52 protein-coding genes, 2 tRNA genes and 1 pseudogene (1 of these 55 cut by a window edge) are annotated in these 56016 nt (G+C 71.5%); 17 read left to right on the top strand and 38 right to left on the bottom strand.

Annotated elements, in window-relative coordinates; translation table 11 throughout:
• The 3 genes from mreC to ndk all read right to left on the bottom strand — a co-directional run.
• A protein-coding gene (mreC, locus tag EFL26_RS12455; RefSeq protein WP_123223185.1) for a rod shape-determining protein MreC crosses the window boundary here: on the bottom strand, positions 1-546 show its 5' portion. 369 nt of this gene lie to the left of the window's left edge; only the first 546 of its 915 coding nucleotides appear in the window; the start codon lies at positions 544-546; the stop codon falls past the left edge of the window.
• Complete coding sequence (locus EFL26_RS12450) at positions 546-1580, bottom strand: rod shape-determining protein (protein WP_183408167.1); 1035 nt, start codon at positions 1578-1580, stop codon at positions 546-548. The genes mreC and EFL26_RS12450 overlap by 1 nt, the downstream gene beginning before the upstream one ends.
• A gap of 173 nt (positions 1581-1753) precedes the next feature.
• Positions 1754-2161 (bottom strand): nucleoside-diphosphate kinase, encoded by a 408-nt coding sequence (gene ndk, locus EFL26_RS12445; RefSeq protein WP_123223184.1) that lies wholly within the window; start codon positions 2159-2161, stop codon positions 1754-1756.
• A gap of 89 nt (positions 2162-2250) precedes the next feature.
• Between ndk and EFL26_RS12440 the strand changes: the two genes are divergently transcribed.
• The gene (locus EFL26_RS12440) at positions 2251-3387 is read left to right on the top strand and encodes a hypothetical protein (protein WP_123223183.1); all 1137 of its coding nucleotides are present in this window, start codon (positions 2251-2253) and stop codon (positions 3385-3387) included.
• Here EFL26_RS12440 and EFL26_RS12435 read toward each other — a convergent pair.
• On the bottom strand, positions 3370-3699 hold the full coding sequence (locus tag EFL26_RS12435; RefSeq protein WP_123223182.1) for a DUF4233 domain-containing protein: 330 nt from the start codon (positions 3697-3699) through the stop codon (positions 3370-3372). The genes EFL26_RS12440 and EFL26_RS12435 overlap by 18 nt on opposite strands.
• On the bottom strand, positions 3699-5072 hold the full coding sequence (locus tag EFL26_RS12430; protein WP_123223181.1) for a bifunctional folylpolyglutamate synthase/dihydrofolate synthase: 1374 nt from the start codon (positions 5070-5072) through the stop codon (positions 3699-3701). Before EFL26_RS12430 ends, EFL26_RS12435 begins: the two co-directional genes overlap by 1 nt.
• An 88-nt stretch (positions 5073-5160) precedes the next feature.
• Here EFL26_RS12430 and EFL26_RS12425 point away from each other — a divergent pair, with 88 nt between their 5' ends.
• The 4 genes from EFL26_RS12425 (at position 5161) to EFL26_RS12410 (ending at position 9056) form a co-directional block, all read left to right on the top strand.
• A complete protein-coding gene (locus tag EFL26_RS12425; RefSeq protein ID WP_123223180.1) occupies positions 5161-5628 on the top strand; it encodes a DUF4334 domain-containing protein in 468 nt (155 codons plus the stop codon).
• A complete protein-coding gene (locus EFL26_RS12420) occupies positions 5625-6716 on the top strand; it encodes an NAD(P)-dependent alcohol dehydrogenase (protein ID WP_123223179.1) in 1092 nt (363 codons plus the stop codon). Before EFL26_RS12425 ends, EFL26_RS12420 begins: the two co-directional genes overlap by 4 nt.
• 122 nt (positions 6717-6838) lie before the next feature.
• Positions 6839-7990 carry an acyl-CoA dehydrogenase family protein gene (locus EFL26_RS12415; RefSeq protein ID WP_123223178.1) on the top strand — a complete coding sequence of 384 codons (1152 nt, stop codon included), beginning with the start codon at positions 6839-6841 and terminating at the stop codon, positions 7988-7990.
• Positions 7991-8000: 10 nt separating this feature from the next.
• On the top strand, positions 8001-9056 hold the full coding sequence (locus EFL26_RS12410) for an acyl-CoA dehydrogenase family protein (protein ID WP_123223177.1): 1056 nt from the start codon (positions 8001-8003) through the stop codon (positions 9054-9056).
• A 198-nt stretch (positions 9057-9254) separates the two neighbouring features.
• On the opposite strand, the gene EFL26_RS12405 is transcribed toward EFL26_RS12410, so the two are convergent.
• Positions 9255-9476, bottom strand: coding sequence for a hypothetical protein (locus tag EFL26_RS12405; protein WP_123223176.1), 222 nt, complete (start codon positions 9474-9476; stop codon positions 9255-9257).
• A 78-nt stretch (positions 9477-9554) separates the two neighbouring features.
• On the opposite strand from EFL26_RS12405, the gene valS reads away from it, so the two are divergent.
• Positions 9555-12167 (top strand): valine--tRNA ligase, encoded by a 2613-nt coding sequence (gene valS / locus EFL26_RS12400; protein ID WP_123223175.1) that lies wholly within the window; start codon positions 9555-9557, stop codon positions 12165-12167.
• A gap of 59 nt (positions 12168-12226) precedes the next feature.
• On the opposite strand, the gene EFL26_RS23880 is transcribed toward valS, so the two are convergent.
• From EFL26_RS23880 to EFL26_RS12355, 9 genes are all read right to left on the bottom strand, one after another.
• Positions 12227-12793: a hypothetical protein gene (locus tag EFL26_RS23880; RefSeq protein WP_148046699.1), complete on the bottom strand. Its 567-nt coding sequence runs from the start codon at positions 12791-12793 to the stop codon at positions 12227-12229.
• A gap of 269 nt (positions 12794-13062) precedes the next feature.
• Positions 13063-14346, bottom strand: a complete 1284-nt coding sequence (gene clpX / locus EFL26_RS12390) for an ATP-dependent Clp protease ATP-binding subunit ClpX (protein WP_123223173.1) — start codon at positions 14344-14346, stop codon at positions 13063-13065.
• Between the two features lie 157 nt (positions 14347-14503).
• Positions 14504-15109 carry an ATP-dependent Clp protease proteolytic subunit gene (locus EFL26_RS12385; protein ID WP_123223172.1) on the bottom strand — a complete coding sequence of 202 codons (606 nt, stop codon included), beginning with the start codon at positions 15107-15109 and terminating at the stop codon, positions 14504-14506.
• Positions 15110-15112: 3 nt separating this feature from the next.
• A complete protein-coding gene (locus tag EFL26_RS12380) occupies positions 15113-15718 on the bottom strand; it encodes an ATP-dependent Clp protease proteolytic subunit (protein WP_183408208.1) in 606 nt (201 codons plus the stop codon).
• Between the two features lie 141 nt (positions 15719-15859).
• Entirely contained in the window at positions 15860-16327 is a 468-nt protein-coding gene (locus EFL26_RS12375) for an SRPBCC family protein (RefSeq protein ID WP_148046698.1), read from the bottom strand.
• Positions 16324-17574 (bottom strand): alpha/beta hydrolase, encoded by a 1251-nt coding sequence (locus tag EFL26_RS12370; RefSeq protein WP_148046697.1) that lies wholly within the window; start codon positions 17572-17574, stop codon positions 16324-16326. Before EFL26_RS12370 ends, EFL26_RS12375 begins: the two co-directional genes overlap by 4 nt.
• Before the next feature lie 91 nt (positions 17575-17665).
• Positions 17666-19069 carry a trigger factor gene (tig, locus tag EFL26_RS12365; RefSeq protein WP_123223169.1) on the bottom strand — a complete coding sequence of 468 codons (1404 nt, stop codon included), beginning with the start codon at positions 19067-19069 and terminating at the stop codon, positions 17666-17668.
• A gap of 130 nt (positions 19070-19199) precedes the next feature.
• Positions 19200-19559 carry a GntR family transcriptional regulator gene (locus EFL26_RS12360; RefSeq protein ID WP_183408166.1) on the bottom strand — a complete coding sequence of 120 codons (360 nt, stop codon included), beginning with the start codon at positions 19557-19559 and terminating at the stop codon, positions 19200-19202.
• A gap of 70 nt (positions 19560-19629) precedes the next feature.
• Positions 19630-19702 (bottom strand) — tRNA-Pro (locus tag EFL26_RS12355).
• Between the two features lie 145 nt (positions 19703-19847).
• On the opposite strand from EFL26_RS12355, the gene EFL26_RS12350 reads away from it, so the two are divergent.
• A tRNA-Gly gene (locus tag EFL26_RS12350) sits at positions 19848-19918 on the top strand.
• 97 nt (positions 19919-20015) lie between these two features.
• Here EFL26_RS12350 and EFL26_RS12345 read toward each other — a convergent pair.
• From EFL26_RS12345 to EFL26_RS12320, 6 genes are all read right to left on the bottom strand, one after another.
• The gene (locus EFL26_RS12345) at positions 20016-20198 is read right to left on the bottom strand and encodes a hypothetical protein (RefSeq protein ID WP_123223167.1); all 183 of its coding nucleotides are present in this window, start codon (positions 20196-20198) and stop codon (positions 20016-20018) included.
• Positions 20199-20251: 53 nt separating this feature from the next.
• Entirely contained in the window at positions 20252-21370 is a 1119-nt protein-coding gene (locus tag EFL26_RS12340; RefSeq protein ID WP_123223166.1) for a PP2C family protein-serine/threonine phosphatase, read from the bottom strand.
• Positions 21371-21466: 96 nt separating this feature from the next.
• Positions 21467-22297 (bottom strand): Fpg/Nei family DNA glycosylase, encoded by an 831-nt coding sequence (locus EFL26_RS12335; protein ID WP_123223165.1) that lies wholly within the window; start codon positions 22295-22297, stop codon positions 21467-21469.
• Positions 22290-22787 carry a ribose-5-phosphate isomerase gene (locus tag EFL26_RS12330; protein ID WP_123223164.1) on the bottom strand — a complete coding sequence of 166 codons (498 nt, stop codon included), beginning with the start codon at positions 22785-22787 and terminating at the stop codon, positions 22290-22292. Before EFL26_RS12330 ends, EFL26_RS12335 begins: the two co-directional genes overlap by 8 nt.
• Before the next feature lie 75 nt (positions 22788-22862).
• On the bottom strand, positions 22863-23747 hold the full coding sequence (locus tag EFL26_RS12325; protein WP_123223163.1) for an alpha/beta hydrolase: 885 nt from the start codon (positions 23745-23747) through the stop codon (positions 22863-22865).
• Positions 23748-23757: 10 nt separating this feature from the next.
• Positions 23758-24324: an LURP-one-related family protein gene (locus EFL26_RS12320; protein WP_246000168.1), complete on the bottom strand. Its 567-nt coding sequence runs from the start codon at positions 24322-24324 to the stop codon at positions 23758-23760.
• A 36-nt stretch (positions 24325-24360) separates the two neighbouring features.
• Between EFL26_RS12320 and EFL26_RS12315 the strand changes: the two genes are divergently transcribed.
• Positions 24361-24699 carry a DUF2568 domain-containing protein gene (locus EFL26_RS12315; RefSeq protein WP_123223162.1) on the top strand — a complete coding sequence of 113 codons (339 nt, stop codon included), beginning with the start codon at positions 24361-24363 and terminating at the stop codon, positions 24697-24699.
• Here the strand turns inward: EFL26_RS12315 and EFL26_RS12310 are convergent.
• Positions 24686-25525, bottom strand: a complete 840-nt coding sequence (locus EFL26_RS12310) for a class I SAM-dependent methyltransferase (RefSeq protein ID WP_123223161.1) — start codon at positions 25523-25525, stop codon at positions 24686-24688. The two genes, EFL26_RS12315 and EFL26_RS12310, sit on opposite strands and share 14 nt — an antisense overlap.
• Position 25526: 1 nt before the next feature.
• Positions 25527-27335, bottom strand: coding sequence for a methionine--tRNA ligase (gene metG, locus EFL26_RS12305; RefSeq protein ID WP_123223160.1), 1809 nt, complete (start codon positions 27333-27335; stop codon positions 25527-25529).
• A 97-nt stretch (positions 27336-27432) separates the two neighbouring features.
• On the opposite strand from metG, the gene EFL26_RS12300 reads away from it, so the two are divergent.
• Together EFL26_RS12300 and EFL26_RS12295 are read left to right on the top strand one after the other, a co-directional pair.
• Positions 27433-28830, top strand: coding sequence for an endonuclease/exonuclease/phosphatase family protein (locus EFL26_RS12300; protein ID WP_183408165.1), 1398 nt, complete (start codon positions 27433-27435; stop codon positions 28828-28830).
• Between the two features lie 113 nt (positions 28831-28943).
• Positions 28944-30530 (top strand): aspartate:alanine exchanger family transporter, encoded by a 1587-nt coding sequence (locus EFL26_RS12295; RefSeq protein ID WP_123223158.1) that lies wholly within the window; start codon positions 28944-28946, stop codon positions 30528-30530.
• A 6-nt stretch (positions 30531-30536) separates the two neighbouring features.
• Here the strand turns inward: EFL26_RS12295 and EFL26_RS12290 are convergent, their stop codons facing one another.
• Both EFL26_RS12290 and EFL26_RS12285 read right to left on the bottom strand, forming a co-directional pair.
• A complete protein-coding gene (locus tag EFL26_RS12290; RefSeq protein ID WP_123223157.1) occupies positions 30537-31184 on the bottom strand; it encodes a DsbA family oxidoreductase in 648 nt (215 codons plus the stop codon).
• Between the two features lie 43 nt (positions 31185-31227).
• Positions 31228-32805 (bottom strand): CHAP domain-containing protein, encoded by a 1578-nt coding sequence (locus tag EFL26_RS12285; RefSeq protein ID WP_123223156.1) that lies wholly within the window; start codon positions 32803-32805, stop codon positions 31228-31230.
• A gap of 201 nt (positions 32806-33006) precedes the next feature.
• Here EFL26_RS12285 and pepN point away from each other — a divergent pair, with 201 nt between their 5' ends.
• The gene (gene pepN, locus EFL26_RS12280) at positions 33007-35577 is read left to right on the top strand and encodes an aminopeptidase N (protein WP_123223788.1); all 2571 of its coding nucleotides are present in this window, start codon (positions 33007-33009) and stop codon (positions 35575-35577) included.
• Positions 35578-35610: 33 nt separating this feature from the next.
• On the opposite strand, the gene EFL26_RS12275 is transcribed toward pepN, so the two are convergent.
• Positions 35611-35997 (bottom strand): DUF5130 family protein, encoded by a 387-nt coding sequence (locus EFL26_RS12275; RefSeq protein ID WP_123223155.1) that lies wholly within the window; start codon positions 35995-35997, stop codon positions 35611-35613.
• A complete protein-coding gene (locus EFL26_RS12270; protein ID WP_123223154.1) occupies positions 35984-36367 on the bottom strand; it encodes a hypothetical protein in 384 nt (127 codons plus the stop codon). The genes EFL26_RS12275 and EFL26_RS12270 overlap by 14 nt, the downstream gene beginning before the upstream one ends.
• Before the next feature lie 124 nt (positions 36368-36491).
• Between EFL26_RS12270 and EFL26_RS12265 the strand changes: the two genes are divergently transcribed.
• The 3 genes from EFL26_RS12265 (at position 36492) to EFL26_RS12255 (ending at position 40492) form a co-directional block, all read left to right on the top strand.
• A complete protein-coding gene (locus tag EFL26_RS12265; RefSeq protein WP_246000167.1) occupies positions 36492-37472 on the top strand; it encodes a mechanosensitive ion channel family protein in 981 nt (326 codons plus the stop codon).
• 84 nt (positions 37473-37556) lie between these two features.
• Positions 37557-40091 (top strand): SCO7613 C-terminal domain-containing membrane protein, encoded by a 2535-nt coding sequence (locus EFL26_RS12260; RefSeq protein ID WP_183408164.1) that lies wholly within the window; start codon positions 37557-37559, stop codon positions 40089-40091.
• Positions 40092-40114: 23 nt separating this feature from the next.
• Positions 40115-40492: a globin gene (locus tag EFL26_RS12255; RefSeq protein WP_123223152.1), complete on the top strand. Its 378-nt coding sequence runs from the start codon at positions 40115-40117 to the stop codon at positions 40490-40492.
• Between the two features lie 26 nt (positions 40493-40518).
• Here EFL26_RS12255 and EFL26_RS12250 read toward each other — a convergent pair whose 3' ends face one another.
• Positions 40519-41385: an acyl-CoA thioesterase gene (locus EFL26_RS12250; RefSeq protein WP_123223151.1), complete on the bottom strand. Its 867-nt coding sequence runs from the start codon at positions 41383-41385 to the stop codon at positions 40519-40521.
• Between the two features lie 104 nt (positions 41386-41489).
• Between EFL26_RS12250 and EFL26_RS12245 the strand changes: the two genes are divergently transcribed.
• A complete protein-coding gene (locus EFL26_RS12245; protein WP_123223150.1) occupies positions 41490-42704 on the top strand; it encodes an acetyl-CoA C-acetyltransferase in 1215 nt (404 codons plus the stop codon).
• A gap of 70 nt (positions 42705-42774) precedes the next feature.
• On the opposite strand, the gene EFL26_RS12240 is transcribed toward EFL26_RS12245, so the two are convergent.
• The gene (locus EFL26_RS12240; RefSeq protein WP_123223149.1) at positions 42775-43320 is read right to left on the bottom strand and encodes a YceI family protein; all 546 of its coding nucleotides are present in this window, start codon (positions 43318-43320) and stop codon (positions 42775-42777) included.
• Positions 43321-43492: 172 nt separating this feature from the next.
• Here EFL26_RS12240 and EFL26_RS12235 point away from each other — a divergent pair, with 172 nt between their 5' ends.
• Positions 43493-43993: a MarR family winged helix-turn-helix transcriptional regulator gene (locus EFL26_RS12235; RefSeq protein WP_123223148.1), complete on the top strand. Its 501-nt coding sequence runs from the start codon at positions 43493-43495 to the stop codon at positions 43991-43993.
• Positions 43994-44030: 37 nt separating this feature from the next.
• Here the strand turns inward: EFL26_RS12235 and ettA are convergent, their stop codons facing one another.
• The 5 genes from ettA to EFL26_RS12210 form a co-directional block, all read right to left on the bottom strand.
• The gene (gene ettA, locus EFL26_RS12230) at positions 44031-45713 is read right to left on the bottom strand and encodes an energy-dependent translational throttle protein EttA (RefSeq protein WP_123223147.1); all 1683 of its coding nucleotides are present in this window, start codon (positions 45711-45713) and stop codon (positions 44031-44033) included.
• Between the two features lie 44 nt (positions 45714-45757).
• Positions 45758-46225 carry a single-stranded DNA-binding protein gene (locus EFL26_RS12225; protein WP_123223146.1) on the bottom strand — a complete coding sequence of 156 codons (468 nt, stop codon included), beginning with the start codon at positions 46223-46225 and terminating at the stop codon, positions 45758-45760.
• A gap of 141 nt (positions 46226-46366) precedes the next feature.
• Entirely contained in the window at positions 46367-48022 is a 1656-nt protein-coding gene (locus tag EFL26_RS12220) for a GTPase (RefSeq protein ID WP_123223145.1), read from the bottom strand.
• Positions 48023-48229: 207 nt separating this feature from the next.
• Positions 48230-49960 (bottom strand): dynamin family protein, encoded by a 1731-nt coding sequence (locus EFL26_RS12215; RefSeq protein ID WP_246000166.1) that lies wholly within the window; start codon positions 49958-49960, stop codon positions 48230-48232.
• Positions 49957-51081, bottom strand: a complete 1125-nt coding sequence (locus tag EFL26_RS12210) for a PrsW family intramembrane metalloprotease (RefSeq protein ID WP_123223144.1) — start codon at positions 51079-51081, stop codon at positions 49957-49959. The genes EFL26_RS12215 and EFL26_RS12210 overlap by 4 nt, the downstream gene beginning before the upstream one ends.
• A gap of 145 nt (positions 51082-51226) precedes the next feature.
• On the opposite strand from EFL26_RS12210, the gene EFL26_RS12205 reads away from it, so the two are divergent.
• Positions 51227-52657 carry an aminopeptidase P family protein gene (locus EFL26_RS12205; protein WP_246000165.1) on the top strand — a complete coding sequence of 477 codons (1431 nt, stop codon included), beginning with the start codon at positions 51227-51229 and terminating at the stop codon, positions 52655-52657.
• Between the two features lie 26 nt (positions 52658-52683).
• On the opposite strand, the gene EFL26_RS12200 is transcribed toward EFL26_RS12205, so the two are convergent.
• From EFL26_RS12200 to EFL26_RS12185, 4 genes and pseudogenes are all read right to left on the bottom strand, one after another.
• The gene (locus EFL26_RS12200) at positions 52684-53775 is read right to left on the bottom strand and encodes a hypothetical protein (protein WP_148046696.1); all 1092 of its coding nucleotides are present in this window, start codon (positions 53773-53775) and stop codon (positions 52684-52686) included.
• 140 nt (positions 53776-53915) lie between these two features.
• Positions 53916-54719: a hypothetical protein gene (locus EFL26_RS12195; protein WP_123223141.1), complete on the bottom strand. Its 804-nt coding sequence runs from the start codon at positions 54717-54719 to the stop codon at positions 53916-53918.
• 143 nt (positions 54720-54862) lie between these two features.
• Positions 54863-55267 (bottom strand): hypothetical protein, encoded by a 405-nt coding sequence (locus EFL26_RS12190; RefSeq protein WP_123223140.1) that lies wholly within the window; start codon positions 55265-55267, stop codon positions 54863-54865.
• 193 nt (positions 55268-55460) lie between these two features.
• A pseudogene (locus EFL26_RS12185) lies at positions 55461-56016 on the bottom strand (MCE family protein); the annotation flags it as partial.

Here is a 56016-nt window from a genome sequence, read left to right as displayed (position 1 = left end):
GGTGGCCGTGGTGCGGGTCGCGCTCACGACGCGGCCGACCAGCCCGTCGTTGTTGAGCACCGTCATGTCCTTGCGCACCCCCGACGACGTGCCGGCGTCGATCGTGACCGTGCGCGAGAACGACTGCATGGGCCCGATCGCCACGACGCGCGCGGCGACCAGCGAGTAGCCGGTGTCGGCGACCGTCCTGGTGAGCCCGTCGAGCTCGGCGAGCCGGGTGCGGTCCAGGGGCAGGGTCGCGACCTGCTGGCGCAGCCGGGCGTTGTCGGCCTCGAGCCGGGTGATGTCCTTGCGGAGGCCGTGGTTGGTGCGCAGCGCGTCGCCGACGTCGGTGAACGGCCGGAACGCGGTGGCGGTCGCCGACTCCGCCGGGCCGATCACGTTGCCGACCGCGGCGCGCACCGGGTCGAGCGGCGACCCGGATCCGGCCCGGGCGTCCAGCGTGATGATCGTGAGGCAGGCCAGCACCAGCAGCGCAAGCACCCGGCGGGCACGCTGCTCGGGCGTGGGCGCCTCGGGACCGCGACCTGAGAGCTTCGGGCGCATCACGCGCCCCGGCGGTGCGTCTCCGACACCAGGACCTGCTGGAGCGCCTCGAACTCCTCCACGCACTTGCCCGACCCGATCACCACCGAGCTCAGCGGGTCGTGGGCGACGTGGACCGGCATGCCGGTCTCGTGCCGCAGGCGCTCGTCGAGACCGCGCAGCAGCGCTCCCCCGCCGGTGAGCACGATGCCGCGGTCCATGATGTCGCCGGCGAGCTCGGGCGGGGTCTGGTCGAGCGTGGCGCGCACCGCGTCGATGATCGCGTGCAGCTGCTCCTCGATGGCCTTGCGGATCTCCGCGCTGGAGACCGTGACGGTGCGCGGCAGGCCGGAGACCATGTCGCGGCCGCGGATCTCCGCGCTCGGCTCCTGGGCCAGCGGGTACGCCGAGCCGAGGGTCATCTTGACCTCCTCGGCGGTGCCGTCGCCGAGCATGAGCGAGTGCTCCTTCTTCATCCAGGCGATGATCGCCTGGTCGAGCTCGTCGCCGGCGGTGCGCACCGACAGCGTGGTCACCAGCCCACCGAGGGAGATCACCGCGACCTCCGTGGTGCCGCCGCCAATGTCCACGACCATGTTGCCGGTCGCCTCGTGCACGGGCAGGCCGGCGCCGATGGCGGCGGCCATCGGCTCCTCGATGATGTAGACCCGACGAGCGCCGGCCTGGTAGCCGGCCTCCTTGACCGCGCGCTGCTCGACCGGCGTCACGCCGCTCGGCACGCAGATCACCAGGCGCGGCTTGGCGAAGTACCGCCGCCGGTGCACCTGGGCGATGAAGTGGCGCAGCATCTGCTCGGTGGCGTCGAAGTCGGCGATCACCCCGTCGCGCAGCGGCCGGATGGCGGTGATGCCCTCCGGCGTACGGCCGATCATCCGCTTCGCCTCCGACCCGACGGCGAGGATCTCCCGGGTCTGGGTGTTCATGGCGACGACGGACGGCTCGTCCAGCAGCACGCCGCGACCCCGCACGTAGACCAGGGTGTTGGCCGTGCCGAGGTCGACCGCCATGTCGCGGCCGATGAAACTGTTGGCCATCTGCTCGCCTCGCAGGAACGTCGTCGGGGAAGAGGTACGACGCCCCGGAAAGACGACCCCGGAGAAGACGACGGCCGACGCGCCCTACCCGAGGACGAGCCTAGGAGCGGAACCGCTCGATCCCGTGGACGACACGCCCCACTGGCCCCATCTGCCTCAGCAGCGTCGGCGGGCTACAGCCCCGGGAACCAGATCCCGATCTCGCGCGCCGCCGACTCCGCCGAGTCCGAGCCGTGCACGAGGTTCTCCCGGTTGGAGAGCGAGAAGTCGCCGCGGATCGTGCCCGGCGCCGCCTTCCGTCCGTCGGTGGCGCCGTTCAGGGCGCGGACCACCTCGACGGCCTCGTCGCCCTCGAGCACGACCGCGACCAGCGGACCGCTGGTGACGAAGTCGCGCAACGGCGGGTAGAAGTCCTTGGCCACGTGCTCGGCATAGTGCTGGTCCGCGAGGCCGGCGTCGATCGTGCGCAGCTCCATCGCCGCGATCGAGAGCCCCTTGGCCTCGAACCGGCTGAGGATGCTGCCGACCAGGCCGCGACGGACAGCGTCGGGCTTGAGCAGGACGAGGGTGCGCTGGGTCATGGCTAGACCCTAGGGGCCGACGGGGTGTCTCGGGCCTCCGGGGTTATCGTGGCTGGAGGGTGGGATCTCGGGACCATTGAGAGGGCGTGATGAGGCACCTCGGCGACGATCGGGCCGACGTGCGCCTGGACGTGCCCCCCGGGTGGCTGGAGGTCGACCCCGGAGCCGCGGTGGGGTATGCCGGCGGACGGCTGCTCCAGCTGATCACGGCCAGCCCCTGGGACGACGCCGACGGGGTGAGGCCGACCATGTCGGTCGCCCTGGCCGAGCGGGCCTCCGACCACGTGGCGGCCCGGGTGCTCGACGAGGCCACGGCGTCCCTCGAGGAGCTGCACCTCGTGTCCGTCGACCCCTGGACCCGGCCGGGGCGTGCATCCGGGGCCACCTCGCCGGCCACCTCCATGGGCAGCCGCCTGGTCTTCGCCCACGTCGACGGCGAGGCGGTGGTCACCACGATCGTCTGGATCGCGCCCCTCGACGGCGCCGACCTCGTCGTCGCCGCGCACGTCGAGAGCATCCAGCTCCACCGCCACGAGCAGGCGCTCCTGGAGGCCCTCACGGGCCTCGAGCTCCCCGAGCGGCCGGTGGACGCGGCCGACGCCCCGCCGACCGCGCCCGACCTGCTCCGGGCGGCGCCCACGGCCCCGTGGCAGCCGGCGGACGCGGCCCGGGGTGCCGTCCTCGGCAGCCCTGACGCGCGCATCCTCGTCGAAGCCTCGGTGGCGGCCACCAGCCTGAAGCTCGACGCCACCCTCGTCCGCGACCGGGCCACCGTCACCGCCACGTCCTCACCGCGTACGCCGCGCGCCGGCCCGGAGACCGCCGAGCGACCCGACACCCTCGAGCACGCCGAGACCACCTTCCGCGTGCCGGCGAGGAGGCTGGCGCTGACCATCGCGCAGTGGCTCGGCCTGGGCCCGGCGCGCACGCCCTCGTCGGACCCGGTCACCGTGCCGATCAGCCTCGTCATGAACCGGCTGGTCGACCCTTCGGTACCGCCCCCGGAAGGTGCCGACGTCACGACCTGGGAGCAGCCCTGGTTCCTCTGGACGCTCCGCTCGTCGGCGACCGACTCCGGGCTCGTCATGGTCGACACCGGGGACACCGGCCAGTGCGCGGTCATGGAGACCGCGGACGAGCACACGACCCGGTTCGCGCCGCTGTCGAGCTACAACGTCTGGTTGACCCTGAACTGGCTGATCAGCGAGTCACTGACCCACCGCTGAGCGGTCCCGGTCGATCGTCCGGCCGAGCCGGACGGCGGTCACCCACAGCGCCAGGAAGATCACCCCGAGGGCGAACATCGCGGTGACCTCGAAGCCGAGCAGGATCGCGGCAGCCTGGATCGCCCAGCCGAGGTGGTACCCCCAGGGGCGCCGGAGCAGCCCGGCCGTGAGCAGGCAGGCCACCGTGAGCCCCAGGCCGATCCACAACGCCCGGGCCGTGTCGACCGACTCCACAGAGATCAGGACCGGGGTCGACAGGCCGACGACCACGGCCTCCAGCAGCAGGATCGCCGAGCAGAGCCTGCGCTGCATCAGACGCCGTCTCCGCGGTGGCGCAGCACGTGGCGCGCCTCGCCGACGGTGATCACCGAGCCGGTGACCAGCACGCCGCCGGAGCCGAGGCTCTCGCCGAACACGCCGCCCGCCTCCGCGAGGGTGGTGGCCTGGTCGATCGCCTCGACCAGAGACCGGGTCTCGCTGACCCGGTCCTGGCCGAAGATGCCGCGGGCGACCTCCGCCAGCGCAGCCGCCGGGAGCGCCCGCTCGGTGGAGTTCTGGGTGCAGACGATGTGCGCGAACACCGGCTCGAGGGTGGCGAGCAGGCCCTCGTAGTCCTTGTCCGCCATCACGCCGACGACACCGATCAGCGGGCTGAACACGAACGAGTCCTCGAGCGCGTCCACCAGGGCGGCGGCGCCGTGCGGGTTGTGGGCCGCGTCCAGCACGATCGTGGGCGACCGGCGGATCACCTCGAGCCGGCCCGGCGAGGTCACCTCGGCGAACGCGTCCTTGACGACGTCCTCGGCCAGCGGCTCGTCGCCGCCCAGGAATGCCTCGACGGCCGCCAGGGCGAGGGCCGCGTTCTGGCCCTGGTGGGCCCCGTAGAGCGGAAGGAACACCTCGTCGTACGTGCCCCGGAGGCCCTGCAGGGACAGCATCTGGCCGCCGACTGCGGGCACCCGGCTGCGCACGCCGAACTCGAGACCCTCGCGCGCCACGGTCGCGCCGACCTCCGCGGCGCGCGCCACGATCTGCGCCGCCACCTCGGGCAGCTGCACGGCGGTGATCACGGTCGACCCCGGCTTGATGATCCCGACCTTCTCCGCGGCGATCTTGCCGACCGTGTCGCCGAGGTACTTCTCGTGGTCCATCGCGATCGGCGTGAGCACCGCGACCTGTGCGTCGGCGACGTTGGTCGCGTCCCACGCCCCACCCATGCCGACCTCGACGACCGCGACGTCGACCGGGGCGTCCGCGAAGGCGGCGTACGCCATCCCGACCACGGTCTCGAAGAACGACAGCGGGTGGTCGTGCTCGGCGTCGACGAGGTGGGTGTACGGCGCGACGTCGTTGAACGCCCGCACGAACTCCTCGTCGCTCATCGGCTCGCCGTCGATCACGATCCGCTCGGTCATCGACTCCAGGTGCGGGCTGGTGAACCGCCCGGTGCGGAGCCCGACGGCGCGGATCAGGGTCTCGATCATCCGCGCCGTCGACGTCTTGCCGTTGGTGCCGGTCAGGTGGATGACCGGGTACGCGCGCTGCGGCTCGCCGAGCAGCTCGGTGAACGCCTCGATCCGCTCCAGGGTCGGGTCGAGCCGCGACTCGGGCCAGCGGGAGAGCAGGGCGTCCTCGACCTCGGCGTAGGTCTCGGCCGGGCGGGCGTCGGGCGGCATCTCGGACATTGGACGGAGTCTACGGATCGGCGGGCCCGGCCTCGGCGCTGCCCGTCGACACCTCGAAACCTAGAACGTGTTCCACTAGGGTGGGCGGGTGAGCCTCCGCGCCCGCTTCGACGCCCTCGCCGCCGCCCCCGGGCCCGCGCCCGCCGACCTCGACGCGCTCTGGTCGGACCTCGCACCGGTCCGGGTCGAGGAGATGCTCGGCAGCTGGCACGGCGGCGACTTCGACACCGGCCATCCCGCGAGCGCGCTGCTCGGGAAGATCGGCTGGCACGGCAAGCGGTTCGACTCGCCGCTCGAGGCGCACCCGCTGATCTGCCGGGGACAGGACGGCGTTCTCTACGCGAACACCGCGGCCGCCGGGGGTGGCAGCGCCTCGCTGTGGGACGTCCGGTTCCGCGGCGAGGTCACCGCGACGTTGGTCTACGACGCGATGGCGGTGCTCGACCACTTCAAGGCCGTCGACGGGCAGACGGTGATGGGCATCATGAACGGCAAGCTCGAGCCGGTGTTCGGGACGGCTGACCCCTACTACTTCTGGCTGGAGCGTGAGGCATGAGGACAACCGTCGCCGTCGTCAACGAGCAGGGTGGCTCCTTCTCCGTCGAGGAGGTCGACCTGGAGGGGCCCCGGGCCGACGAGGTGCTGGTGCGGATCGTGGCCACCGGCCTGTGCCACACCGACATCACGATGAAGGGGTTCCTGCCCCCGGAGATGTTCCCCAACGTGTTCGGCCACGAGGGCGCCGGCGTCGTGGAGGAGGTGGGCGCGGACGTCACCGGCATCGAGGTCGGCGACCACGTGGTGCTGAGCTTCCGCTCCTGCCGCACCTGCGCGTCCTGCACGAGGGGCCACGTCGGCTACTGCGAGTCCTCGCTGCTGATCAACTACATGGGCATGCGCATGGACGGGTCGACCACCTACACCCGCGACGGCGCACCGGTGTTCGGGTCGTTCTTCGGCCAGTCCAGCCTCTCCCGGCACGCGATCGCGTACGCCGACAACTGCGTCGTGGTCGACCGGTCACTCGACCTGACCCGGCTCGCGCCCTACGGCTGCGGGTTCCAGACCGGCGCGGGCACGGTGCTCAACGTGCTCCAGCCGACGAGCGCGGACAGCCTGGTCGTCTACGGCGTCGGCGCGGTGGGCCTGGCGGCGCTGGCCGCGGCGCAGCACGCCGGGGTCGGCACGCTCGTCGCCGTCGACCCGCTGGCGAGCCGGCGCGAGATCGCCGGCCGGTACGGCGCGACCGGGCTCGACCCGACCGAGGCGACCCCGGTCCTCGACCGGGTCCGCGAGCTGACCGGCGGTGGCGCGTCGTACGCGATCGACACGACGGCGATCCCGGCGGTCGTGAAGCAGGCCCAGCAGTCGCTCGCGCCGCGGGGCACGCTGGTCGCCCTCGGCCTCGGCGCCGAGGAGTACCCCATCGACGCGATCGACCTGCTCCAGAACGGCAAGGTCGTGCGGTCCTCGGTCGAGGGCGACGCCGACCCGCAGGAGATGGTGCCGCGGCTGATCGCGATGAACGCGGCCGGGCAGTTCGACGTCGACGACCTGGTCACCACCTACCCGTTCACCGAGATCAACACCGCGGTCGAGGAGGTCCTGGCCGGCAAGGTGGTCAAGCCCGTCCTGGTCTGGTGAGGTTTCGGAACCGGTGGTCGAGCCGGTCGAAACCCCGGTGGTCGAGCCTGCCGAAACCCCGGTGGTCGAGCCTGCCGAAACCCGCCGGTGCGCCGTGGGCAACTGGTGAGTAACCTCGCGGCATGAGGCTGCGACTCACCGAGGAGGAGGCCGCGTTCCGCGAGGAGATGCGGGCCTTCTTCACCACCGAGATCCCCCAGCACGTCCGGGACACCGTGGCCACCGGCCACCACGTCGGCAAGGACGACTACGTCGAGACCATGCGGGTCATGAACGCCGCCGGGCTCGCCGTACCGAACTGGCCCGTGGAGTGGGGCGGCCGGGACTGGACTCCCCTGCAGCGGCACATCTGGCACGAGGAGATGCAGCTGGCCTGCGTGCCACCGCCGCTGGCGTTCAACGCGAACATGGTCGGTCCGGTGATCGCGAACTTCGGCTCCCAGGAGCAGAAGGAGCGGTTCCTGCCGCCGACGGCCAACCTGGACATCTGGTGGGCGCAGGGGTTCTCGGAGCCGAACGCCGGCTCCGACCTCGCCTCGTTGACCACGCGGGCCGTCCGCGACGGCGACGACTGGATCGTCAACGGCCAGAAGACCTGGACGACGCTCGGCCAGCACGCCGACTGGATCTTCTGCCTGGCCCGCACCGACCCGGAGGCCGAGCGCAAGCAGCAGGGCATCTCGTTCCTCCTCTTCCCGATGGACTCCCCCGGCGTCACGCTGCGCCCGATCGAGCTGATCGACGGCAGCTTCGAGGTCAACGAGGTGTTCTTCGACGACGTGCGCGTCCCTGGCGATCTGCTCGTCGGCGAGGTCAACCAGGGCTGGAGCTACGCCAAGTTCCTGCTCGGCAACGAGCGCGTCGGCGTCGCCCCGGTCGGGGCCACGAAGCGGGCGCTGGCCCGGCTGAAGGAGATCGCGCAGGAGTCCGGCGCGCTCGACGACGAGCTGACCGCGGCGCGGTTCGTCGAGCTGGAGAACGAGCTGCTCGCCCTGGAGCTCACCGCGCTCCGGGTCGTCGCGCACTCCTCCGACGGCAAGCCCCACCCCGCCTCGTCGGTCCTGAAGCTCAAGGGCACCGAGCTGCAGCAGGCGGTCTCCGAGCTGGCCGTCGACCTCGCCGGGCCGCTCTCGCTGGCCAGTGGCTCGGACACGGTGCCGGAGTGGGCGGCGCTGAGCGCACCGACGTACCTGAACCTGCGCAAGGCCTCGATCTACGGCGGCTCGAACGAGATCCAGCGCCAGATCATCGCCGGCACCATCCTCGGACTGTAGGGAGAAGGACATGGACTTCACGCTGGACGAGGAGCAGGAGGCCCTGCGCGACGCGGTCCGCGGGCTGCTCAAGGGCTACGACCCTGCGGTCGACGCCGAGCGCCGCCGGCACGTGACCGGGGAGGATCCCGGGTTCGACGAGGGGCTCTGGGGCCGGCTCGCGGAGATGGGCGTGCTCGGCCTGCCGTTCGCCGAGGCCGACGGCGGGATGGACGCCGGGCCGGTCGAGGTCGCGGTGGTCTGCGAGGAGATCGGACGCGTCCTGGCGCCCGAGCCGTACGTCGCGTCGGTGGTCCTGGCCGGCGGCCTGGTCGCCGCGCTGGGCAGCGACGAGCAACGTGCCGAGCTGCTCGGAGGTCTGGCGTCGGGCGAGCGCCTCCTCGCGTACGCCGAGGGCGAGGTCGCCGAGCCGGTCGTGCAGGGCGCCCGCGCGGACACGATCGTCTGGAACGTCGGCGGCGAGGTGCTCGTCGGCCCGCGCCCCGACGGCGTCACGGCGTACCGCACGCACGACGGCGGCCGTGCGGCCCGTCTCGAGCTCGACCGCGGCGCGGTGACGCCGCTCGGAGCCGGCGGCGACGCGACCGACGTCGTCGCGCTGGTGAAGGCGCAGGCCCAGATCGCGGCCTGCCACGAGGCGCTCGGGGCGATGGACACCGCGCTGCGGATGACCACGGCGTACCTGACCACGCGCAAGCAGTTCGGCGTGACCCTGAACCGCTTCCAGGCGCTCACCTTCCGGGCCGCGGACCTCTACACCGCCCTCGAGCTCACGCGGAGCATCGTCACGTGGGCAACCCTGGTCGCCGCCGAGAGCGACGACCCCGTCGCGGTGCGCCACGCCGCGGCGCGGGCCAAGCTGCAGACCGCGCGCGCCGGGCGCCTGATCGGGCAGGAGGCGATCCAGCTGCACGGCGGCATCGGGATGACCGCGGAGTACGCCGTGGGCCACTACGCCTCGCGCCTGACCGCCCTGAACCACTGGCTCGGCGACGCCCGCGAGCAGGTCGCCCTGCTCTCGGCCGGCCTGACCGACCACACCGTGCTCGACCCGCTCGACGCCTGAGCGAAGGACGTCGAGCGGGCACTGAAGCTGCTCCCGGGTACGCCGAGCGGGCACTGAAGCTGCTCCCGGGTACGCCGAGCGGGCACTCCTACTGCGCGGAAGTACGCCGAACGGGCCATCGAGCTGCTCCCCTGCAAGCAGCCGCGTCGCCCGCTCACCACACTCTCGCGCAGCCGCACCACCCGCTCGCCGAGACGACTACGCCAGCACCAGGTTCGCCCGCTCGACCACGGGCCGGTCGCCGTCACGGACCACCAGCCACCAGCGCGGGACGTCCCCGCCGACCGCCTCCGGATCGGCGACGAGCCGGGCCGTCACGCTGGCCACGACGGTCGACTCCACCGGGCTCGCGGCGAGCAGCGCACCGGCCGCGTCGAGGAACGCCTCGGGGTCGTCGAGGAACTCCAGGTCGACGGTCATGTGCCGGAGGTTAGCCACCGGGGTCCATGCGGAGAACGCGTTTTCGCCGCCGCAGCGGCCGCCCGTAACATTTCGGCCATGACCGAGACCCAGCGCCCTTCGGGCCAGTCCTTGTCCACGGCGACCGCAGCACGCGCGGTCGTCGTACCGGACAAGCCGGCGCTGGAGGGCCTGGAGGCCACCTGGGCCGAGCGCTGGAAGGCGGAGGAGACCTACGCGTTCGACCGCAGCCAGCCGCGGGAGAACGTGTACTCCATCGACACTCCCCCGCCGACGGTGTCGGGGAGCCTGCACGTCGGGCACGTCTTCTCCTACACGCACACCGACCTGATCGCCCGCTACCAGCGGATGACCGGCAAGTCGGTGTTCTACCCGATGGGCTGGGACGACAACGGCCTGCCCACCGAGCGCCGGGTGCAGAACTACTTCGGCGTCCGCTGCGACCCCTCGCTGCCCTACGACGCCGACTTCACCCCGCCGGAGAAGCCGGACCCGAAGCGGCAGGTGCCGATCAGCCGGCGCAACTTCGTCGAGCTCTGCGAGCGCCTCGTCGAGCAGGACGAGCAGGTCTTCGAGTCGCTGTGGCGCACCCTCGGCCTGTCCGTCGACTGGTCGCAGACCTACACCACGATCGGCCGGGACGCGCAGACCGTGTCCCAGCGGGCCTTCCTGCGCAACTTCGCCCGCGGCGAGGCCTATCTGCAGGAGTCGCCCACGCTGTGGGACGTCACCTACCAGACCGCGGTGGCGCAGGCCGAGCTCGAGGCCCGCGAGTACGCCGGGGCCTACCACCGCGTCGCCTTCCACGGGGCCGACGGTCCGATCTACATAGAGACGACCCGTCCCGAGCTGATCCCGGCGGTCGTGGCGCTGATCGCCCATCCGGACGACGAGCGCTACCAGGCGCTGTTCGGCACCACGGTGACCTCGCCGGTCTTCGGCGTGGAGATCCCGGTCCTGGCCCACGAGGCCGCCGAGCCCGACAAGGGTGCCGGCATCGCGATGTGCTGCACCTTCGGCGACCTGACCGACGTGCAGTGGTGGCGCGAGCTGCAGCTGCCGGTGCGCACCGTGATCGGTCGCGACGGCCGGCTGCACCGCGAGACGCCGGAGTGGCTGGCGCACGAGCCGGCCGCCTCGGCGTACGCCGACCTGGCCGGCAAGACCACGTTCAGCGCCCGCGAGGCGATGGTCGAGAAGCTCCGCGCGAGCGGCGACCTCGACGGCGAGCCGAAGCCGACCCAGCGGATGACCAACTTCTACGAGCGGGGCGAGAAGCCGCTCGAGATCGTCTCCACGCGGCAGTGGTACATCCGCAACGGCGGCCGCGACACCGACCTGCGCAAGGAGCTGATCGAGCGCGGGTCGGAGATCGACTGGACCCCGGAGTACATGCAGCACCGCTACACCAACTGGGTCGACGGGCTCAACGGTGACTGGCTGATCTCGCGCCAGCGGTTCTTCGGCATCCCCTTCCCGGTCTGGTACCCGCTCGACGACGAGGGCGAGCCCGACTACGAGCACCCCCTCCTCCCGACCGAGGCAGAGCTGCCGATCGACCCCTCGTCCCAGGCGCCGTCCGGGTACGACGAGTCGCAGCGCGGCAAGCCCGGTGGTTTCATCGGCGACCCCGACGTGATGGACACCTGGGCGACGTCCTCACTCACCCCGCAGATCGCCACCGGCTGGGAGCGCGACCAGGACCTGTTCGAGCGGACGTTCCCGATGGACCTGCGACCGCAGGCGCACGACATCATCCGCACCTGGCTGTTCGCGACGGTGGTCCGCGCCCACCACGAGAACGGCGTCGTGCCCTGGTCGCACGCCGCGATCTCCGGGTTCGTCGTCGACCCCGACCGCAAGAAGATGTCGAAGTCCAAGGGCAACGTCGTCGTGCCGAACGAGATCCTCGAGAAGTTCGGCGCCGACGCGGTCCGCTGGCGTGCGGCGATGTCCCGGCCCGGCCTGGACTCACCGTTCGACGAGACCCAGATGAAGGTCGGTCGCCGGCTGGCGATGAAGGTGCTCAACGCCTCCCGCTTCGTCCTCGACGGCGTCGGCGCCACCCGCCCGGACCCGCAGGCGATCACGGAGCCGGTCGACCGCGCCCTGGTCACCCGCCTCCTCGGCGTCGTCGACGAGGCGACCCAGGCCTTCGACGCCTACGACTACACCACCGCCCTGGAGCGGATCGAGAAGTCGTTCTGGGAGTTCTGCGACGACTACCTCGAGCTGGTCAAGGAGCGCGCGTACGACGAGCAGGGCGGACCGGCCACCGAGTCGGCCAAGGCGACGCTCGCGGTCGCGCTGCACGTCCAGCTCCGGCTCCTCGCACCGTTCCTGCCGTACGTGACCGAGGAGGTCTGGTCGTGGTGGCAGGAGGGATCGGTGCACCACGCCGCCTGGCCGACGGCCGGTGAGCTCGCGGCGGCCGAGGCCGGTGACGGCGCGATCCTGGAGGCCGTGGCAGCCGCCCTGGCCGGCATCCGCGGCGCCAAGTCGCAGGCGAAGGTGTCGATGCGTGCCGAGGTCGCGCGGGCCGAGGTCGTCGGGCCGGCCGCCCTGGTCGCCGCCGCCGAGGCGGCCGCGGACGACCTCCGCAAGGTCGGCAAGATCACGGGCGAGCTGGTCTTCACGGCGCAGCCCGACGCCACCGAGCTGACCGTCGTCGCCGAGCTCGCCGAGGAGTAGCCGGCCGGGCCCCGCCGGCGCGCGGCCCCGAGCAGGCTGCCCGAGCAGCTGCCCGTGGCTCAGTGCCCGGCGGAGTTCCCCGGCCCGCCGGACCCCTGTCCCGGCGTGCCCTGGTGTCCCTTGCCCGGCGAGGTGCTGGTCGGGCTGGTCGTCGCCGTGGCCGTGACGGTGGTCGACCCGGTGCCGGACCCGTGGTGGTGCCTCCGGTCCGGCCGTGGCGCCGGCGAGGTGGTTGCGGACGCCGACGCTGTCGTCAGCGGCGTGCCGGCGCTGCTCGAGGCGGACTTCTTCTTCCGTGCCGTCGGGGCGGAGACGGAGGCATGGTCCGCCGACGCCGACGCCGACGCCGATGCCGAGGCCGAGGCGGCCTCCCGGGCGGCGTACTCGACCGCGGCGGCGGAGAGCGCGCCCACGCGCGACGCGCCGGTGGACTGGGCGCCGGGGACCGAACGCAGCTGACCACCGAGGACGAGCTCGGGCGACCCGCTGCGGCTCACCGGGGAGGGTGACCCCGCGCGCACCGTCACCGCGGAGCCGCCGTCGCGCAGGCCGAGGCCGGTGATCAACGCGGCCACGGCCGCGAGCACCCAGAACGCCAGCATCGGCCGCGCGTGGTTCGCGTTCACAGTTGACTCTCTCCCGAGTTGCAGAGCCTGGACGCGCCGGCTCGTGGGCGTTCTCCCTCGTCCACCTCACAGGCTAGGGGCCTCGTGAACGCGTGCACATGACCCGATCGGGCCATGCAGCGGAGAGATCAACCAGCGATCGAGGCCGCTGGCGCGTACGTCGCCTCTGCGCGCCCGTCACCAGGTTTCGGCACGCTCGGTCGCGACCTCGTGCCTCGGTCGCGCTCGCTGCTCACCACCATCGATCCGATCCGCTGACGCGGCTCGGATCAGGCGGACTTCTTCTTCTTCGCCTCGGGCTCGCGCGGGATCAGCGTCGGGTTGACGTTGTCGGAGACGACCTCACCGGTGACGACGACCTTCGCGACGTCCTCGCGGGACGGCACGTCGTACATCACGTTGAGGAGGACCTCCTCGATGATCGCCCGCAGGCCGCGGGCGCCCGTGCCCCGCTCCATCGCCTTCTCGGCGATCGCGGCGATCGCGTCGTCGGTGAACTCCAGCTCGACGCCGTCGAGCTCGAACAGCTTCTGGTACTGCTTGATCAGCGCGTTGCGGGGCTCGGTGAGGATCTGGGTCAGCGCCTCGCGGTCGAGCTTGTTCACGTGGGCGATCAGCGGCAGCCGGCCGATGAACTCGGGGATCAACCCGAACTTGACGAGGTCCTCGGGACGCACCTGGGCGAACATCTCGTCCGCCTCGGCCTCCTTGGTCAGCCGCATCTCCGCGGTGAAGCCGAGCGTCTTCTTCCCGACCCGCTGCTCGACGATGTGCTCGAGCCCGGCGAACGCGCCGCCCACGACGAACAGGATGTTGGTCGTGTCGATCTGGATGAACTCCTGGTGCGGGTGCTTCCGCCCGCCCTGCGGGGGCACCGACGCGGTCGTGCCCTCGAGGATCTTCAGCAGCGCCTGCTGCACGCCCTCGCCGGAGACGTCGCGGGTGATCGAGGGGTTCTCGGCCTTGCGGGCCACCTTGTCGATCTCGTCGATGTAGATGATCCCGGTCTCGGCCTTCTTCACGTCGTAGTCGGCCGCCTGGATCAGCTTGAGCAGGATGTTCTCGACGTCCTCGCCGACGTAGCCGGCCTCGGTGAGCGCGGTCGCGTCGGCGATCGCGAACGGGACGTTGAGCATCCGGGCGAGGGTCTGGGCCAGGTAGGTCTTCCCGCAGCCGGTCGGGCCGATCACCAGGATGTTGGACTTGGCCACCTCGACGGCGTCGTCCTTGTTGCTCTTGGCGGCCGCGCTGGAGACGCCGGCCTGGACACGCTTGTAGTGGTTGTAGACCGCAACCGCGAGGGACTTCTTCGCGGTCTCCTGGCCGATCACGTAGGAGTTCAGAAACTCGAAGATCTCCCGCGGCTTCGGCAGCTCCTCGAGGCCGACCTCAGCGGTCTCGCTGAGCTCCTCCTCGATGATCTCGTTGCACAGGTCGATGCACTCGTCGCAGATGTACACGCCGGGGCCGGCGATCAGCTTCTTGACCTGCTTCTGGCTCTTTCCGCAGAACGAGCACTTGAGCAGGTCTCCACCGTCACCTATGCGTGCCACGGGCGACGTCTCCCCTCATCCGTGCCGACCGGACGTCGGCGTCAGTTCACTGCACCATCAGGACCCGCAGGCCACTGCGCTGGCGTCGTGCGCTCCTCCGACCGTACCCCGTTCGGGCGCGGTTTGGGGCCGGACACGACACAAACGCGGCACGCCCTCAGACGAGGGCCGCGGCCTTCCGGGACTCCAGGATCGAGTCGATCAGGCCGTAGTCGACCGCTCCCTGAGCGGTCAGGATCTTGTCGCGCTCGATGTCGAGGCTGACCTCCTCCTGCGTCTTCCCGGAGTGCTCGGCGATCATCACCTCGAGCAGCTCACGCATCCGCAGGATCTCGTTGGCCTGGATCTCGATGTCCGAGGACTGGCCGTAGGTGCCCTCGGTGTACGGCTGGTGGATCAGGATCCGGCTGTTCGGCAGCGCCATCCGCTTCCCCGGCGTGCCGGCCGCCAGCAGGATCGCCGCCGCCGAGGCCGCCTGGCCCAGGCACACGGTCTGCACGTCCGGCTGGATGAACCGCATGGTGTCGTAGATCGCGGTCATCGCCGTGAACGAGCCACCCGGGCTGTTGATGTAGATGCTGATGTCCCGGTCGGGGTCCATCGACTCGAGGCACAGCAGCTGGGCCATGACCGCGTTGGCGATGTCGTCGCTGATCGGGGTGCCGAGGAAGATGATCCGGTCCTCGAAGAGCTTGGCGTACGGGTCGATGCGCCGGAAGCCGTACGACGTCCGCTCTTCCCACTGGGGGATGTAGTAGTTCATGTCTCAGTCCTTGTTCCGGGCCGGACGGCCCTCGTCGGCGGCCTGGAGGGCGCTGGTGATCACGTGGTCGATGAAGCCGTACTCCTTGGCCTCCGGTGCGGTGAACCAGCGGTCGCGATCGGCGTCGCGCTCGACCTGGTCGAGCTCCTGCCCGGTGTGCTGCGCGATCAGCTCGAACAGCACCTGCTTGATGTGCAGCGACTGCTGCGCCTGGATCTTGATGTCGGAGGCCGAGCCGCCCATGCCGCCCGAGGGCTGGTGCATCATGATCCGGGCGTGCGGGAGGGCGTAGCGCTTGCCCTTCGCGCCGGCGCAGAGCAGGAACTGGCCCATCGAGGCCGCCAGGCCCATGCCGACGGTGGCGACGTCGTTGGGGATGTAGTTCATCGTGTCGTAGATCGCCATGCCCGAGTCGACCGAGCCGCCGGGGCTGTTGATGTGGAGGAAGATGTCCGCCTCAGGGTCCTCCGCGGAGAGCAGCAGGAGCTGCGCGCAGATCGCGTTGGCGTTCTGGTCGCGGACCTCGGAGCCGAGGAAGATGATCCGCTCACGGAGCAGCCGCTGGTAGATGTGGTCGTCGAGGCCGTTCATGCCGGCCCCGCCGTTCATCTGGGGGCCCGTCGCGGAGGGCGCTGTCGTCAGGGAGATCTGGTTCACGCACCTGACCCTAGACGTACCCGCCCGCAAATCCACGGGCAAAGGGTCGATGTTCGCCCACAGCGGATTCGGTACTGGACCACCCGATCCGGCTCAGCGCTCGAGCGCCGCCTTGAGCCGGGCGAGCGTCTGCGCCATGCCCTGCTCGAGCTCGTCGGCGTGGCCGTCCGAGCCGCCGAGGAAGAGCGGGGCGAAGACGCGGCTCACGAGCGTGATCCGCTTCGGAACCGGCCGACGGTGCACCACCCGGGTGCCGACGCCCTCCGGGCTCAGCTCGTAGATCCAGCGGGCGCCGCTGGACCGGGTGTCCCAGGCGAGCGTGCGCTCCGGCTCCAGGGCGGCCACCACGCTGCGGGTCGGCCACACGACCGCCTTGCGACGGTTGACGCCGACGTACTGCTGGCCGAGCCGGAGCCCACCGGACCGCAGCGGGACCATCCGGAGCAGCTCGGGGCTCCACTCGGGCATCCGGCGCAGGTCCGCGAGCGCGGCCCACACGGTCGCCGGCGGCGCGGCGATCGTGGTCTCGGCCCGCAGCTCGCGCGCTGCCGCCGCGCTCATGCCGGCCTCCCCGAGGACGTGCGGGCACTCGCGTGGGCCAGCCACCCGCGGAGGGCCTCGTAGACCGCGTCGTGGTTGAGCAGGTCGAAGTGGTCGGCGGACGGCACGTGGAGGACGTCCGCGCCGGGGAAGATCTCCTCGCCGGTGGGCAGCAGGCCGGCCGCGGACCGGAACGGCACGAGGAGGTCGCCGACGGTCGAGGCCAGCGGGTGCCGGGACGAGCGGGTGAGCGTCGCCGCGACCAGGTGGTAGCGCGCGTGCGGCACGTGCGCGACCTCGTCGGCCGGCCCGTCGTGCAGGTCCAGGACCCCCGCGGAGCGTTGCTCGAACACGCGCGCGAACGGGGTCAGCTCGGGCACCTTGTTGGCCAGCCGCACGCCGCGCGCGATGCTCCTCTCCACCGGAGAGCCCAGGTGGGGCGCGCCGAGCAGCACCACGTCGGTGACGTGCTCGGTCCAGTCGCGGTCGGCCGCCGTGCTGACCGCGCAGGCGCTGCGGACGATCAGCCCGCCCATCGAGTGGCCGACCAGCGCGATCCGGCGCACCTCGGTCGGCCAGGCCTCGACGAGTCGGGTGAGCAGGGAGCTCAGGGCCACCCCGGACTCAGCGATCGGCAGGCCGGTGTTCGCCCGCACGTAGACCGGGGACCAACCCTCGTCGGCCGCGAGCCGGGCGCCGTACGACGGGTGCGTGCGGCCGTCCGCCGGGCGGGGCCGGCTGCGCCGGTCCCAGTAGTGCTCGGTCTCGCACAGCCCGTGCACGAAGACCACGAGCGCGTCCGAGGCCTCGGGGAAGGCCGCGGCCAGCGAGCCCGGGTCGAGGGGCACGTCGCGCCCCCGGTGCCGCACACCCGCCTCGATGGCGAGCAGCGACCCCTCGGCGACGAGCCGGTCGCCGATCAGGCCGTTGACCGCCGAGACCACGAAGCGGCCGCGCGGGGAGTCCTCGATCGGGCCGCCGAGACCGAGGCGGTCCGCGGCCCGCAGGCCCCGGGTCGCCGCCTTCAGGCCGAGCCCGACCCCGCCGTACACGACGCGCGAGATGCCGTCGTGGGCCCGGTGGCTGATCGTGGGGCCGCCGGCGACGCGGTCCAGCACGCCGTGCACGCGGCCGGCCACCGAGCCGTGGATGTCGCGAGCGGCCGAGAGCACCAGGCTCTCCGCGTGCTCCGTGGCGAGCGCGGCGGCCTCGAGCACCCCCGCGCGGTCACGGCGGCTCCGGGGGCTCGGACGCGTGGTCTGCGACATGGCCGGAAGTCAACGCAGCCGCGGATCGAGTGTCAACGACCCACGGCTGCGTGCTGCATCACAATCAGTGAACAATCGTCCACTGAGGCGGTCACTCCCCGGCGGAGTCCTTCTCGGAGCCCTCGTCGGCGGCCTCGGCCGCGTCGTCCGCCTGCGCCTCGGGCTCGCCGATGGTGCCGTCGGGACGGAGGTTCTTCAGCTCCACGTGGTTGCCGGAGGCGTCGGTGACGGTGGCACCCTCCACGATCATCGCCAGGGCCTTGCCGCGCACGACCTCCGAGACCATCTCCGGGATGTGGTTGTGCTCGACCATGTGCTTCACGAAGTCGTCGGGGTTCTGCCCGGACTGCTGGGCCCGCCGCATCAGGTGCTGGGAGAGCTCGGCCTGGTCGACGCCGATCTGCTCCTTCTTGGCGACCTCGTCGAGCAGGAACTGGGCGGCCATCGCATCGCGGACGCGCTTCTCGAGGTCCGCCTCGAACTCGTCGACGGTCTGCTTCTCGTTGTCGAGGTACTGCTCCATGGTCAGCCCGGCGTACATGAGCTGCTGCTCGATCTCCTGGCGGCGACCCGCGATCTCGGCGCCCACGGTCGCCTCGGGGAGCGGGATCTCGGCGCTGTCGAGCAGCTTCTCGAGGACCGCGTCACGGGCGGCGGCAGCCTGCTCGAGGCGCTTGCCGCGCTCGAGGCGGGTGCGGACGTCCTCGCGCAGCTCCTCGGCCGTGTCGAACTCCGAGGCGGTCTGGGCGAAGTCGTCGTCGAACTCGGGCAGCTCCTGCTCCTTGACCGAGGAGACCTTGACCAGCACGTCGACGTCCTCGCCGGCGGCCTCGCCGCCGAGCAGCTGGCTCTGGAAGGTCTTCTCCTCGCCGACGCTCAGCCCGGTCAGGGCCTCGTCGACGCCGTCGATCAGCTGGCCCGACCCGACCTTGTAGGAGTAGCCGTTGACCTCGCCGCCCTCGACGGTCTCGCCGCCCTTGCTCGCGACCAGGTCGATGGTGACCACGTCGCCGTCCTGGACGGGGCGCTCGACGTCCTTGAGCGTCGCGAACCGCTCGCGGAGGTTCTGCACCTGCTCCTCGACCTCGTCGTCGGTCACGACGATGTCGTCGACCTGGATGGTCAGGTCGTCGTACGCCGGCACGTCGATGGTGGGCCGCACGTCGACCTCGGCGGTGAACTCCAGGGTGGAGTTGTCCTCGAACCGGGTGATGTCGATCTCGGGCTGGGCCAGCGGCTGGAGGTCGTTCTCCTCGAGCGCCTGCACGTACAGCTTCGGGAGCGCCTCGTTGATCGCCTCGTCGAGCACCACCCCGCGGCCGACCTGGCGGTCGATGACCGGGGGCGGCACCTTGCCCTTGCGGAAGCCGGGGATGTTCACCTGCTTGGCGATGCGCTGGTACGCCGCGTCCAGGCTCGGCTTGAGCTCGGCGAACTCCACCTCGACGGTGAGCTTGGCGCGGGTGGGGTTCAGCGTCTCGACGGCGCTCTTCACAGGGGTTCTCCTTGGTGCGATGGTCTCGGTGCGGTCGGGGCGACAGACCGTCTTCTCCACGGGCGCGCCACACCGACAGGTCAGCCTACTTCAGCCCTCGTGACCGGCCGAAATCACGGTCGGCGGCCGGTCAGGGCCGGACCGGGTGATCGACCAGGCGGCGGACCAGTGCCAGCGCCTCGGGGCCGGAGAGCCCGAGCGCCCGCGTCCTGGTCAGGTAGTCCGCGGCGGCCTCCTTGGCACGCCGCTCGACGAGGTCGCCGGTGACGAAGCTCCCGGCCCTCCCCCGCGTCTCGATGACCCCCGAGTGCTCCAGCTCGCGGTAGGCGCGGGCGACGGTGTTCGCCGCCAGGCCGAGCTCGTCGGCGAGCGCGCGCACGGTGGGCAGCCGGTCTCCCGGCTGCAGCTCGCCACGCTCGACCTGGTCGGCGACCTGCCGGCGGATCTGCTCGTACGGCGGCTCGCTCGCCGTGGCGTCCAGGGAGATCACGCGAGCACCGTACCCAGCGCCGGGGACCGGGAGGGTGCCGGAACTCTCGGCGTCACGGCGGTGCACGGGGTCGGGGCGACAGGACTCGAACCTGCGATCTCCTGCTCCCAAAGCAGGCGCGCTAGCCACTACGCTACGCCCCGGTCGCGGCCCGGCGAGACGCCGCCGGGACCAGCCCGGTGAGTCTAGAGGACGCGCGGGCGGCCGCCCGAATCGTGTGGCCGCTGCTCGCTGTGGCACCATGGTGCGCGGCCTCGGCGGGGTGCTCCGGCACCGGCTCGGGGCCACGCGGATGTAGCTCAATGGTAGAGCCCCAGTCTTCCAAACTGGCTACGCGGGTTCGATTCCCGTCATCCGCTCCGCAACGCCGGATAGTCCGGCACGATCCGACGCAGATCTGCCCGATTCCAGCGTCCGAACGTGCCGGACTATCCGCTTTCCGGGCAGGCTCCGGGCTCAGTGCGGGAGCGCGTCGAAGGCGCGGTAGACCATCCACGCGGGCCAGAACACGGCCTGGACCAGCGAGAATGCGTGCTCCCAGAAGCCGTCGGCCTGCTGCCAGAACCAGACCAGCGCACCGAAGATGCCCAGCCCGTAGAGTGCGCCGCCGCCCGCGGCCGCGCCGGTGTTGTTCGCCATGCCTCCAGCCTCCTCCGCGGGCGGGTCGCGGCGCACGGGCCGAACGGCCCGGGTCAGCGGGGCAGCAGGACCCGCTGCCGGTGGACGAGCACCAGGGCGGCGTCGTCGTTGCTGGTCGACAGGTCCGAGATCAGCTTCTGGGCCGCCCGCCCGAAACCGGTCGGGAAGAGCAGCTGGGCGCGCCCGGCGAGCTTGTCGATGCCGCTCCCGATGTCGCGGCTCACCGTCTCGACGATGCCGTCGGTGTACATCAACAGGCCGTCGTCGGGCAGCAGCCGGCCGCGGACCACCTCGAAGGTGGCGTCCTCCATGAGACCGAGGATCGGTCCGTCGGAGTCGAGCACCGACCACCGGCCCGACCCTGCGTGGAGCCAGATCGCCGGCGGGTGACCCGCCTTGCGCAGCTCGAAGTCGCCGGAGCGGAGGTCGAGGTGCAGGTGGATCGCCGTCGCGAAGCCCTCGTCCCAGTCCTGGCGCAGCAGGTATTCGTTGGCGTCGACGAGGAACCGGTCCGGGGTCACCGCGGACGCGAGGCCGGCGAACGCGCCGGAGAGCAGCAGGGACCGGGTGCCGGCCTCGATGCCCTTGCCCGACACGTCGACCACGATCAGCTCGAGCGTGGAGCCGTCCGTGGCCCGGCTGGCGACGATGAAGTCCCCGCCGAACGACGTGCCGCCCGCCGACCGGGTGGCCGAGTCGACGTACCACTCGAGGGGAAGGTCGGGGATCACGCCCTGCTTGGAGATCCGGTCGCGCAGGTCGACGAACATCGACTCCCCACGCGGCCCGGACACCCCCAGGCGGCTGCGCCGGAACGACGTGACGATGACCAGCAGCGCGATCACGAACGTGACCACCACACGCATCACCGTGCGCGAGCTGATCGACGGCTGCACCGCGAGCAGGACCACGACCCCGACCAGTGCGTAGATGACGAACCACGGCAGGGTGCGGGGCCCGAGCCACAGGCTGGCCAGGAAGATCGGCAGCAGGATCGTGGTCTGGGGCACGAGGTCGACCTCGACGACGCCGCCGACGACGATCACGAGGGTCAGCAGGACCAGGAAGATCAGCGCGGGCCGGTCGGACTCCACGACCTGCCGACGGACGCGCATCCTCCAGTCACGGAAGCGGTCGCGCGGTCGGGACACGACGCGGTCGAAGCTGGTCACGGCTGAACCTCGGGTCGACGGGACGCGGAACGGGGCTCCGCACGGCAGACGTGGCACACGCAAGCAGGGCAACCGACGTGGTGACGCATCGGACGGTCAGCCTACGGCCCGCGAGCGGAAGACGGGCTGGCACCGCGCGCACCAGAACAGATTGCGGCCGACCAAGGTGTCGGTGCGGACGCGCGACCCGCACACCAGGCAGTCCTGCCCGTGGCGGCGGTAGACGTAGACCTCCCCGCCGTGGTCGTCCCTGCGGGGCGGCCGCCCCATCGCCTCGGGGGTGTGCTCGGGGCGGACCGTGTCGATCCGCCCGGTGCGGACGCCGTACTCCATCAGCTCCACCAGGTCGGCCCACAGCGCGAGGAACTGGGCACGGCGCAGGGTCTTTCCGGGCCGCAGCGGGTGGATCCGGTGCCGGAAGAGGATCTCCGCGCGGTAGACGTTGCCGACGCCGGCGACGACCGCCTGGTCCATGAGCAGGTCGCCGATCGGCCGGTGACTGCGCGAGATCCGGCCCCAGGCCCGCAGCGGGTCCGCGTCGGCGCGCAGGGGGTCGGCCCCGAGACCGGCGACGACCAGGTCGCGACGCTCCGGACCGACCAGGTCGCACTGGGTGGCACCGCGCAGGTCGGCGTACGCCATGTCGTTCTGCAGCCGGAGCCGGACCTGGCCGACCGGGGCGGGTGCCGGCCCCGCGGCGACGTCGAACTTGCCGATCAGTCCGAGGTGGACGTGGATGAAGCGTTCGCCGGCGAGCTGGACGAAGAGGTGCTTGCCGGCCGACTCGGCGCCCAGGCACAGCGACCCGTCGACCTGCGCGGCGTCAGCGGCGAAGCGGCCCTGCGGGCTGCTCACGCGCACGGGACGGCCGCCGAACGCAGCGGTCAGCTCACGCGCGAGCCGCAGCAGGGTGTGCCCTTCAGGCATCCGGCCCCAGGCCCTTGGCCGAGTCCGGCAGCGGCGGCAGCTCGCCGGTCTGCTCGTACGCCGACATCATCCCGATCCGGCGGGAGTGCCGCTCCTCGCCGCTGAACGGCGTCCGGATGAACACGTCGACGAAGTGGGTCATGTCCTCGACCGAGTGCATCCGCCCGCCGACCGAGATCACGTTCGCGTCGTTGTGCTCCCGGGCGAGCACGGCGATGTCGGCGTTCCACACCAGCGCCGCGCGGACGCCCTTGACCTTGTTGGCGGCGATCTGCTCGCCGTTGCCGGAGCCACCGATCACCACGCCGAGGCTGCCCGGGTCGGCGGCGACGCTTTCGGCCGCCCGCAGGCAGAACACCGGGTAGTCGTCGACCGCGTCGTAGACGAAGGGGCCGTGGTCGACCGGCTCGTGGCCGTTGTCCCGGAGCCAGGCGAGGAGGTGCTCCTTCAGCTCGAGGCCGGCATGGTCGGATCCCAGGTGCACGCGCATGGGGAGCAGGTTATCGGCGGCCCGACGCGGGGCGCAGACCAGTGGCGCCCTCGGTCGCTCGCCGGCGGCCGGGCGTCAACGGCCGTGCTGGCGGAGGAAGCCGGCGACCTGGGCGACGCAGGCCCGGGCGGCGTCGAACACGCCCACGTGGCGCCAGAAGCCGTGCACCTGCCCGAGGTAGCGCGTGCCCACGACCTCGACCCCGGCCTCGGCCAGGAGCCGCACCAGCTCCTCGCCCTCGTCGCGCAGCGGGTCGTGCTCCGCGGTCACCACGAGGGTCGGCGGCAGCGCGCCGAGCCGGTCGCTGAGCAGCGGCGCGACGTCGGGGTCGGTGCGGTCGGCCGGGTCGGCGTACTGGTCCCAGTACCAGGCGGCCTCGCCGGCGTCGAACCCGTCGGCCGCGGTGCGGTAGGAGTCGAAGCGCGCCTCCGGGTCGAGGAAGGGGTAGAGCAGGACCACGCTCGCGAAGCGGCCGGGGTTGCGCAGGGCGGCGACGAGCGCGAGGTTGCCGCCCGCGCTGTCGCCGTGGACGTGGGTGGGCAGGTCGAGGCCGAGGCCGGACGACTCCCGCCCGAGCCAGCCGAGGACGGTGTCCACGTCGTCCGGCGCGGCCGGGAAGCGGTGCTCGGGCGCGCGGCGGTAGCCGACGCTCAGCACCGCGGCGCCGGCGCTGTTCGCCAGCCGGCGGGCCGCGGCGTCGTGCGTGTCGAGGTCGTGGAAGACGAACCCTCCGCCGTGGAGGTGCAGGACGAGCGCGTCGGCCCCGGCGGGCCGGTAGAGGCGGCACGGCACCCCGTCGGCGTCCACCTCGGTGACCTCGTCGACCGGGTCGCGCGGCTCGGGCGCGGCCGCGGCGCGCTCGTCGGCGCGGGCCCGCTCGAGGTCGAAGCCGGGGTCGTGGACGTGCACCTCCTCGGCGTACGCCGCGACGGTGGGCCGGGCCTGGGGGTGGAGCGCCATTCCCGCCGCCTCAACGCGCCATGAGGGCGTCGAGGCCGACCGCCATCGCCGCGGCCAGGCGGAAGTCGAGGCGGGGATCGGGCACGGTGACGGAGTACCGGTCACGCACCGAGAACTGTCGCTCGACGCTCATGACCGGCTGGCCCGACGCGTCGACGAAGTCGAAGTGGAAGGCGAACGGGAAGTCGACGACCCGCCGGGCGATCGCGACGACGACGTTGCGCTCCTGCCCGGTCGCCTCGATGCCGGGGCCGCTGAGGTGGAAGGTCGAGCGGAGGAGGCTCCTGCCGAAGTCCTTGCGGAAGAACCCGATCTGGTTGCCGAACTCGTCGTGGACGTCGTAGCCCGACGCGAGGTCGATGGTCTTGCGGGCCTTGAACGAGAAGACCGGGTGGGTGCGCTCCTCGTCGGAGTAGAAGGTGACCTGCTCCTTGAACGCGAGCCGCTTCTGCTGGGCCAGGGCCATCAGCTGGCCCGGCTTGCCGTCGGCTCCGGCGGCCCTGATCTCGTAGCGGTTGACCATCATCGTGAGCCGCTGGCTGACGAAGAAGGAGGACAGGTGCATCGGCGCGTTCACGGGCACAGCCTAGGGAGCCGCCCTAGGTTTCGTGCCATGGCGATCCTCGGCTGGACGGTGCTGCTCCTGGTGTTCCTCGACGAGCTGCTCGCGATCGCGGCAGCGGCGGTCTGGGGCGCCCACGTGGCGAATGTCTGGCTGGCGATCGCCGCGGGCCTGCTCACCGTCGTGGTCTGGTTCCTCTTCGCCTCGCCCAAGGCACGCTTCGGCGGTCCCGTCGTCCGGCCGGTCACGAAGGTGCTGGTCTTCACGCTGACCTCCGCCGGCCTGTGGGCGAGCGGCCACCACGCGCTCGCGATCGCCTTCTTCGTGTTCTCGGTCGTGATCAACGCGCTGGCCCAGCTGCCCTCGGTGCGCGTGCTCATCCAGGACTGAGCGATGCCCGGGCATGGACCACGTGCCCGCCACCGCCCGGAGTGTCGGCCGGCAGGTCGAGGAGACGCTCCATGATCTCGGCACGGCCGAGGTCCTCGACCTGGTCGAACCCTGCGCGTCGGAGGATCCCGGCCATGTCCTCGGGTGACCAGCTCCCGGTCAGGGGCTCGCCGAGGGCGGCGACCCGACGTTCGAACGCGGCGCGGGTGGCCCGGTCGCGCCGCGACAGACCGGCCGTCGGAGCCGCGTAGTCGAGGACCACCTCGGCCCCGGGCAGGCCGCCGATCCGGCCGAGCGTCGTCTCGACGGCCTCCCGCGAGAGGTAGGGGACGACCCCCAGCCACAGGAAGTACGCCGGTCGGCCGGCCTCGAACCCGGCCGCGACCAGACGCTCCCGGAAGTCCTCACGCTCGAAGTCGCAGCCCACGAACGCCGTGCCCTCCGGCACGGGGATGCCGGCCTCACCGAGGCGCTCGGCCTTCCATGCGCCGGTGGCCGGGAAGTCGACCTCGAAGACGACCACCCCGGCGTACGGGTTGCGGTAGGCGAACGTGTCGAGCCCGGCACCGAGCACCACGACCTGCCGGGTGCCGCGCTCGACGGCGGCGGCGAGACGGTCCTCCGCGAAACGGTGCCGCACGGCGATGAACTGCCGCAGCCACGGTCGGTCCGCCTCCCGGGCACGCGCGAGCACGGTCTCGCGGTCGGCGCCGAGGATCCTCCAGGCCAGCGGGTCGCGGAAGATCCGTCCGCCCTCGAGTTCCTGGTGGACCGCGCGGTGCGCCGCCGCGCCGTACGCGGTCCGGCTCGGTTCCCCCGGCCGCACCTTACGCCTCCAGGCGGGCGAGCTCCTCGTCGACGACCGACGGGTCGAGCTTGGTGAAGACCGGGACCGGCTTGCCCACCGCGGTGCCCGGCTTGACCGGCTGCCGACCCCAGCCGGCCGCGCCGGAGTACTCACCGGTGATCACCGGGTACGGCGCGCCGCCGTCGAGGTCCTCGACCTCCTCGATGCGCGGCATCGGCTGCACGTCGCCGGTGCCTCCGAAGACCTCGTCCACGGCGTTCGCGGAGAAGGGCAGGAACGGCGAGAGCACGAGGTTGAGGTCGGCTACGCACTGAGCCATCACGTGCAGCACCGTGCCGAGACGCTCGCGTGCCTCGTTGCCCTTGAGCTTCCACGGCTCGGAGTCGGACACGTACTTGTTCACCTCGCCGACGACGCGCATCGCCTCGCCGATCGCGGCCTTCTGGCGGTGCCGCGCGATCAGGTCACCGACCGTGCCGAACGCCGCCTCGGCGGTCGCGAGCACCGCCTCGTCCTCGGCGGTGAGCTCGCCGGCCGGTGGGATCTCCCCGAAGTTCTTGTGGATCAGGGTCGCCGTGCGGTTCACCAGGTTGCCCCAGCCGGCGACCAGCTCGTCGTTCGTGCGGCGCACGAACTCGGCCCAGGTGAAGTCGCTGTCCTGGTTCTCCGGGCCGGCGGCCGCCACGAAGTAGCGGAAGGCGTCGGGCTGGTAGCGCGAGAGCAGGTCGCGCACGTAGATCACGACCTTCTTCGACGAGGAGAACTTCCGGCCCTCCATCGTGAGGAACTCCGAGCTGACCACCTCGGTCGGCAGGTTGAGCTGCCCGAGCTCGTGGGTGGTGCCGCCCTTGCTGCCCCGGCCGTCGTACGCGAGCAGCTCGGCCGGCCAGATCTGGCTGTGGAAGGTGATGTTGTCCTTGCCCATGAAGTAGTAGGACAGCGCCTCGGGGTCGTTCCACCAGTCGCGCCAGCGCTCGGGCTCCCCCAGGCGCCGGGCCCACTCGATCGACGCCGAGAGGTAGCCGATCACCGCGTCGAACCAGACGTAGAGCTTCTTCGTCGGGTTCTCGCGCCAGCCGTCGAGCGGGATCGTGATGCCCCAGTCGATGTCGCGGGTGATCGACCGCGGCCGGATCTCCTTCAGGATGTTCTGGCTGAACCGGATCACGTTCGGCCGCCACGTGCCGGAGGCCTCCCGCTCGTCGAGCCAGGCCGACAGGGCGTCGGCCAGCGCCGGCAGGTCCAGGAAGAAGTGCTGGGTCTCGATGAACTCCGGGACCTCGCCGTTGATCCTCGACCGGGGGTTGATCAGGTCGGCCGGGTCGAGCTGGTTGCCGCAGTTGTCGCACTGGTCGCCGCGCGCGCCGTCGTACCCGCAGATCGGGCAGGTGCCCTCGATGTAGCGGTCCGGCAGGGTGCGGCCCGTGGACGGCGAGATCGCGCCGTACGTCGTCTGCTCGACGAAGTAGCCGTTCTCGTAGACCCCCCGGAACATCTCCTGGACCACGGCGTGGTGGTTGCGCGTGGTCGTGCGGGTGTAGAGGTCGTAGGAGATGCCCAGGCTGACCAGGTCCTCGGCGATCAGCCGGTGGTTCTGGTCGGCCAGCTGCTGCGGGGTCATGCCCGCCTCGTCGGCGGCGATGAGGATCGGGGTGCCGTGCTCGTCGGAGCCGGACACCATGAGCACGTCGTGGCCGGCCATCCGCATGTACCGGCTGAACACGTCGGACGGCACGCCGAAGCCGGCCACGTGGCCGATGTGGCGCGGGCCGTTGGCGTAGGGCCAGGCGACGGCGCTGAGCACTCTCGACCGGGGCAGACGTGTCATGGGCCGATCCTATTCAGCAGATGGACGCCGCTCGGCGGGCCGTCCGGGTTAGCCTCGACGCACCAACTTCCTCGGGGGGACTTCCATGGCGCGTGGGGTGCGACGGCTGCGAACGACGGCCGTGGTCGGGGTCGTGCTCGCAGTGGCGTGCACGCTGGTGGCGGTCGCCGGGCCGGCCGGGGCGGCACACCGTCCGGCACCGCGCTCGCTGCGCACCACGTCGGCGGACCAGAGCTCGCTCTCGGTGCGATGGCACTGGGTGCGCAAGGCCCCGGGCTACCGCGTGCGCTGGAGCCTGCATCGCTCGATGGCCGGGTCACGCCGGCTCGCCACCCGGCAGCACCACGCGCAGATCACCGGGCTCGCGGCGAACACCCGCTACTTCGTGCAGGTGGCCGTCGCCGCCCGCGGCGGGCGCGGCCGGCTGCTCAGCTCCTGGAGCCACCGGCTGGTACGACGTACCCCGCCCGTGCCCTGCCCGACCGTCGGCGACCTCGGCGACCCGACGCCGGCCGTCGCCACCGGCAAGAGCACCGACCTGCGGGTCGCGAGCTTCAACATCCGCACGATGAACCTCGACTCGCCCGACCACCCCGAGCAGCGCTGGCGCGCCCGCGCCGGCCGGGTGGCCTCGCTCCTGCTCGGTGCCGCCACGACGCGCAGCGCCGCCGCCGTGCCGCCGGACGTGATCGCGCTGCAGGAGGCGAACCAGTCCTACGCGAAGTTCGCCACCCTCTGCACCAACCAGATGATCGACCTCCGCAACCGGCTCAACGCGAGCGGACGGCACTACGAGGCCACCAGCCTCGCGCCGTCGGCGTCGGTCGGCACGCGCATCCTGTTCGACACCGCGCGGCTGCGGCTGGAGACCTCGGGATCGATTCTCCTCGCCTCCCCGAGCACCACCCACCCCCACCTGGCCTGGGCGATCTTCCAGGACCGGGAGGGAGGCCAGCGGTTCTTCTTCGGCAGCGTCCACCTGGTGCCGCCCGAGAAGCCCGACAGCAACACCGTCCGGAGTGCCGAGTGGGACCAGCTGATCGCGCACCTCTCCGACCCGAGCCTCACCCAGGGCCTCCCGGTCGTGCTGGCCGGCGACTTCAACTCACCGCGCGGCGGCGCACGCGGGGCCAACCTCGCCGCGCAGATCCACCTGCCCCAGATGGTCACGGCGGGGTTCGGCGACACGCTCATCGGCAAGGACCAGGACCCCTCCGACCCGAACCTCCTCGTCAGCACCGCCCGCGCCCTGACGACCGCGAACGCACAGTGCGCGAGCTTCAACGGCTTCCGGGTGCTCCAGACCTGCGACGACCAGACCGACCCCGCCACCGAGAAGATCGCCCAGGACATCGACTACGTCTTCGCCACCAATGCGTTGGTGGTGAAGAGCTGGGAGCTCGTGCTCGACCTCGACCCGCTGAAGAACTGGCTCGGCACGATCCCGTCGGACCACAACCTGGTCCGCACGACGATCACGCTGCCCCCGGTGTGACCGGCTGAGTCCGGTCGGCCGGAGAGGGTCGTCGGTCACCGATCCGGGGGCCTGAGGTCCTGCATCTTGCTCCGCGGGCTCCGCCAGCCGCTCGGGTGGAGAAGGATGGCGGCATGGACTCCGTGCTCGCGCGGCTCGCGGACGAGCCGGTCCTGCTGCTGACCTGCCTGCTCGCGCTGGGTGCGTCGCTCGGCCGGATCCGCCTGCTCGGCGTACCGATCGGCCCGGCGGCCGTACTCTTCGGAGCGATCGGGGTCTCGTCGCTCGGCACGGCGCGGGACCACCCGCTCCAGCTGCCGGAAGCCGTGGGCACGCTGGGCCTGGTGATGTTCGCCTACACGGTCGGCGTGATCAGCGGGCCGACCTTCTTCGGGTCGCTGCGCACCGGGTGGCGGCTGATGGCCGCCGTCGCCCTTGTCGTCGCCGCTGCCGCAGGGGTCGCCTACGCGGTCGGCGAGGCGCTCGGCCTGACGCCACCTGTGATCGCGGGCTCTTTCGCCGGCGCGCTCACCAACACCCCGGCGCTGGCCGCCGCCAGCGAGCGGGCCGCCGACCCGGGCGGTCCCACGATCGGCTACTCGATCACCTACCTGTGGGGCGTCGTCGGCATGATGCTCGCGGTCGCCTGGGCCTTGCGACACGACTCCGAGGAGGCCGTGGACGAGCCGCTCGTGCACCAGACCATCCGCGTCGACCGCGAGGCACCGGTGACCGTCCGGGAGCTCACCGAGCGGTACGGCGGCGACGTCGCCTTCACCCGCCTCAAGCACCAGCACGCGGCCAGCCACACCCAGCTCGCCGGCGAGGACGAGGTGCTCGCGCAGCGCGACCTGGTGACCGCGGTCGGGCCGAGGGGGCTGGTCGAGCAGGTCACGGCGGAGCTCGGACACCGGTCGTCGCACAACATCGTCGAGGACCGCCACGACCTGGACTACCGCAGGATCACCCTGTCGAACGCCACCCTCGCCGGACGCACCGTGCACGAGCTCGGGCTCGACCGGTACGGCGCGACCGCCAGCCGGGTCCGTCGGGGCGACGTCGACCTGGTGGCGCACCCGGGGTTCGTCGTGCAGATGGGCGACCGCCTGCGGGTGATCTGCCCGGAGTCGACGATGGCGACGGTCGGCACCTACCTCGGCGACTCCGAGCGGGGCATCTCCGACATCAACCCCACCGGACTGGCGCTGGGCATGATGCTCGGCGTGCTCGTGGGCATGGTCCCCGTCCCGCTCCCGGGCGGCGGGTTCTCGCTGGGCGCCGCGGCCGGCACGCTGCTGGTCGGGCTGCTCTTCGGCCACCTCGGGCGGATCGGCCCCGTGGTGACCTCGATGTCCCACGGGGCGGCCAGCTCGCTCTCGACGTTCGGGATGATCACGTTCCTCGCCTATGCCGGGACGGTGGCCGGCAGCCGGTTCGCGGACGCCGTCACCTCGCAGCTGGGCTGGAAGGTGGCCGTCCTCGGCTTCGTGGTCACGACGGTGGCCGCGGTCGCGCTCTCCGTCGCTGCCAGGCTGGCGCGGAGCCGGCCTCGGCAGACCGCAGGCGTTCTCGGAGGGGCGCAGACCCAGCCCGCCGTGCTCGCCTACGCGAACGAGCGCACCGGCGCCGACCTGCGGGTCGGCATCGGGTATGCGCTGGTCTACCCGGCGGCGATGATCACGAAGATCGTGCTGGCCCAGATCCTCGCCGGGTTGAGCTGAACGGGTTCAGCTGAAATCGAGCTCGCCGGTGCGCGTGCGCTTGAGCTCGAAGAAGTCGGGGTATGCGGCCAGCGCCACGGCCCCGTCCCACAGCTGCCCGGCGACCTCGCCGCGGGGGATGCTGCTCAGCACCGGACCGAAGAACGCGGAGCCGTTGATCGAGATCGTCGGCGTGCCGACGTCGTCGCCCACCTGGTCCATGCCCTCGTGGTGCGAGCGCGCCACCGCGTCGTCGTACGCCGGATCGTCCATCGCCTCGACCAGATGCTCCTCGAGCCCGACCTCGGCCAGGGCCGCGGCGATCATCTCCCGGTCCACCGGCTGCTTCTCCAGATGGATCCGGGTGCCCAGGGCCGTGTACAGCGGGAGCAGCACCTCGTCGCCGTGGCGCTGGGCCGCCGCGATCAGGACCCGGACGGGACCCCAGGCCGGCTCGAGGAGGGCCCGGTAGCTCTCGGGGATGTCCTTGTCGCGGTTCAGGTAGGCGAGGCTCATCACGTGCCAGCGCACCTCGACGTCACGCACCTGCTCCACCTCGAGCATCCAGCGCGAGGTGATCCAGGCGAACGGGCACATCGGGTCGAACCAGAAGTCGGCGACGCCGGACGTGGTGCCGGAGATGGACGCAGCAGCAGGGCCCGAGATCGTGGTCATACCACTTTCAACAAACCCCCGCCGGGGCCCATTCCCGGACCGGTCAGTGGATCCGGAGCGTCTTGGTGACCGTCCGGCCGTCGACCTTGGCGGAGCCCTGGTAGGTCACCGTCACGGTCCGGCGGCCCGAGAAGAGCCACTGGGGCGAGAACGTCACGGTGCCGTGGCTCAGCGCCTGCGTCCGGCGCACTCCGTGCGCGTTCACGAGCGTGACCTCACCGTTCACGGTGGCGAGCCCGGCCGCCTCCACACGGATCGTCACGGCGCGGTGCTGACGCGACGTGACGTACAGGCGGGCGAACGCCCGCACCGTCCCGGGCAGGGCCAGCGTGCGGACCACGGAGTTGTACCCGGGCTTGGAGTAGCGGATCTTCAGGCTGAGCCGCGTGCCCAGGTCGTCGGCCGTCGGCACGTAGCGAGCGTCGTGGGCGCCCTTGATCTTCACGCCGTTGCGCATCCACCGGTACGCCGTGGTGACCCCCGCCGGCCCGACGACGCCGGGCGTGACGGTGAGCGCTTGCCCCACGTGCGGGTCGCCCGCGAGCGCCGGCTCCTGACCCATCGACAGGTTCTCCGGGCCGACCGGGTCCGTCGGGGCCGAGCCGGTGACGCCGTCGGTGTAGCCGGCCCGCTTGCCCGTGACGACGGCGGCGATCCGGTGGTCGAGCTGGTCGGGGCCGAGGGAGAGCGTCGTACCCGTGGCGCCGGGGATCGGGGCACCGTCGGCGAACCACTGGATCGCCGACGAGGTCGCCGCCGGGGTGAAGGCCCCGCCGCTCACCGTGAGCACGCCGCCGACCTTCGGCACACCGCTGATCGTCGGCGCGGACGCCACCGCCATCGTCCCCGGCGCGGTCGGCGCGGTCTGCGCCGAGCTGCTGGCACCGGTGACGTAGCCCGGCTTGGCCGCGGTGACCTGGACCGACAGCACGGCCGAGACCTGGCCGGCGCCGGGCGTGTACGTCGTCCCGGTCGCTCCCGGGACCGCGACGCCGTTGGCGTACCACTGGTAGCCGTAGGAGGCGCCCGGGTGGTTCCAGGTGCCGCTGGTGACGCTGATCGGGGTGTCGACCTTCGGGGTGCCCACGATCGTCGGCGGCGCGGTGGCACCCATCGCCTCGTCGTTGAGGTGGATGAACCCGGTCGGCCAGCCGCCCCCGGCGCGCACGATCTTGCGCCAGTCGAACGTGCCGCCGTAGTGGTCCTCGGAGATCACGATCGTGTTGGCGTCGATGATCTGCTCGACGTAGGCGACGTGGTTCGTGCTCCACCAGGCGACCGAGCCGACCATCGGCGTCTGGTTGGTCACCGTGCCGAAGACGACGCCCCAGTTGCGGGCGTCGCCGCTCCCGCTCCACGGGCGGGTCGCGGACATGCCGCGACTGACCATCCGGTACGCGACGTAGTTGGTGCAGTTGTGGCCGGCGTACATCCGCCACCACATCTTCGTGTAGTTCGCGTTGTAGCCGTAGTTCGGGTAGCCGGCGCGTGCGCACGGGCTGAACTTCTGGCAGAGGAGCGTCGAGCTCGCGTCGACGCGCGGCACGCCGACGAGCACCGAGGCGAGCGCCGCGGCAAGGGCCACGACGAACGCAGACAAGGGCAGGCGGCGGACGATCACACCGGCACGTTAGAGCAACTTTCGTCACTCTGACTAGCATTCGCACCATAAATGTCAACGCGACACGCCGTTACAACCGTGTAATTTTCTCGGTGTCATTCGCGCTCGTTCCACCGTCCGACAAGCGTCGCACGCGGCGTGAGGACCGGGGCGGTTTATCCGTTAACGGAAGGCGTGGAGTCGGGTGGCATGATCCTCCGCATGCCAGGAACCAACCTCACTCGCGAAGAGGCGCAGACCCGCGCCCGGTTGCTCGACGTCGACTCGTACACCATCGAGCTCGACCTCACGACCAGCGAGAAGACCTTCGCCTCCACCACCACGATCGCGTTCCGCGCGAGCCAGCCGGGGGCGAGCACGTTCGCCGACCTGGTCGGCGCCACCGTGCACGAGATCACGCTCAACGGGGTCGCGCTCGACCCCGCCACGGCGTACGCCGACCACCGGATCCAGCTCGACGACCTCCTGGCCGACAACGTGCTGGTCGTGCGCGCCGACTGCACCTACAGCCACAGCGGCGAAGGTCTGCACCGCTTCGTCGACCCCGCCGACGACCGTGTCTACATGTACAGCCAGTTCGAGGTGCCCGACGCCCGCCGCGTCTACACGACGTTCGAGCAGCCCGACCTCAAGAGCGTCTTCACGTTCAAGGTGACCGCTCCCGAGGACTGGAAGGTGGTCTCCAACGCGCCCACCCCCACGCCGGAGCCGATCGGCGACGGCAAGGCGCGGTGGATCTTCCCGCCGACCAAGAAGATGTCGACGTACGTCACCGCGCTCGTCGCCGGTGAGTACCACGAGGTCCAGGACGTCTACGAGGGCAAGCACGGCACCATCCCGCTCGGCCACTACTGCCGCCAGTCGCTGGTCCAGTTCCTCGACCGCGACGAGCTGGTCAAGATGACCCGGCAGGGCTTCGCGTTCTTCGAGGACGCCTTCGCCTACCCCTACCCGTTCGAGAAGTACGACCAGCTCTACGTGCCGGAGTACAACATGGGCGCGATGGAGAACGCCGGCTGCGTCACGCTGCGCGACGAGTACCTCCCCCGCAGCCGACAGCCGCGGTCGTTCTACGAGTTCCGCTGCAGCGTGATCCTCCACGAGATGGCGCACATGTGGTTCGGCGACCTGGTCACGATGAAATGGTGGGACGACCTCTGGCTCAACGAGTCGTTCGCCGAGTGGGCCTGCTACCACGCGGCCGTCGAGGCCACCGAGTTCACCGAGTCGTGGACCGGCTTCACCAACGCGCGCAAGCAGACCGGCTACCGCCAGGACCAGATGCCGAGCACGCACCCGATCGCCGCGGACAACTACGACCTGCAGGCCGTCGAGGTCAACTTCGACATGATCACCTACGCCAAGGGCGCAGCCGTGCTCAAGCAGCTGGTCGCCTGGGTGGGCCTCGAGCCCTTCCTGGCGGGGCTGCGCCAGTACTTCCAGGACTTCGCGTACTCGAACTCCGAGTTCACCGACCTGCTGCTCGCGCTGGAGAAGGCGTCCGGACGCGAGCTCCAGGGGTGGGCCCAGGAGTGGCTGCAGACGGCCGGCGTGAACACCCTGACGCCCGAGTTCGAGCTGGACGCGGACGGCAACTTCACGTCGTTCACCGTCGTCCAGACGGCCGACCCGGAGTGGCCCACGATCCGGCGCCACCGGATCGGCATCGGCCTGTACGACGAGCAGGCCGACGAGGACATGCGCGGTCACCTGCTGCGCACGTCCTCGATCGAGATCGACGTCACCGGCGAGCGGACCGAGGTGCCCGAGCTGGTCGGCACCCGTCAGCCCGAGCTGCTGCTGCTCAACGACGCCGACCTGGCCTACGCCAAGATCCGGCTCGACGAGCGCTCGCTCAAGGTGGCGATCAACGACCTCTCGCGGATCGACGACTCCCTCACCCGCGCCCTCGTGTGGGGTGCCGCCTGGGACATGACCCGCGACGCGGAGATGAGCGCGACCGACTTCGTCCACCTCGTGCTGGCGAACATCGGGCAGGAGACCGACGCGTGGGGCATCAGCCGGATCCCCGTGTACGCCGCCCAGGCGGTCAACTCGCTGTCCTCCCCCGCCCACCGGCCGGCGCTCCAGGAGCAGTGGCAGCGCGGATTGCGGCAGCTGCTCGAGGACGCGGAGCCGGGCAGCGACCAGCAGCTCACGTTCATGCGGTCCTACGCGTCCGCCGCCGTGACCGAGGAGGCGATCGCCGACCTCGAGGGCCTGCTCGACGGCACGCTGACGTTCGAGGGCCTGGCGATGGACCAGGACCTGCGCTGGGCGCTGATCAGCGGCCTCGCGCGGCTCGGGCGCGCCGGTGACCGGATCGACGTCGAGCTCGCCGCCGACAACACGATCTCCGGCAAGGAGCACGCGGCGGCCGCCCGTGCGGCCCAGCCCACCGCCGAGGCCAAGGCAGAGGCCTGGGAGACGGCGTTCGTGCGCGCGGACACTCCCAACGAGACGCAGCGGTCGATCGTGCTCGCGTTCCAGGTGCACGACCAGCAGGCCGTGCTCGCGCCGTACGTCGACAAGTACCTGGAGGCCGCCGAGACGCTCTGGGAGCACCTGGGCACCCACCGGGCGTCGGTGGCGCTGAACTTCGGGTTCCCGCGGCCGCTCGCCTCGCCGGAGCTGCTCGACCGGGTGGACGCCTGGCTCGCGCAGACCACGGCGAACCCCGCAGCCGTGCGCTACGTCAAGGAGGGCCGCGCCGACGTGGCTCGCTACCTCGCGGCGCAGGCCAGGGACGCCGAGCGGGCAGTCACGGCCTGACCCGGCGCGCGGGCGGCGTGGTCAGCGAGGTGATCAGGGAGCAGCGTGGAGCGTCTGCGGCTTGCGGGCCGCCTCCGCGAGCTGCGCGAGGCCGCGCTTGATGCCACCGACCAGGTCGCCCTGGGCGAACGCGGACTCCATCGCGACGGCGGCCAGGCGGACGGCGTCGTCGGGGAGGTCGCGGCGGACCACGGAGCCGGTGACGATCTCCAGCAGCCGCGCCGCCGGGTCGACCATGATCAGGACGCTGCGCGCGGGCGCCACGAGCGAGGCGTGCAGGCGCTGGGCGAACGGCCCGGCCTCACCCTCGGCCGCGCCGACGTACACGGAGAACTCGTAACGGCTGACCGTCTCGGCCGCGCGGATCGCGCGGTCGATCTCGTAGCGCTGGTCGGAGGAGAAACCCTCACCATTGACCACTGGTGCCACCTCGACCCGACTCGGCGCTCTCCACCTGCTGCGGCGACAGCTCCTCGGCGGCCTCCACGCCCTTGCGCGGCCCGCCGAACCACTCGGCCTCCGCGCGCCAGGACTGGCCCGGCTCGTAGCCACGGTCGCGGATCATCGACGGCAGGGTCGCCAGCAGGCTGATCACCAGGGCCAGACCGACCGGGATCAGCACGAGGACCAGCAGGAAGTCCAGGCCCGACACGTGCGGGTCCTGCTGCCACGCCGCCGGGGTGTCCGCGGACGCGAGGGCCGGAAGCGCGACCACGACGACAGCCGCGGTCGACAGCACCAGGGCGGCGCGGCGCAGGAGCATGCGGGACGGAGCCTCGTGGTTCTTCACAGGGGAAAGGATAGCCATCCCTGTTCGGCCCCAGCACACCAGCGCTGGTCACGTCCATCACACGAAACGGCAGTCCGGCGCGGCCGGTTTGGATGGCTCCGGCGACCCCCGTAGCCTCCGGGGCATGGCTGTCCCGATGAGTCTCCTCGAGATGCCCGACACCTGCCGCAACGGCACGGACCAGAGCTGGAGCTGTGCGGCGGTCTACGACTGGACCCACAACGAGAGCCTGGCGCACGCCGCCGCCTGGTTCATCGGCAAGCCGCTCGCGATCATCTGGCTCGTGGTGCTCGCGCTCGGGTCGCGGTGGCTGCTCTACAAGCTGATCGACCGACTCGTGAGACGCGCCCAGACCGGCGTGCTGCCGAACGCTCTGGTCCGCGGGCCGTTCGCCGAGCCCGAGGGCGAGGTGGTCACCCACCGCAGGGTGCAGCGCGCCCAGACCATCGGCACGCTGCTGAAGAGCATCGTCTCCGGGGTCATCTTCGCGGTCGTGGTGATCATGGCGATCGCCGAGCTCGGTTACGACATCGCCCCGCTCATCGCCAGCGCGGGCATCCTCGGCGTAGCCCTGGGCTTCGGCGCCCAGAGCCTCGTGAAGGACTTCCTCTCGGGGATCTTCATGATCTTCGAGGACCAGTACGGCGTCGGGGACAGCGTCAACCTCGGCGACGTGTCCGGCACGGTCGAAGCGGTGAGCCTGAGGGTGACGCGGCTCAGGGACGTCGACGGCACGGTCTGGTACGTGCGCAACGGCGAGATCCTGCGGGTCGGCAACCAGAGCCAGAACTGGTCGCGGTCGGTGCTCGACATCGCCGTCGGCTACAAGGAGGACATCACCAAGGTCCGCCGGATCCTCAAGGAGGTCGCCCACGACCTCTGGGAGGACCCGGAGTACCGCGACAAGATCATCGAGGAGCCGGAGGTCTGGGGCGTCCAGTCCCTCGGCCCCGACTCCGTCGTCGTGCGGGTCACCCTGAAGACGATGCCGCAGCAGCAGTGGACGGTGTCCCGCGAGATGCGTGAGCGGGTGAAACTGCGGTTCGACGAGGAGGGCATCCAGATGCCGCAGCCCTACTGGCGGGACCACCAGCCTCCGCGCTGACCCGGGCTCGCGGATCGGGCCGCGCGACAACTTGGGCCTTCGTACTCATCCGCCACAGCCGTCCGGCCCTCGATCATGGCTGACATGAGCAAGCTCGTGGACCCGCACATCTGCCCCGACTGCCGGGCGTCCCTCGACCCCACCGGCACCTGCACGAGGTGCGGGCTGCGCCTGGTGGGGCCGGCCGCCGCCGAGCTCTGGCAGCGGATGCAGCAGGCGGACCGGCTGATCGAGCAGCTGCGCGCCGCACCCGCGACCGCCGCGCCGACCGCCGGCCCGGTAGTGGGCGCGGTCGTGGGCGCACCGCCGGTGGGCCCGATGCCTCGTGCCGCGACAGGTGACCGGACCGCTCCGCACCGGAGCCTGCCCAGCGTCTCGGTGCCGGTCGTGCTGCTCTCGCTGGGCGCCCTGTGCCTGCTGGTCGCGGCGGTCGTCTTCGTCGCCGTCGCCTGGAGCTCGCTCGGCCTCACCGCGAAGACGACGATCCTGCTCGCCGTCACGGCGCTGTTCGGCGCGGGAGCGGTGGCGGTCACGCGTCGGGACCTGCGGTTCGCCGCGGAGACGCTGTGGCTGGTCGTCAGCGGGCTGGTCGCGATCGACCTCGGCTCGGCGTACGGCGCCGATCTGCTGGGGCTGGGCCGGCTGAGCGACCGTGACGCGGTCGCCCTGGTCGGAGCGACCCTCCTCGGCCTCGCCGTGGGCGCCGGGGCCTGGGCCACCACGACCGTGCTGCGCCGGGTCCACGGCCTGGTCGTCGTGGCCGCGATCGGGATCGCCCTCCTGGCCGGTGCCGAGGCGTGGACCTCGGACCACAACCCGACCGCCGTCGCCCTCTCGGTGCCCCTCCTCGCGGCGCTGGCCCTCGCGATCGACCGCCTCACCGACGGTCACCTGCGATCGACCGCCGGTGTGGTCGGAGCATCGGTGCTGGTCTCCTGGCTGGTGCTGGTCGGGAACGGCGCGGACCGGATGCCCACGACCAGCGTGCGCGCGTGGTGGCTCGATCTCGACGGCTGGCCGCTGCTGGCGGCTGCGCTCCTCGCGGCGCTGCCGGCCGCGCTCCCCCTGGCTGTCCCTCGCACCCGATCGGTGCTGCCCGAGTGGGTCCGCATGGTCGCGGCCGGCGGGTCCCTCGTCACGCTCGCGATGTTCGGGGTCGGCCCCGGGTCCGGCGCCACCGCCGACCTGCTGACCTGGGCGGCGGTGAGCGTCCTCCTCGCCGCCGTCTGCGCCACTGCGCCTCGCGTGTGGGCGTGGCCGGCCGCCGCCCTGACCGTGCTGGCGCTCGTGGGCTGGTCGGCGTGGGCGCTCGGCCGCCCGCTCGCGGTGATCACCCGCCTGCCCGGGACCGCGACCGACGAGGGCGCTCACCTGGGGATCACCCTGCCGGCGCCGACCGGCGGACCTGCGCCCTGGACGGCGGTCGTGGTCGCCCTGGTCGTGGGCGCCGCCGCGGCCGCGCTGCTGCGGCACCTGAGGCCGGCCGCCGCCCGTGAGGCCGCCGGCCGTGCCTGGATCGCCCTGGGCCCGGGGGTGCTCGCACTCGGCGCGACGACGTGGCTGCTCGAGTCGCGTCCGACGTTGCTCACCGCCGTTCTGGTGTGGGGGGCGACGCTCGCCGTCACGGCCGCGATGGCGACGACCGTGCGCCACCACGATGCTCCCCTCGCCGCGTCCCTCGTCTTCACCGCCTACCTCGTGGCCACCGGCCTCCGCCTCGCCGTGCCGTCGCACCTGCTGTCGGCCTCCTCGGCGACCGTGCTCGCCCTCGGGTTCGGCGTCGCGTACTCCCGTTCGGGAGCCGCACTGCTGCGGACGGCTCTCCTGCCCCTCCTGGCCGGCTCGGCAGTCCTCATGGCAGGCCTGGCCGGGATCCACTGGCCCTACCTCCTCCACGGTCGGTCCGACGCCGCCGGACTGGCGCTCGCGGGCGTGGCTGCGGCAGCCCTGCTGCTCGCGCGGGCCGCCGGTCGAGGCGAGGCGAGCCGGGTCACGATCGAGGTCACCGCGCTGCTCGCCGGGCTGGGTGCGACGGCGCTCACGAGCGAGCCCACGACGGCCGCGATGGTGCTGACCGTGCTGGGATCGGCGGTCGCCGCGGTGGCGATCCTCAACGTGGACCGCGAGGAGGCGTCGTGGATCGGCGTCGCGCTGCTCGGGGTGGCGACGGTGATCCGCGTGATCGAGGACGTCCGGGCCCCCGAGCTGTACACCCTGCCCGCGGCCGCTGCGCTGATCGCCGCCGGCTGGTGGCGCCTCCAGCGCGATCCGGGAGCCGCAAGCATGCGGGTGCTGGGCAGCGGGCTGACCCTGGCGCTGGTGCCCAGCCTGCTGCTGGCGCTGGACGAGCCGGTCTCGCTGCGGGGCGCGCTGGTCGCCGCCGGCGGGCTGGTCGCCCTCGCGGTCGGCATCGCACGGCTGTGGGCGGGGCCGTTCCTCGCGGGTGCGCTCACGACGGCCGCGCTCGCCGTACGCCACCTCGGGCCCGTGGTCGACGGTCTGCCGCGCTGGATCTCGCTCGGCTCCGTGGGGCTGTTGCTGCTGCTCGTCGGCGTCACGTGGGAGCAACGCCGACGGGACGTCACGGTGGCCGGGCGCTACCTGGCCGCGCTGCGCTGAGCAGCACTCGGCACAATGGCACCGTGACCACCTTCTACGACGAGATCGGCGGCATGGGGACGATCAAGGCGATCGTCGACCGGTTCTACGAGGGGGTGGCCACCGACGAGGCGCTCCGGTCGCTGTACCCGGAGGAGGACCTCGGTCCCGCAGCCGAGCGGCTCACCCTGTTCCTGGCCCAGTACTGGGGCGGTCCGACGACGTACTCGGAGACACGGGGCCACCCGAGGCTCCGGATGCGCCACGCGCCCTTCGCCGTCACGCCCGAGGCCAAGGAGCACTGGCTCCGACACTTCAAGGCCGGCCTGGACAGCGTGGAGCTGACGCCCGAGCAGTACGCGCAGTTCTGGGACTACGCGACCCACGCGGCGCAGTTCATGGTGAACTCGCTCGAGGCGTAGACCGCAGCGACAGCTCGGTACGTCGGTCAGCCGGCGCCGAGCTCGTCGAGCAGCCGGGCCCGGTGGTCCTCGGTGAGCGGCGCCGACCTCTGGGTCTGCTGGTCGAACCCGACCAGGACGCTCCGGCTGGTGGCGAGCACCTCCCCGCCCGGCACCGAACCGGTGCGATCCCGGATCTCGGCCGCGATCACGAACGACGTCCGTCCCACGTGGCTCACCCAGGAGTCCACCTCGTACGGCTCCAGCCGGAACAGGATGGGTCGCCGGTAGTCCACGTCCGTGCGGGCGACCACGATCCCGCCGAACGTGTCCCCCTCGCGGTGGAGGTGCATGAGGTAGCGCAGCCGCGCCTCCTGGAAGTACTCGATGTACTTCACGTTGTTGACGTGGCGGTAGGCGTCGACGTCGGACCAGCGCACCTTGAGCGGGAAGACGTACTGGGAGGAGCCGTCTGCGGCGACAGGGGTCCGGTCGACGCCGGGCTCGAGGTAGCGGGACAGCACCTCGCGCTCGCGATCGGTGATCCGGCGGGGGCGCTCGGTCGCGAACACGAACGGCGCGAGCAGCGACGACGCCCGCACGTAGACGCGGCGGCCGGACGCGTCCTCGTCGTACACCTCGTAGGACATGGTGAACGACGCGGCCCGGATCTCGCTGATCCATGCGTCGACCAGGACGGGGCGGCTCCGGAACACCAGCGGCGCGACGAAGTCCAGCTCGTGCCGCACGACCACCACACCCTCGGCGAGCTCCTCTCCCCCGGCGAACTCGGGGTGCGCCATGAACATGTCGATCCGGGCCTCCTGGAGGTAGTCGACATAGGTCACGTTGTTCACGTGCTGGAGCATGTCCATGTCGGCCCAGCGCACGGGGCACTCGTAGGTGTGACGCACGCCCCAGATCCAACCACCAGCGCGGGACCTACGATGGCGTCGGCGCCGCTCGTCTCATCCCCGCAGCGTTGCCCACCTCACACAGTCGAAGATCGGAGAACCACATGCCCGAGGCAGTGATCGTTTCCGCGGCCCGCTCCCCCATCGGTCGCGCGAACAAGGGGTCGCTCAAGGAGTTCCGCCCCGACGACCTCACGGCCCTCGTGATCCGGGCGGCGCTGGACAAGATCCCCGAGCTCGACCCGAACGACATCAACGACCTCATGCTCGGCTGCGGCCTGCCCGGCGGCGAGGCCGGCAACAACATGGCCCGCATCGTCACGACGCTGCTCGGCTACGAGATCCCCGGCACGACGCTCACGCGGTACTGCGCCTCGTCGGTGCAGACCTCCCGGATGGCCTTCCACGCGATCAAGGCCGGCGAGGGCGACGTGTACCTGTCCGCGGGCGTGGAGATGGTCTCGCGCTACCAGTTCGGCACCTCCGACCACATCCCGAACACGAAGAACCCCCAGTTCGAGGAGGCGCAGCAGCGCACCGAGGAGATGGCCAAGGGCGGGCAGGACTGGCACGACCCCCGCGAGGACGGCAAGCTCCCCGACATCTACATCACCATGGGCCAGACGGCGGAGAACGTCGCCCGGCTCCGCGGCCTCGACCGCAAGGAGCTCGACGAGTTCGGCGTCCGCAGCCAGAACCTCGCCGAGAAGGCGATCAACGACGGCTTCTGGGAGCGGGAGATCACGCCGATCACGCTCGCCGACGGCACGGTCGTGACCAAGGACGACGGCCCGCGCGCGGGCGTCACCTACGAAGCGGTCTCCCAGCTCGACCCGGTCTTCCGCCCCGACGGGGTCGTCACCGCCGGCAACTGCTGCCCGCTCAACGACGGCGCCGCGGCGGTCGTGATCATGTCCGACACGAAGGCCGCCGAGCTCGGCCTGACCCCGCTCGCCCGGATCGTGTCGACCGGCGTCAGCGGGCTGTCCCCGGAGATCATGGGCCTGGGCCCGGTCGAGGCGACCCAGCAGGCCCTCAAGCACGCGAACATGTCGATCGACGACATCGACCTCGTCGAGATCAACGAGGCGTTCGCCGCGCAGGTCGTCCCGTCGTACCAGGACCTGGGCATCGACCTCGACCGCCTGAACGTGAACGGCGGCGCGATCGCGGTGGGGCACCCGTTCGGCATGACCGGCGCCCGCCTGCAGAACACGATGCTCAACTCGCTGCAGTGGCACGACAAGTCGACCGGCCTGATCACCATGTGCGTAGGCGGCGGCCAGGGCATGGCGATGATCCTCGAGCGGATGTCCTGATCCCCTCCTGAGACGCACGAAGGCCCCGGACGGCTCGTCCGGGGCCTTCGCGCGTCAGCAGTGGCCGGGGTCAGCCCTGGTTGAGGACCGCCTGGACCGAGAGCTGGATGTCGACCTTGTGGCCGACCAGGAGCTTGCCGCCGTCGAGCGGGATGTCGAAGTCCACGCCGAAGTCCTTGCGGTTGATCGTGGTGGTCGCCTCGAAGCCGACGCGCGTGTTGCCGTAGGCGTCCTTCTCGATGCCGAGGAACTCGACGTCGAGCTCGACCACGTTGGTCACGCCCTTGATGGTCAGCTCGCCCTTGGCGGTGCTGCCGTCGAAGGAGGTCGAGACGAAGGTCATCGGGCCGCTGTTCTCGACGTCGAAGAAGTCCGCGGAGCGCAGGTGGCCGTCGCGCTGGGCGTCGCGGGTGTTCACGGAGTTCAGGTCGATGGTCGCCTCGGCCTTGGTGTCGGCGAGGGTCTCGCCCGTGACGACGGTGCCCTCGAACTTCTCGAACTGACCGCGGACCTTGGTCATGAGGTGCCGCACGGTGAAGCCGACCTCGGAGTGGCTGGGGTCGATCGTCCAGGTGCCGGCGACGAGCTGGGTGTCGGGTGCAGTGGTGGTGGTCATGGGATCCTCTTCTCGCTTCGTTGAACTTTCAACTTACTCAGGAGCCTAGCAAGTCGTTGATAGAACTTTCAACTATCGGGTCCGCCGATTCATTCCCGAGCACCCTGCCGGGACACCCGCGAGGTCGGACGTTGTCCTGCTTCCACCGACTCGTCCCTCTAGACTCCGGCGCATGAACGCATCCGAGACCCGCTGGCTCAACGCTGAGCAGCAGCGAGCCTGGCGCGCGTTCATCATCGGTACGACGCTGCTCACCGACACGCTCGACCGCGAGCTGAGGCAGGCCCACGGCCTCTCCCTCGCGGAGTACGAGATCCTCGTCCGGCTCTCGGAGAGCACCGGCCGCACGCTCCGGATGGCCCAGATCGCCGAGGAGATGCAGCACTCCCGCAGCCGGGTGACGCACACGGTCAGCCGGATGGAGAAGGCCGGCCTCATCGAGCGCTGCGCCGCCGCGGCGGACCGGCGTGGCGTCGAGGCCAGGATGACCGAGAAGGGCTGGGACCTCCTCGTCGAGGCGGCCCACACGCACGTCAGGGGCGTCCGCGAGCACTTCGTCGACCTGGCCTCCGACGAGGAGTTCACGACGATGGGACGGCTGATGAACTCCGTCGCCGATCACCTGCTGACGGTGAACCCCTCGTTCGCCGACATCCGCAGCGACGCGGACTGAGCGCTCCGGCCGCCGGCCCCTGGGCGTCCGGCGCGGGTCAGTCGCGCGTCAGGCGACGGTGGGTGACCCGGTGCGGTCGCGCCGCCTCCGCGCCGAGGCGCTCGATCTTGTTCTCCTCGTACGACGCGAAGTTGCCCTCGAACCAGAACCACTTCGCCTCGTCCTCCTCGTCGCCCTCCCAGGCGAGGATGTGGGTGGCGACGCGGTCGAGGAACCACCGGTCGTGGGACGTGACCACCGCACACCCGGGGAACTCGAGCAGGGCGTCCTCGAGCGAGGAGAGGGTCTCCACGTCGAGGTCGTTGGTCGGCTCGTCGAGCAGCAGGAGGTTGCCCCCCATCTTCAGGGTCAGGGCGAGGTTCAGCCGGTTGCGCTCACCGCCCGAGAGCACACCGGCCTTCTTCTGCTGGTCGGGGCCCTTGAAGCCGAAGGAGGCGACGTAGGCGCGGGAGTTCATCTCGAAGTTGGCGACCTTGATGAAGTCCAGGCCGTCGGAGACGACCTCCCAGACGTTCTTGTTCGGGTCGATCCCGCCCCGGCTCTGGTCGACGTAGGAGATCTTCACCGTGGTGCCGACCTTGAGCTCGCCGGCGTCCGGCTTCTCCTGGCCCGTGATCATCCGGAACAGCGTGGTCTTGCCGACACCGTTGGGCCCGATCACGCCGACGATGCCCGCGCGCGGCAGGGTGAAGGAGAGGTCCTCGATCAGCGTGCGCCCGTCGAACCCCTTGGTGAGGTCGTGGGACTCCAGCACGATGTCGCCGAGGCGCGGGCCCGCGGGAATGTTGATCTCGGACGTGTCGATCTTGCGCATCCGGTCGGCCTCGGCCGCCATCTCCTCGTAGCGGGCCAGACGCGAGCGGCTCTTGGTCTGCCGTGCCTTCGCGTTCGAGCGGACCCACTCCAGCTCGCGCTCGAGCATCTTGGCGCGCTTGGCGTCCTTCTGCCCCTCGATCTTGAGCCGGTCCTTCTTGGTCTCGAGGTAGGTCGAGTAGTTGCCCTCGTAGGGGTGGGTCTTGCCGCGGTCGAGCTCGAGGATCCACTGGGCGACGTTGTCGAGGAAGTACCGGTCGTGGGTGACCGCCAGGACGGCGCCCGGGTAGGACGCCAGGTGACCTTCGAGCCACTGGACCGACTCGGCGTCCAGGTGGTTGGTGGGCTCGTCGAGCAGCAGCAGGTCGGGCTGCTGCAGCAGCAGCTTGCACAGCGCGACGCGGCGGCGCTCGCCACCGGACAGGTTGTCGACGACAGCGTCCGGCGGCGGGCACCGCAGGGCGTCCATCGCCTGGTCGAGACGGCTGTCGAGGTCCCAGGCGTTCGCGTGGTCCAGGTCGGCCTGGAGGTCGCCCATCTCGGCGAGCAGCGTGTCGTAGTCCGCGTCGGGGTCGGCCAGCTGCTCGGAGATCTGGTTGTAGCGGTCGACCTTGCCCTTGATCTCGCCGACGGCCTCCTCGACGTTCTCCAGCACGGTCTTGCCCTCGGTGAGCGGGGGCTCCTGCTGGAGCATGCCGACGGTCGCGCCGGGGTCGAGCAGCGCGTCGCCGTTGTTGGCCTTCTCCAGGCCGGCCATGATCTTCAGCAGCGTGGACTTGCCGGTGCCGTTCGGGCCGACCACACCGATCTTGGCGCCGTGCAGGAACGACAACGTGACGTTGTCGAGGACCACCTTGTCGCCGTGGGCCTTCCGGACGTTGCGCAGCGTGTAGACGTATTCACCCATGATCCGGCAAGCCTACGGGCCGCGCGCGGGCCCGACGAATCGGGTCACGCGGCGGGTTCGACCTCCTCGCCATCGACGTCGAGCCGCGGGCCGTCCGCCGGGTAGGCGTGCACCATCTCCTTGACCGACTCGTCCTGGATCGGGTCGACCGGGGTGTTGCGCGGGGTCTTGGCGAACGCGCTCGTGCCGCGGTTCAGGTCGTGGCCGACGAAGGTGGCGTCGACGATCCAGCTGACCGAGGTCGGGAGCCCCTCGCGCTCCCACACGTCGACGCGCACGCGGCCGTGCACCACCACGGCGTCCCCGCGCTTCACCGACTCCGCCACGTTGCGGCCCAGCCCGCGCCAGCAGTTCACCGTGAACCAGGAGGTCTGCCCGTCGACCCAGGTGTCGCCCTTGCGCCAGCGAGGCGTGCAGCCGAGCCGGAAGGAGGCACACTGCGTGTCTCCGACCTCGCGGACGTCGACGTCGTTGCCGACCCAGCCCTGCAGGGTCACGTAGGACTCGTTCATCTCTCCTCCTGTGGGATCGCGGTTGGAGGGAGCGTGCCCGTGCCCGTCGCGCGCGTCACCCAGCGTGGGAGCGTCCGGTGGACGCACGTCCGGCGAGGGATCCTGTGGAGGCGAAACGGCTGCTGACGGTTCAGCGACCGCTCAGCCCGAGGCCAGGCGCAGACCCTCGGTGGTGGTCCGGTAGGCCTGGACCTCGGCCTCGAGCGGCCCGACGACCAGCTCGTCGACGACCTCGTCGACCGCCGCCCGCAGCTTGCGTCCGGCACGCTGCGCCCGCCGTCGCGCGCTGCGGCCCACGAGCACCCGGCACAGCACGGCCAGCGCGAGGCCGACCGCCACTCCCCCGAGGAGCAGGAGGGTCGGGACGGGCACGCCCCCGGCATCGGGCGTCGTCGGCTCCGAGAGCTTCAGGTAGGAGAACGCGGCCAGGACGCCCAACCAGACGGCACCGGCGACGGCAGCGAGGAGCAGCAGCCACTGGACCGCGCGGACGAGGCGCGTCCAGAAGGGCGGCTTCGAGACCCCGAGATCGACGCCCCCGACGGCCCGGTCGAGCCGGTCCTCGAGCTCGTCGAGCCGCGAGGTCGAGGCTCGGCGCAGCGCGCCGGCCCACGGCCGGCTCAGCCCCTGCGACAGCTGGTCGGACAGGTCTCGAACGGCGGACTCGACCCGGGCCTCCTGGATCTGGTTGGCGTCGGGGATCGACGAACGAGCACTCGCGACGAGCTCGCGCCCGTTGGAGCCGAGGTCGAGGTGGAGCCGCTTGAGCGGATCGGGGCGCAGCCGGGAGAGCCACGACGTCACCGGCCACCCAGTCGCGCGCCGGGCGCGCACCATCGCGGCCTTGTGGACCGCGTCCACCACGATCGGTACGCCGGCCGCGTCGGCGACCGCCTCACGCAGCTCGCTCTGGTTGCGCTCGGTCAGCTCGGGCGGTCGCGCCTGGCCGCTGACCTGCGAGATCTCGGCCGCGGTCTGGGCGATGTCGGTCCCGATCCGCGCCCGGGTCGTCGCCTTGTCCTTGACCCTCGCGACGATCGCCGACCGCAGCTCGTCGATGCCGATGCCCTCCTTCGCCGACGTGGCGACGACGGTGACCACGGCGAGACCGTCGGCGTCGAGGAGTCGGCGCAGGTCGGCGATCATGCTCTCGCGACGCGCCTCGGGGACCTCGTCGATGTGGTTGAGCACGATCATCATCACGCCCTTGTGGGCGGCCATCGGCTTCAGGAACCGGTCGTGGATCGCGGCATCGGCGTACTTCTGCGGGTCCAGGACCCACACCAGGAGATCAGCCAGGCGGACCAGCCGCTCGACCTCGAGGTGGTGGGACACCTCGGTCGAGTCGTGGTCGGGCAGGTCGAGCAGGACCAGGCCCTGCAGGTCCTTGGCCTCCCGGCCGGTGTCGAGCATGGAGTCGCGCACGACCTGGTGGCGGGGCGGGATGCCGAGCCACTCGAGGAGCTCGTCGGCCCCGTTGGCTCCCCAGGTGCAGGCGGTCGCCCACGAGGTCGTCGGGCGGCGTACGCCGACCGAGGCGAGCTCCAGCCCGACCAGAGCGTTGAACGTGGAGGACTTGCCGGATCCGGTGGCCCCGCCCAGGGCCACGACCGTGTGGTCGGCGGAGAGCCGCAGCCGCTCGGCCGAACGGGTGACCACGTCGGCCGCGCGGTCGAGCAGCGCGTCGTCGAGCCGTCCGCGGGCCGCCTCGACCGCGTCGTCGAGACCCTTGACGCGCGCCCCGATGTCCGAGCCGCGGGTGACCAGCTTCTTGGCGCCCTCGAGCAGGGAGGTCATGCGCGCCCTCCGCGTCGCGCGGGCGCCGGCACGCAGAACCCGATCAGCGGCATGGACGTCATGGGCTCCCTTTGGGAAATCGTCACAGGTCGGTGCGAACAGGTCGGAACGGCGAGTGCCAGCCTATCGACCCCGGGTGGCCGCCGGAGCCGAACCTCCGCTCCCCTTCGCCCCGAGCCGGTGTGACGCTGGACGCAGTCCGGCCGCTCAGCCCGGTCCGGCCGCGAACCGCAGGTCGTCGACCTTGCGGGCGCCGGCACGGAGCGCCTCCTCGGACCCCTGCACGACGCCGAGACCGTCGAGCAGACCGGTGAACCTGCGCTTCTCGGTCTCGAGGAGCACCTGCATCCGGCGGTTGAGGTCCTTGCGGGCGTTCGCCGCCAGGCGGCGTACGGCCTGGTCGCCGAAGACGGCCTCGAGCAGCTTCTGGCCGAGCACGGCGGACCCGCCGGCGATCCCGACCTCGGCGCCGGTCACGCCTCCCGTGGAGGCGAACACCACCACCATCAGGGCCACGGACAGGCCGTTCACCCCGTAGGCCAGGAACCGCGCGGTCGAGCGCTTGTCGGCCCCTTCGGTGCGCACCATGTCCAGCACGCTCTGCTGCCAGTCGCGGACCATCTGCTCGGCGCGCCGCCGGAAGTCACGGGACGCCCGCGAGAGGTCCTCGCCGGACTCGTCGAGGAGCACGCGACCGGCAGGCACGGCGCGCCACGCGGCGTCGGTGCGTTCCGCCGCCGCCTCGGCGTGCTCGAGCACGAGGGTCTGCAGTCCGGACTCGACCGCGACCGTCACGCGGGCCGCCTGCTGGGGCTGGCCCTTCACCGCCTTGGTGACGCGGTCGCGCAGCCAGCTGACCTTGGACTCGAGGGTCTTGAGCAGCTCGCCGGTGCCCACGAACTCCTGCCAGCGGGCCAGCACCTCGCCGCGCAGCAGGCTCCCGTCGGCGGACGCGCGGTCCACCTCGGTGAGCGCGTGGCCGTAGGAGCGCTCGACGTCGGCGCGCAGGCGCTCCAGCATCTCGTACTGGTCGTGGCTGGCGTCGGCGACGGCGTACGTGCGCTTCGAGATGGTCCGGATGGCGCCCTCGAGCGTCTGTCGCACCACACCGGTGCGTGCCTCCGCGTCGGCGGCCAGCGATCCCAGCCAGGCACGGATCTCGCGGACCGTGGTCGAGGGCAGCAGGCCCTGCTCGTCGACCTCGCCCTCCGGCACGATGAACAGCGGCGAGTCCCGGAGCCCGCGCGCCGTGAGCATGCGGGCGAGGTGGGCGCTGACCTCGGTGATCGCCGACGGCTGGGTGCGGTCGAGCACGATCGCGACGGCGGCACTGCGGTCGGCGGCCTGCTTGAGGAACTCCCACGGCACCTGGTCGGCGTACCGGGCGGCCGAGGTGACGAAGAGCCACAGGTCGGCGGCGCCGAGCAGCTGCGCGGCCAGCGTGCGGTTCTGCTCCTCCACCGAGTCGATGTCGGGCGCGTCGAGCACCGCCAGACCCGCCGGGATCGCCTCGGAGGCGACGAGCTGGAGCGCACCGGGGTCGGCCGAGGCACGCGTCGTGCGCTCGAGGTCGGGCAGGATGCGGGCCTTGTCGAACCAGTCGGAGTCCCGCGGGTTGTGCACCAGCACGGGCGAGCGCGTGGTCGGGCGCAGCACGCCGGTCTCGGTGACGCGCTCCCCCACCAGCGAGTTGACCAGGGTCGACTTCCCCGCTCCGGTCGAGCCGCCGACCACGGTGAGCAGGGGCGCGTCGATCTGGAGCAGCCGCGGGAGGACGTAGTCCTCGAGCTGGTCGATCATCTCGGCGCGGGCCTTGCGCGCCGGCTCGGCCTTGGGGACCTCCAGCGGAAGACGCGCGGACTCCAGCGCTTCGCGCAGCTGCACGAGCGTGGTCACCATCTGGGCCGAGCGCTGTGCGCTCAGCGACGTGTCCGTCATCGCGACGCTCCGACCGGGACGCCGGTCGGCGGCCAGACCAGGTGCGGACGCAGCAGGAACATGCGCTGCACGTGGGCCTCCCCCAGCTCGCGGTAGTCCCTCGGGGCGGTGCCCCGCAGGAACCGGTGGTGCAGGAACCCGAGCTCGATGGCCTCGGTCTGGTACAGCTTCATCGCGGTGAGCGCCGCCTCCCCGCCGACGGCCGCCGCGTGCTGCCTGCACGCGCGCCGGGCCGGGATGCGGGTCAGCCACGGTACCTCGTTCGCGTCCAGGAAGCCGCGGCGGGCGCAGTCGGTCAGCGCTGCGGCCAGCAGCGCACCTTCACGCCGGCGCGACCAGATCGCGAAACCGACCAGGAACAGGAAGGCCGGCACCATGAGCACGAGGTAGGTGCCGACCGCGCCGGCGCCGCCGTCGAGCAGGAGGGCCGCGTTCCACAGCGCGTGGGCGCCGACGGCGACGAGGTAGCCCACGAGGGGCGCGGCGACCTGCACCGTCCGGCTCCGCGCGGACACCGCGATGCCCACGCCGATGCCCGTGAAGGCGGTGAAGAACGGGTGGGCGAACGGGCTGAACACGCCTCGGACCACGAAGGTGAACACCGTCTCCTCGATCCCGCCGGCGTGGGTGTTGTCGCCGATGTAGGCCTGGCTCAGGTAGAGGATGTTCTCGGTGAACGCGAAGCCGATGCCCACCATGCCGGCATAGACGATGCCGTCGAGGATGCCGTCGAGCTCGGCGCGCCGGTAGACCAGGAGCAGCACGATGAAGAGGCCCTTGGCGGCCTCCTCGGTGAGCGGGGCCACGAGCACCGACTGGGTCGACCTGCTCGAGCCGAGCGCGAACGCGTCGAACGCCTGGAGGAACAGCGCGGCGCTCGTCGCGACGAAGGCGCCCCAGCCCAGACCGAGCAGGAGCAGCGACCGTGGCTCGGGCTCGTAGCGGTCGAGCCACAGGTACGACGCGATCAGCGGCCCGACCGGCAGCGCGGCCAGCACCACCCCGATCGCGATCGCGCCCGGCGCCCCGGCGGCGAGAAGCACGAGCGCCATGACTCCCGCGCCGACGAACATCACGGTGCCCACCAGAGCGGTGAACACGACGTTGTCCCGGCTGCGCATGGACCGAAGCCTAGATGAGCGCGGCCAGCCCGGCGCACGCTCCGCCCACACGAGCGCGAAGCCTTTCCGGGCGGGCGCCCGGCGACGGATCAGGCGCCCGGATATCAGCGCGCTGCGCGCGGCGGGTGCGTCGTACAGTGACGAAGTGAGCGAATCTCCCGAGACCTCTCCCGAACCGGCCGGCGCCCTGCACACCGAGAGCCACGACCCTGCGGTCCCGGAGAAGTACGCCGCGTTCATGCGCACCGGCTGGGGTGAAAGCCGGCTCGACCTGCCGACCCACCCCGTGGCGGAGTGGGCTGCGGCGCGCCGGGCGCGACTCGCCGAGACCTTCCCGGGTGAGCGCCTGGTGATCCCGGCCGGCACCTTCAAGGTCCGCGCCAACGACACCGACTACCGGTTCCGCCCCGACACGGCCCACACCTACCTGTGCGGCAACCAGACGAGCGACGCGGTGCTGGTGGTCGAGGACGGCGAGGCCACGCTCTACGCCCGCCCGCGCAGCGGTCGGGAGACCGACGAGTTCTTCCGCGACCGCCAGTACGGCGAGCTCTGGGTCGGGCGACGACCGTCCCTGGAGGAGATCTCGAGCGCGCTCGGCATCGCCACCCGCCACGTGGACCAGCTGCCCGACGCCCTCGCACGCTCGGCGAAGACGCGGGTCCTCCGCGGCGTCGACCGCACCGTCGACCAGGCGGTCGCGCCCGACGAGGGCCGCGACCGCGAGCTGGCGCGGGTGCTCTCCGAGCTCCGCCTGGTCAAGGACGCCTGGGAGGTCGACGAGCTCGCCCGGGCGTGCGACGTCACCGCGCTCGGCTTCGAGGACAGCGTGCGCGAGTGGGACCGCGTGCTCGAGCACGGCGAGCGCTGGATCGAGGGCACGTTCTTCCGCCGCGCCCGCGCGATGGGCAACGACATCGGCTACGACTCGATCGTGGCCGGCGGCCCTCACGCCACGACGCTGCACTGGATCGACAACACCGGTCCGATCACGCCGGGCGAGCTGGTCCTGCTCGACATGGGCGTCGAGGCGTCGACCCTGTACACCGCCGACGTCACCCGCACGCTCCCCGTCGACGGCCGGTTCACCCCGCTGCAGCGCGACCTGTACTCCGCGGTGCTCGAGGCGCAGCAGGCGGGGATCGACGCCGTGCGGCCGGGCGCGAAGTTCCGCGACCCGCACCACGCGGCGATGAACGTGCTCGCGCACAAGCTCGAGGACCTCGGCCTGCTGCCGTGCTCCGCCGAGGAGGCGCTCGCGCCCGACAGCAAGGTGTACTCCCGCTGGACGCTGCACGGCACCAGCCACATGCTCGGCATGGACGTCCACGACTGCGCCGCCGCCGCGCCGGACGTCTACCCGGAGGGTGAGCTGGCCGAGGGCATGGTGCTGACGGTCGAGCCCGGTCTGTACTTCCAGCAGGACGACCTGCTCGTGCCGGAGGAGCTGCGCGGCATCGGCATCCGGATTGAGGACGACGTGGTCGTCACCTCCGACGGCGCCCGCAACCTGTCGGGCTCGCTCCCGCGTGATCCGGACGCGATCGAGGAGTGGATGGGCGCGCTGCGCCGCTGACCCTCGGGCGTCGGCTCAGGCCGAGGTCACCACTGGTGGAAGTACCGGGCCATCGTCGCGGCAGGATCGGACGAGGGGCACATCCGGTCGAAGTCGCGGTGCGCCGTCCACCACTGCGCCAGGACCGCCGGGCCGCCCTGGAACGAGCTGCTGCGACACATGTGCAGCGCCGATCGTGGGGAGACCGGGCCCGCCGTGCGCCACTCGGGCAGGCGCAGCCGGAGCCGGCCCACGATCTCGTCGAACAGGTGGGTGGTGGAGTAGAAGCCGACCGTGTAGCCCGCGTCGCGGTAGCCGCGGACCCAGCCGCGCACGACGGCCCGGTTCCACGAACGCCGGTGCGACCAGGGCCGCGACGAGGACGGCTCGAGGTCGAGCCAGACGTGCGGGGTCACGAAGCCGTGCTGGCGCATCAGCCGCACGTTGAAGTCGGCGGTCGCGTGTCCCACGTTGGCCAGCGCGCCGAGGTGCCGGCGGCCGTCGTACGGGCCGTGGTGGCGGTAGCGGCGCAGCTGGGCGCGCGTCGGGTAGGTCGCGAACGCGTACGCCGCGGCCTGGGCGTGGTGCGAGCGCACCCAGGACAGGTGCAGGTCGATGCACGGGTTCGGCGTGAACGCTCGTCCGTTCGTGAGGCCGATGACGACGAACTCGACGCCCGCGTCCGGGAGCGGCTGGCCCAGCCCGTTGTGGCCGCGGAACCCGACGTCGCTCGGGCACTGCGGCCACCCGATGTCGCGACCGCCTTGGTGGAGCCACGGGTTCGGGCGGTGGTGGTGCGCACGCCGGTGGTGCCGGTGGGCACGCCGGGCACCGCGGCGATGATGCTTGCCCGCCGCGTGGCGACGGTGCCGCGGCGAGGCCTTCTGGGGTGCCGGCGGAGGCGCCGGCGTGGTCGCCGGCACCGGGAGCGGCGTGGTCACGGCCGCGAGGTCGGGGCCGGCCAGCTCGATCCCGACCGGAGGGTCGGCGACGGCGGGTCGGGTGACGGCCCGCGGTCCCCCCGAGGACGCGGACCGGTGCTCGGGTGCGGTGATCTGCACCCACGCGAGCGTGAGCAGCGCCGCGAGGGCGAGGACGACGAGGCGTGCCACGTCGCTGCGGCGGATCAGTCTGGACAATGGTTCCCCCCAAGGAATCCGCGCGAACCTAACCCGGGGCCGCCGTGGTCCGGGGCGGAACGGGCAATTCCCTGCCGAAGGTCCCGGACGGGTGGTCGCCAGGGGCCTGGCGACCACCCGTCCGGAGCTCGGGAGTCGGGTCAGGCGACGCTGATGGCGCCGCTCGCCGCGACGTGGTGGCTGACCGGCCGGGTGACCGACTTCGGCGCCGTGGCCCGCGCGTACGCCGCCTGGGCCGCGGCCACGCGCTTGTCGTAGGCACGCTGCGCCGCGGCGACCGCCTTCGCGGAGTGCTTGCTCTTCGCTGCCTTGACCTGCCGCTTCTCCAGCTGGGCGGCAGCCTTGACCTGCGCCTTCAGCAGGCGTCCGGCGGCGTCCTTCACGGTCCTGTCCACCGCGATCGGGACGACCTCGAGCGCCTTCCGGTCGATCGAGAACGCGTACGTCGGGTCCTCCACGACGCTGTCGGTCGGGACCAGGAAGCCGTTCAACGGGACCTCCGTGGTCGGGTCGACATGGCCTCCGCGGCCCATGTTCCCGAGCTCGACGTCGGTGACCGCCGACGCGACCGCGCCGCCGAGGCCATCGCCGAGGGAGAGGGTCGCGGTGCCGTCGTACGCGACCTGGCTGAGGAGCGCGTCACGGTGGAGGACGCCGAAGGTGCACTCCTGGACGTCGCCCAGGCTGGTGTTCACGTCGGCCCGCACCAGGTGCGCGGTCAGCTCGCCGGGGACGACGGTGACGTCGGACTCCGCGACCACGACGGGGTTCAGGTCGGCCACGCTGAGGGGTGCGGTCGGGTCGAGCTGGCAGCTGGCCTGGGCCAGGGCGCCGACAGCGTCGGCCGACAGCGGGTCAGGCGTGGCGTGGGCGGACGTTGCGGTGAGGCCGGTGATCGCGAGCACGAGGGCAGGTGCAGCGGCGAGGCGTGTGGCGAGGTGCATCAGGTTCCTTCTCGACGAGGGCAGCCGTCTCGGGGCAGTCGACTGCGGGCACGACCGCGGCTTCTGCACGGCGCGCGGCCATCATCACAAGGAAACGGACATTTAGGACAAATATCCCAGGACTCGGACGACCGATTTCCGGGTCAGTCGACCTCGGCGAGGCGCCGACTGGAGCGGCGTACCTTCCGGTTCGCTTCGGCGAGCAGCGCGTGCGTGCCGTCCTCGCTGAGGCCGAGCCGCTGGGCGAGCTCACGGACGTTGAAGCCGGTGCGCTGGCCCATCACCAGGCTGCGCTCGGTCGGCGTGAGCTCCTCGAGCACGTCGTCGGTCTGGATCCGCCGGCGGCCGTGGGCCTCCGCGGCGAGGCGGGCAGCGGTGCTGCGGACCCACGCCTTCGGGTTGTTGACCAGCCCGTCCTGCATCAGGAGGAGCGCCATCGACTCCTCGGCGATCTCCTCGACCTCGGCGCCTCTGGCGCCCGCGATGCTGGCGGCGAGGCGGGCAGCCCGGAGCAGCCCGTCGTACGCAATCTGTTGGCCGGTGTCCACGTTCCCCACTTCGGTGCGACGCCTCTGTCCCCCAGGAGGCACACGCTACGCAGGAAGACCCCTTGTGCGCCTCCCGATTCAGGGAGATCACAGGTTCGGGGGCTCGCCGCGCTCCGAGAGGACGGGTCAAGTCACGCGGATGCGGACAAACCCTTCGGGCCGTGGCGCCAGGTTGTCCAGTCCAGTCGGTTGCTCAGAGCAGCGGCTGCAGGAGGAGCGACTTCCAGGAGTCGTCGCCGTAGAGGGCAGCGGCGCCCCCGTCGTAGGCCACTCGGCTCCCGTCGTCGCCCCAGGACAGGGTCGAGTCGCCCAGGTCGTAGCTGGCCACCGGTGCCCGGTAGTCGGCGCCCGCTCGGGGTGCGTTCTGCGAGCCGCGGGCGTTGGTCTTGCTGGCCGGCTCGGCACAGTGGGCGGTCATGTCCATCGGCTTGTTGGAGCCGTCGGTCGGCGAGCGCCACTGCTTCGGGTCGTAGCCGGCGTGGCAGACCGGAGGAATCGAGTTGAAGATGAACCCGAACCGGGCGTCGTACCCCTGGGAGTTCTTCGCGACGACCGTGTAGCCGTTGGCGACCTCGTACGGATAGATCACCAGGATCTGGCGGATGCCGGGCAGGTGCTTGACCACCACCTCACCGGTGGTGACCAGCTTGTTGATCAGCTCACCCAGATCGACCTGGTTGGTCTCCAGGAACGTGCGCAGCTCATTCGCCGTCGCCGACCCGTTGTCGATCAACGCCCGCAACGACACG

The organism is Nocardioides pocheonensis (assembly GCF_003725535.1).
GTDB lineage: Bacteria > Actinomycetota > Actinomycetes > Propionibacteriales > Nocardioidaceae > Marmoricola > Marmoricola pocheonensis.
The sequence above is the reverse complement of the archived record's forward strand: the minus strand, read 5'-3'. Positions and strand labels throughout refer to the sequence as shown.

Excerpts from the sequence above, each read along its gene's own strand:
- EFL26_RS12325 (WP_123223163.1), bottom strand. The coding sequence starts at position 23,747 with ATGGCGCTCCACCCCCAGGCCCGGCCCACCGTCGCGGCGTACGCCGAG.
- pepN (WP_123223788.1), top strand. The coding sequence starts at position 33,007 with ATGCCAGGAACCAACCTCACTCGCGAAGAGGCGCAGACCCGCGCCCGG.
- EFL26_RS12265 (WP_246000167.1), top strand. The coding sequence starts at position 36,492 with ATGGCTGTCCCGATGAGTCTCCTCGAGATGCCCGACACCTGCCGCAAC.
- EFL26_RS12210 (WP_123223144.1), bottom strand. The coding sequence starts at position 51,081 with ATGCGCAGCCGGGACAACGTCGTGTTCACCGCTCTGGTGGGCACCGTG.
- EFL26_RS12225 (WP_123223146.1), bottom strand. The coding sequence starts at position 46,225 with ATGAACGAGTCCTACGTGACCCTGCAGGGCTGGGTCGGCAACGACGTC.
- ettA (WP_123223147.1), bottom strand. The coding sequence starts at position 45,713 with ATGGGTGAATACGTCTACACGCTGCGCAACGTCCGGAAGGCCCACGGC.
- EFL26_RS12420 (WP_123223179.1), top strand. The coding sequence starts at position 5,625 with ATGAGGACAACCGTCGCCGTCGTCAACGAGCAGGGTGGCTCCTTCTCC.
- EFL26_RS12295 (WP_123223158.1), top strand. The coding sequence starts at position 28,944 with ATGGACTCCGTGCTCGCGCGGCTCGCGGACGAGCCGGTCCTGCTGCTG.
- EFL26_RS12240 (WP_123223149.1), bottom strand. The coding sequence starts at position 43,320 with ATGACCACCACCACTGCACCCGACACCCAGCTCGTCGCCGGCACCTGG.
- EFL26_RS12260 (WP_183408164.1), top strand. The coding sequence starts at position 37,557 with ATGAGCAAGCTCGTGGACCCGCACATCTGCCCCGACTGCCGGGCGTCC.
- EFL26_RS12385 (WP_123223172.1), bottom strand. The coding sequence starts at position 15,109 with ATGAACTACTACATCCCCCAGTGGGAAGAGCGGACGTCGTACGGCTTC.
- EFL26_RS12290 (WP_123223157.1), bottom strand. The coding sequence starts at position 31,184 with ATGACCACGATCTCGGGCCCTGCTGCTGCGTCCATCTCCGGCACCACG.
- EFL26_RS12330 (WP_123223164.1), bottom strand. The coding sequence starts at position 22,787 with ATGCGCGTGCACCTGGGATCCGACCATGCCGGCCTCGAGCTGAAGGAG.
- EFL26_RS12195 (WP_123223141.1), bottom strand. The coding sequence starts at position 54,719 with ATGCACCTCGCCACACGCCTCGCCGCTGCACCTGCCCTCGTGCTCGCG.
- metG (WP_123223160.1), bottom strand. The coding sequence starts at position 27,335 with ATGACACGTCTGCCCCGGTCGAGAGTGCTCAGCGCCGTCGCCTGGCCC.
- EFL26_RS12450 (WP_183408167.1), bottom strand. The coding sequence starts at position 1,580 with ATGGCCAACAGTTTCATCGGCCGCGACATGGCGGTCGACCTCGGCACG.
- EFL26_RS12235 (WP_123223148.1), top strand. The coding sequence starts at position 43,493 with ATGAACGCATCCGAGACCCGCTGGCTCAACGCTGAGCAGCAGCGAGCC.
- EFL26_RS12375 (WP_148046698.1), bottom strand. The coding sequence starts at position 16,327 with ATGAGCGCGGCGGCAGCGCGCGAGCTGCGGGCCGAGACCACGATCGCC.
- EFL26_RS12415 (WP_123223178.1), top strand. The coding sequence starts at position 6,839 with ATGAGGCTGCGACTCACCGAGGAGGAGGCCGCGTTCCGCGAGGAGATG.
- EFL26_RS12315 (WP_123223162.1), top strand. The coding sequence starts at position 24,361 with ATGGCGATCCTCGGCTGGACGGTGCTGCTCCTGGTGTTCCTCGACGAG.
- EFL26_RS12220 (WP_123223145.1), bottom strand. The coding sequence starts at position 48,022 with ATGACCTCCCTGCTCGAGGGCGCCAAGAAGCTGGTCACCCGCGGCTCG.
- EFL26_RS12435 (WP_123223182.1), bottom strand. The coding sequence starts at position 3,699 with ATGCAGCGCAGGCTCTGCTCGGCGATCCTGCTGCTGGAGGCCGTGGTC.
- EFL26_RS12345 (WP_123223167.1), bottom strand. The coding sequence starts at position 20,198 with ATGGCGAACAACACCGGCGCGGCCGCGGGCGGCGGCGCACTCTACGGG.
- EFL26_RS12430 (WP_123223181.1), bottom strand. The coding sequence starts at position 5,072 with ATGTCCGAGATGCCGCCCGACGCCCGCCCGGCCGAGACCTACGCCGAG.
- ndk (WP_123223184.1), bottom strand. The coding sequence starts at position 2,161 with ATGACCCAGCGCACCCTCGTCCTGCTCAAGCCCGACGCTGTCCGTCGC.
- EFL26_RS12440 (WP_123223183.1), top strand. The coding sequence starts at position 2,251 with ATGAGGCACCTCGGCGACGATCGGGCCGACGTGCGCCTGGACGTGCCC.
- EFL26_RS12380 (WP_183408208.1), bottom strand. The coding sequence starts at position 15,718 with ATGAACGGCGGGGCCGGCATGAACGGCCTCGACGACCACATCTACCAG.
- EFL26_RS12215 (WP_246000166.1), bottom strand. The coding sequence starts at position 49,960 with ATGACGGACACGTCGCTGAGCGCACAGCGCTCGGCCCAGATGGTGACC.
- EFL26_RS12370 (WP_148046697.1), bottom strand. The coding sequence starts at position 17,574 with ATGTCGCAGACCACGCGTCCGAGCCCCCGGAGCCGCCGTGACCGCGCG.
- valS (WP_123223175.1), top strand. The coding sequence starts at position 9,555 with ATGACCGAGACCCAGCGCCCTTCGGGCCAGTCCTTGTCCACGGCGACC.
- EFL26_RS12410 (WP_123223177.1), top strand. The coding sequence starts at position 8,001 with ATGGACTTCACGCTGGACGAGGAGCAGGAGGCCCTGCGCGACGCGGTC.
- EFL26_RS12405 (WP_123223176.1), bottom strand. The coding sequence starts at position 9,476 with ATGACCGTCGACCTGGAGTTCCTCGACGACCCCGAGGCGTTCCTCGAC.
- EFL26_RS12335 (WP_123223165.1), bottom strand. The coding sequence starts at position 22,297 with ATGCCTGAAGGGCACACCCTGCTGCGGCTCGCGCGTGAGCTGACCGCT.
- EFL26_RS12245 (WP_123223150.1), top strand. The coding sequence starts at position 41,490 with ATGCCCGAGGCAGTGATCGTTTCCGCGGCCCGCTCCCCCATCGGTCGC.